Raw genomic sequence first — 57,671 nt, 5'->3', positions numbered from 1 at the left:
GACGTCAATCGGCACAATGGTGTCGCTGCCTCCCCAGACACAATACAGGTCGTGGAAGATGCCACCGCCGCAACCGCAGGCACCGTAAGAGACACAGATTTTCGGATCTGGTGCCGATTCATAGGCGCGTAGGGCTGGGCTACGCATGGCACGGGTCACCGCGCCAGTGAACAGCAGAATGTCAGCGTGGCGCGGCGAGGCCACCACTTTTATGCCAAAACGTTCGGTGTCGAATAGCGGGGTGATCGAGGAGAAAATCTCAATTTCACAGCCGTTACAGCCGCCGCAATCCACCCGATAGACATAGGCAGAACGTTTGATGTCTTTTAGCAATGTGCTTTTTAACTTCGCAACGGCGGGGTCCAGTGGTACCGGCTGGCTAACATGATGCCCCCAAGCTGATTTTGCTGAATCTGACTGGCTCATGAATGGGTTCCCTCATCAGGATGCTGATTGTTGATGGTCTGCTGGGTCATCGAGATATTGCTATTGCCGACGATATTCTGTTTACGCTTACAATCAGGGCAGGTTTCAAAATGGGGCCGTTGCAGCTCGATATCCTCCGCGCTCATGCCGGAGTGAATCAGCAGCGCCATCACGTAATCGACCTCTTTTTTCGGCGCAAAAGGTTTCTGGCACTGTTGGCAGTGGGTGAGAGTAAAGCTGGCACGTTGAAATAAATCCGCTTTATTGAATACCGCCAGCTCAAACTCCTGCGACAGAACAATGGCGCGGGTCGGGCAAACTTCTTCACAGCGCCCGCAGAAGATGCAGCGACCTAGGAACAACTGCCACTGACGTGTCCCGCTGACGATATCCGTTTCCATGGTCAGCGCATTGGCAGGGCAGGCCATGGTGCAAGCGCCGCAAGCAATGCACTGCTCGGCATCATACTGTGGCTTACCACGAAACCCCTGACTGACTTCGAGCGGCTTAAACGGGTATTTCACCGTGGTATCGCCCACTTTCAGGATGGTTTTAAACAGTTTTAACATTCTTCATCCCTCTATTTGAGCGGCGAATGGGTGCGCTCGATGCCATAACGTTCAATCTCTTTGTACGGCACCGTGACGGATTTTTGCTTACGCACATCCACCAAGGTGACTCGGTCAGTACAGGAATAGCAGGGATCGAGGCTGCCGATAATCAGGGGCGCATCGGAAACGGTATTGCCCCGTAGCATGTAGCGCAGCACTGGCCAGTTGGCATAAGTGGCCGCGCGACAACGCCAGCGGAACAGTTTTTGATTGTCGCCGGTCATGCTCCAGTGAACATCTTCACCCCGTGGCGCTTCTGAGAAACCGAGAGCAAACTTGTAGGGTTGATAGTGGACTTTCTCCTCCAGCAACGGGCCGCTCGGCATGTGGTTCAGGCCATACTCAATCATCACCAATGAGTCAAAGAATTCACGGACTCGCACCAACAAGCGAGAGTTCACATCGCAGCCCTCTAAGCTAAACAGTTCTTTGGGCACATTGGCGTAATTAGCGTAGCTGTGGTCGTGGCGCATATCGCGGGCAAAACCGCTGGCGCGGATCATCGGGCCGACAGGGCTAAAATCGCGGGCGATTTTACGGTCCAGCAGGCCAACACCAACCGTGCGTTGTTCAATATTGGCGGTGCTCATCAGCATATCCACCAGTTGGCCGATATCAGCGCGCATCTCCGCCACTAATTGCAAGGTTTTGAGGCGATCGGCTTTGAGGATATCGCGACGCACGCCACCAATCAGATTCAAACCGTAGGTTTTACGCGCCCCAGTGAGCATCTCAGCGATGGTCATGGCTTTTTCACGCACGCGGAAGAACTGCATGAAACCGGTATCGAAGCCCACGAAGTGACAGGACAGCCCGATATTGAGCAGATGGCTATGCAGCCGCTCGACTTCCAGCAAAATGGTACGGATCATCTGCGCCCGCGGTGGCACGATAATACCCAAGGCATTTTCAATCGATGAAGTGTAAGCCACGCTATGAGTAAAACCACAAATGCCGCAAATACGGTCTGACAAGAAGGTCACATCGTTGTAGCCCATGCGGGTTTCAGCCAGTTTTTCCATGCCGCGATGAACATAGAACAAGCGGTAATCCGCATCGATAATGTCTTCGCCATCCACGAACAAACGGAAGTGACCCGGTTCATCGGAGGTAATATGCATTGGGCCGATGGGGACGACACGGCTGCTGCTGCCTGCTTCATTCTCAAACTGATAGGTTTCCGTATCGCCGGTCGGGGTGGGGCGTTGGCGGTAATCCATGGTGTCTTTACGCAGCGGATACAGATCGTCTGGCCAATCATCGGGCAATACTAAACGGCGCTCATCCGGCAGACCCACTGGTTGTAAACCGTACATATCACGCACTTCGCGCTCACCCCAAACGGCGGCGGGAACGCGTGGTGTCACTGCGGGGAACTCAGGCCGTTCGGGGCTAATGAGCGCTTTGACGATAACCCAACACTTATCGCCATAATGTTTACCGGTATCTGCGCCGTATTGTTCGCGGCCTTCCATCGACAGCACATAATAAATCGCGAAATAGCCATTTAGGCTGCGTTCATCGTTACCGAACAATACCGATAACCAACCGCCTTGCTGATAGTAAAGGTGTTCTACCACATCCGGCAGGCTGTTCAGCTTGATGGTAATGGTCAGTTGATCGTGGGTTTGCCACGCTTCATCGAGGATAGCCGACGGAAATTGTTCACGCAGGCGAGCCACATAAGCGGCACCGAGTTTTTCACCGCCCTGTGGTTGGCCTGAAACTGAAGTGGCTGAAATAGGCGTTTCGTGAGTCACGTTACATCTCCTGACGTGTCGGGGTAAGTTGCAGGGCGGTATGCGTATCTGCGACGGAAGGGGCCGTTGGCGCTGGCGAAATGGCTTTCATGGGGGACAGATGTTCCCACGGCAACATAAAGGGTTGTTCAATGGGGCTGTCGTTCTTGAGCACAATCTGCGCCGCATCAGTCAGCAAACGGGTCACGGGAGTGGGGATATGCACGCCGAGTAGCAACATCAGCAGTAATAGCAGTGCCATGGGCGCGGTGGTGAGGATGCCTAATTCACCTTTACTGACCGCTTCGGGTGGCGTCCCTAATACCGTGCTGGCAATCATGCGTACCAGCCCCGCTAAAACCAATGTCAGCAGCAGGAGCAGCACAATCACCAGCCCGATATGGCCCGCTTTGATGGCCGCAGCCACCACCATAAATTCGCTGATAAACACGTTAAACGGTGGCATCCCCGCCAGTGCCAGCGCGCCTCCTGCCAATAGCACGGCGGTGAGGGGCGCGACACGAATAATGCCTTTGATTGCCCCCATATCCCGTGTGCCATATTTCAGCAATACGTTACCGGAGCCGCAGAACAGCAAGGTCTTTGCCAAGCTGTGATTCAGGGTGTGGAACAGCGCGGCTAGCACACCCAGTGGGCCACCAATGCCCAGTGCGACAGCAATTAACCCCATGTTCTCGACGCTGGAATAAGCCAGCAAGCGCTTCATATCGCGCTGCGCCAGAATAAAGAACGCTGAGACAGCGACGGACATCATGCCAAACACCAACAGCAACATTTGCGGGAAATATGGCCCGATGGCGGTGCTGATAATGATGTAATAACGGATGATCACCAGCAGGGCGCAATTGAGTAGCACGGCAGATAATAAGGCGCTGGTGGGGCTAGGGGCTTCACTGTGGGCGTCGGGTAGCCATGAGTGCATGGGGAACAGGCCCGTTTTGGTGCCAAAGCCAATCAGGATAAAGACAAACGCCAGATGCATCAGGCTAGGATCAAGCTCTTTGGCGTGCTCTGCGACCACCGTCCAGAAGATAGCACTGCCCGGATCGGCCAACACATTGGCGGCGTTGGCATACACCAACACGGTGCCATACAAGCCGAATGCCACGCCAACCGTACAGATAATGATGTACTTCCACGCCGCTTCCAGCGAGGAGCGCTGACCGTATAATCCCACCAAGAAAGCTGAACTGAGGGTGGTGGCTTCGATACCAACCCACATCAGAATCAGGTTGTTACTGGTGACCACCAGTAACATGGTGAACAGAAACAGATGGAAGAAGCCATAATAGTTGCACAGTGTACCGACCGTGATTTCACCGTTATTCACTTCATGGCGCATATAGCCGAGGGAATAAACGCCGGTGATAAAGCCGATAATGGCCAAAATGGCTAAGAAGAGTGCGCTGAGGCTGTCAATATGCAACCAGTGGTGCGCCGCGAGAATCTCCCCGTCGAGCGCCACTCGACACACCACCGTCAATGCCACCACCAACAATAAACTGATCCCGACGACATGCACCCAAGTGGTTGCCGCGCGGGCTGCATTGCCCAAGGCACGTGAAGCAAAAGCCAGCAGTGAGGCTATCAGAGGTATCGCCAGCAGTAACAACAGCAGGTCCGTATTACTCATTTCATTACCCCTTGAGCGCCGTCAGTTGTTTAACATCCAGCGTGTGCAGCGTGCGGTAAATCTTGCGCGCCATGAACGTCATCACAATCACCGCGAAGATGGCATCGGTGGCGATACCAATCTCCACCAACTCCGGTGCGCGAAAAGCGAGTAGTGCCAGCATCAAGTGCGCGCCGTTCTCCATCAGGCAGTAGCCAAAAATATTTTTCAGAATATTGCGCTGGGTGACGATGCACAGCAGACCAATCAGGAAATGCCCTAAGGACACCGCCAGTGCGGGTTTGAGGGCGCTCACCATCGGCAATTGCACCGGTTCAACCACAAAATAACTGAGCAAAATAATGATGGCGGCGATAAAAATCAGGCTAGCCGTGCCTATCACACCGCCGTTGGCTTTGGGATCTTCCATCTGGCGAAACGCGCGATACATAATCCACGGCACCAGAACCACTTTGGTGATAAATGCCGTTAACGACCACATGTACAACTCGTGGGCGTGCAGCGTTTCAGCCAGCACCAGAAAAATCAGCACCAAGACCAGTGACTGCAAGGCATAAAACAGCGCCGAGGTCGCGGGTTTCTTCACGATGATGACCAGCAGCGAGGTAATGATCAGCAGCCCTGCGAGATTGTTGACGAGTAATGTTCCGGTCATTTTCTACTCCCTTATCCGAGCCAAGCGACGGCAATAAAGCTTGAGCACACTGACATGATCACCAGAATCACCAGCACCCCCTGCATCGCCAATGGCAGCGGTTTAGCACTGGCGACTTCTTCTGATGGCTTACCGGGTACGGTTTGCCCGAACCAGTACAAGAACCAGCCGAAGCTCGCCACCGATTCAATCAGCGCCAAGACCAGCAGCGGGATCAGGAGCCAATGTTCGTGAGAGAGCGAGAAGCCAGCAGCAAAAATGGGGAATTTACTGAAGAAGCCGTTGAAAGGCGGTACACCGGTGATGGCCAGTGCTGCGACACAGAACCCCACGCCCAACAGCGGCATTTTGCCCATGATGCCTTTGAGTTTTGGCAGCATGCGGGTGCCACAGCTATAGCTCAGCGCACCGGCGACTAAGAAGAACAAACTCTTGGCAAACGCATGGTTGAAGATGTAAGCAATGCCGCCTTCAAAGGCCAAGTTGGAGCCGTAGATAGCCAGTGACAATGCGAAGAAGATATAAGACAACTGAGTGATGGTGGAGTAAGCCAGCAGCCGCTTCATATCTTTTTGCGGCAGGTACATGAAGAAGCCATAAATCAGCGTAATTACCGCCATCACCATCCCCACAGTGCCGATAATCTGCGGCACATCTCCTGCTGAGTAGATGGCGCGGGCGAAGATGTAGACGCCCACTTTGACCATCGAGGCAGCATGCAGATAGGAACTGACCGGTGTCGGCGCTTCCATCGCATCGGGTAACCAGATATGCAGCGGCAACTGGGCCGATTTCCCCCAAGCCGCAAACAGGATGCCGCCGAACACGATGATTTTGGTGGTGTTATCCAGTTGCGCCAGCGCCGTAAGCGCAAAGGTGCCGGTGTTGACCAGCAGCACCGCTGCCGCCAGATACAGGCCAATGGCGGCTACGTGGGTCACCAACAAGGCTTTGAGCGCGGAACGTAAGGAGCGTTGACTCTGATAGTAACCAATCAAGCCCCACGAGCAGCCGCCGGTAATTTCAAAGAAGAACAGTTGGCCCAGTAAGGTGGAGGAGAGAACCAGCCCCGCCATGGCACCGATAAACACCAACAGCAACGCGTAGTAGCGGTTTGTGCCTTCGTGTGGATGCTCCCGATTGCCCAACGTGAGATAGCCGGTGGAATAGATACTGACCAGCAGCCCAAGAAACACCACGGCAAAAGCAATCAAGGTACTGATGCGGTCGATGGTCAGGCCAAACAGCGCCATTTCGCCGTAATGAATCAGATTAAAGGTGACATCTACCTTTCCACCGCCTAAGTAGGCGTAGGCCAAAAGTACCGTCCCCAAGGTGGCTAGCAGGGCAAAAAAGGTACAGGACCATTTCGCCATGCGCTGGGGTAGACAGGCGGTGAGGATAGCCCCCGCAAACGGGATCAAAATAGTCGCAAGGGCTACATGTTCCATGAGGGCTATGTTTTCCATAATGGCTAAGTTCATAAGACCAATGTTCATAAGAGCCATGTTCTCCATGATGGGGTGATTAGCGCCTTAAAGACCCGTGAGATAGAAAACGAGGGATAGGGCAGCGACGCCAAACCCCAACCAAGTAACATGAGAGGTCAACAAGAAACGCCCTCGGGCAATACTGTTTTCCACCACAGAGGCGAGGGTAAACACCACCACTAACTTGACCACGCAGGCGACCAGCGCCCATAGCATGCCGGTTCCGCTCAGCACCGCCAGTTTGCCAAACGGGATAAACACGCCGAGGAACAGTTGCGCGACAACCACTTGTTTCAGGCTGATGCCCCATTTGACCAGCCCCAGCGAAGCACCGGAATATTCGGTTAATGGCCCTTCTTGTAACTCTTGTTCAGCCTCGGCGACATCGAACGGGATTTTGCCCATTTCGATAAATACCGCGAAGCCGCAGGCCAGCAGCGCCAATGCAGTGGCGGTTGGTGATTGCCAGTGGCCTTCAGATAGCGCAGTGCTAATGGTGCCGATATTGGTGGAACCGGCGATCAGCCCCACGACCAGCAGCGAGAGGATCAGCGTGGGTTCGACGAGCACACCCAGCGTTAACTCACGACTCGCGCCGATACCCGCGAAGATGCTGCCGCTATCCAAACCGGCTAACGAGAAGAAGAAGCGGAACAGCGCAAACAGATAAAGCAGAGCGATCAGATCCCCTGCCACACCAAAGGGTGACGCCAAGGTGAAAATCGGCAGCGCCATCGCGATCAGCAGCATGCTACCCAACAGCACATAGGGCATCAGGCGGAAGATGACGCCAGCATTCGCCGGTGCCACATCTTGCCGCTTCAGCAGCTTGGCTAAGTCGCGGTACTCTTGCAGCACACCCGGCCCACGGCGAGAGTGCATTCGGGCTTTTACCATGCGGGAAATACCGGACATTAGCGGTGCCAGCGCCAGCATGAAAAGCGCCTGCCCGAAGGCGAAGGCAATCATAGAGACTGCAGGCATATCAGTAGTTGGCATTGCTCGTCTCCTTAAATAGCCGCGACAATCAGCAGGACCACCAGTGCGGCGACCACATACAGACAGTAGAGGCGGAAATCACCCTGTTGCAGCCACTGAATACGCTGGCTGAGCCATTGGATAGCGCGGATAAGCGGGGCCACAACGTGGTCGTCCCATACCGGCTCCACTCTGGTGGCACCATTAACGGAATGTTCCAAAGCCGTTTTCATCATCGGCGCGGGGTCCAGTTTTTTACGCATACGGTAGAGTGGGGCAAACATCACCCGCAGCGGTTGGGTAAAGCCCCCAGCCGAAACCGTCATGTCTTGTTCGTAGGCATAGCCACAGGCCCAAGGATCTCCGCCATGACGAAAGGTCAAGCGGCTGCCTTTGTAGAGGTGGGTGACCAGTAAAATCACCAGCGGCAAGAGAAGTAAGCCGAAGAAGATATAGAGAGTGGACAGCATCGCCTGCGTGCTGTGTTGCGGGAACAGTACGGCTCCTTGCGCCACCTGCAACGTCGGCGCGGGTGAGGTGGTAATCAGACTAGAGGCGATGCGGGCGATGACGGGCGCGACATGGGAAGCTCCCACGCCCAGTGCGAGGCAAAGTAACGCCAGCAGCAACATGGAAGCGGTCATCGGCCACGGCACTTCTCGCGCTTGTGCCGCTTTTTCTGTGCGCGGCAAGCCACAGAAGCTAATGCCATACACTTTCACAAAGCACATCGCGGCCAACGCACCGGTGATGGCGAGCATCACAATGGCAATCGGCCCTGCGAGGCGAATAATAAAGCCGCCGTCTTTGGTCATGGTAAACAGGGATTGGTAGGTGAACCATTCACTGACAAAACCGTTAAACGGCGGCAGGGCCGAGATCGCCATACAGCCCACCAAAAAGGCCAGCGCGGTATAAGGCATCATTCTGGCCAGCCCGCCCATTTTCTCCATGTCTTTGGTGTGGATGCGATAAATGACGGCACCGGCACCGAGGAACAGTAGCCCTTTGAAGACGGCGTGGTTAAGCAGATGGTAGAGCGCGCCGAGCAGGCCAAGGGCCGCCAATACCGGTTGCTGGCTGGCGATGCCTATCATGCCAACACCGACCCCCATTAAGATGATGCCGATGTTTTCAACCGTGTGATAAGCCAAGAGCCGTTTGATATCGTGCTCTGCTAGTGCATACAGCACCCCTAATACGGAAGACACTGCGCCGAACGCCAGCACGACCAGGCCCCACCACAGTTGGCTGGCGCCGAGTAAATCAATGCCCACCTTGATGATGCCGAAGATGCCGATTTTGACCATGACACCGGACATCAAGGCTGAGGCATGGGATGGTGCCGCTGGATGCGCCCGTGGCAGCCAGCCGTGCAGGGGGAGCATCCCCGCTTTTGCACCAAAACCAAAGAAGGCCAGCAAGAAGATAATCGAGGCCATGATGGGTTGTGGATTGGCTTGCCGGAAGGCGGCGAATTCTAGACTACCGCTGAGGCGATAGAGCAAGAAGAAGGCAATCATGATGAGTACGGAACCGGCGTGGGCAATGAGAAAATAGAGCAGGCCCGCGTCGATGGCATCGTCATCTTGATCTGAAATCACCAAGAAGTAAGAGGCCAGTGACATCATTTCGAAGAACACGATGAAATAGAAGGCGTTATCGACGACCACCAAGGCCACCATCGAGGCGATGAACAGGTTCATAAACACCCCCATTCCCCACGCCCCGCGCCCTTTGTATTCCTGTACATAGGCCAGTGAATAGAGTGCGGTTATCACGACCAACAATGAAATCACCAGCAGCATAAAGGCCGCCAGTGGATCAAGGCGCAAACTGAAGGCGGCGAAGGGGAATGGCCCGGCTGTCACGAAGGTAATGATGCCGCCGCCCAGTAATGTGGGGGCAGCAGCCAATAAACCCGCGATACCGCCGAGCAATGAGGCCAGCCCAGAGGCATAAATCGCCAGTGTTTCGCGCCGCGCCAAGAGCAGGGAAAGTAATGCACCCGCGAGATAGAGCAATAAAGAGAGCGACAATAGCTCAAGTGAATTCATCATCTTTTTTGCTCCTCGTGAGAGATGGCGGGCGAGGTGTCCACGGTTATAAAGGGCAGGTCATTAGCAAACCAACTGGCCGCGGCCATGCGCTTAGCCTGACTCGCTTGTTCAATGCTCTGCTCATCAACCAGCATTAAGGCGTTGGTTGGACAGACCCGCACGCATTCCGGCCCTTGGGGTTGGAAGCTGCACAGGTCGCATTTCACGGCCACAGCGCGCACACCCGCCGTCCAAGCCAAGAAAGGATTCATATTCGCTGGGCTGAAAGGGACATCGGACAGTTCGGTCATGGGGATGTATTCCGGGAAGGTTTCCGGTACGGCTAAGGGCTTACTGCCTGACGGTGTGATCGCGCCAAATGGGCAGGCGATACCACATAGTTTGCAGCCGATGCAGGTGGTTTCATCCAATTCAACTGCGTTATTAGTCAGGGTGATGGCATTAACAGGGCACACACGCGCACACCACGCATCTTCACAGTGACGACAGAGAATCGGTGCCGTAACCGTGGCGTTACGCATTACGGTCAATCTGGGATGCTCTTGTAAACCTTCGGCTTTATGTACTTGGCTGCAAGCAGCCATGCAGGTATTGCATCCAATACAAAGCCTCGGCTCCGCAATCACAAAGCGGTTCATAGCCATACCCTCCGGGACAAAAATCTGGTGACAGTCAGGCAGATAGAAATCATTTCTCAGCCCTGAAGCATATTTTGTGCCAGCCCGATGAAGATAAAAGAAAAAGCCACGTGAAAGCCCGTCTGCTGTGCGTTAGCGAGGTGACAGATAAATTGCGGTGACGTAAAAGGCAGGAAATACAGGATGATTGCGGCGGTGACGTGTCGACATTAGTGACGAAAACTAAGCTGGTGGGTGACACTTCGACAGTGATTATTCATTCAGTGAGTTTGATGCAGATAATCTCTAATTAACTTCTCTATTTATCATCGAGTTAGGTTATATAACACAGTACTAAAAAACGGGGTATTGCTGGCATCTTCTTTGCATTGCTTTGACAGAGCAATGATCACCGGAGCAAAACAGTTATGCATGAGATCACTTTGTGCCAAAACGCGATAGCGATGATGGAGCAACAGGCTAGGCAACATGGCGCGCAGCGGATTACGGGGGTGTGGTTGGAAACCGGTGCATTTTCCTGTGTCGAACCGCAGGCGTTGGCGTTCTGTTTTGAGTTGGTGTGTCGCGGTACGTTGGCGGAAGGCTGTGTCTTGCATCTTAGCCAGCAGCAGTCGCAAGTGTGGTGTCATGACTGTCAGCAGAACGTGAATTTGTTGAGCAGTAAAGTGACCCGTTGTCCGTTGTGTGCGGGGAGTCATTTGCGTATAGGCGCGGCAGACGATGGTGTGATGATTAAGCGGTTGGAGGTGGAATGACGCTGTTTTTTGTGGTGAGCGTAATGCGATTGGGCGGCTTAGAGGGCAGATTATGTGTATAGGCATCCCTGGGCAAATTGTGGCATTGGATGGCGCGCAGGCGGGAACGGCTTGGGTGGATGTCTGTGGTGTGCGGCGTAGCGTTAATATCATGTTGGTGGCCGAGAATGAGGAGGCGGGTACGGCCTTGATAGGGCATTGGGTGTTGGTGCACGTGGGGTTTGCCATGAGCCGGTTGGATGAGGATGAGGCGTTGGAGACGTTGCAGTTGTTGCAGGAGATGGGGGAGGTTGAGGCGGATGTGAGGGGGTTTTTGGGGGGCTAGGGGGTTTTGAACTGGGTGGTTTTGGGCTAGGTGGTTTGTTCGGTTGTTAGAGGTTTGTGGTTTGTTTGGCTTTTGGTGGCACAACCGCCAAAGGGGGCGGCGGCCCCCTTGTGGAGTCCCACGGTGGTGGGAGTGTTAGCGGTGGTTGAGAGATTAGGTGGTTTTGGGCTAGGTGGTTTGTTCGGTTGTTAGAGGTTTGTGGTTTGTTTGGTTTTTGGTGGCACAACCGCCAAAGGGGGCAGCGGCCCCCTTGTGGAATCCCGCGCTGTGCGCGAAATATTACTGCTGTCGCAGTGCCCTCCTGCAGTTTGCAGGCTGTTCGAATCGGTGCTGACTCGCTCCCAGCTCGACAGCCCCTTTCGCCGCGTCCATGCGGCTCATTCGGCCTGCAATCTTTGTCGGTAATAGTTTCTGATTGCGCTTGAGGTCAATGGCAAGGGCGAGGGCAAGGTATGGGGTGAAGGCTAGATTGGAAGTGTGGCATAACCCAAAACTTATGGTGTGAGTTCTGGGTTATGGGGTGGCGGTTTTCTGTTTTTCTTCTGCCAGTCGGTGTTCTAGCTCGACGAGTTGTTCGGGCGAGACGGCGGGGTAGCCTTGGGCGTCGTCCGGTATGACGTGTACGGCCGGAATGGGGATTAATGGGCCGAGGAAGCGGGGTTCGCGTTTTAGGAAATAGAGGTCGGTTAGTGCGCCAAGGCGGGCGAAGATTTCGCGCACTCGGACATTGAGCATATCTTTTGGCGATGGCACCGCGAAGCATTGAGCTTGTATTCCCATGTGTAGGGCGATAAACAGTGCTCGTTCGCAGTGGAAACGTTGGGTGATGATAATAAAATCATTGGTATCAAAGACTTTACGGGTGCGGACGATTGAGTCTAAGGTGCGAAAGCCAGCGTAGTCCAGCACGATATCAGCCGGTGCGACACCTGCGGCGATTAAGTCTCGACGCATGGTCATGGGTTCGTTATAGCTTTGTAGGGCGTTGTCGCCACTGAGGAGTAGGTAGCTGACTTTTCCGCTGTTGTAAGCGTTGATCGCGCCTTGAATGCGGTATTGATAGAACTGATTAATCCCACCAGTACGATAATATTTGGCTGTGCCCAATACCACGCCAACTTGGCGGTGGGGCAAATCTTGTAGCTCATCGTAGATGAATGGGGCTGTTTTCCAACTGATCCAGCGATCGAGCGCAATAGCTGTGACCATCAGCAACCCTGCGATGGTAATTAAGCTAATAATCAAGCGTTTCCACATGCTTTTGCCTTTGATGCATTCAACTCACTGGTGATAATGATTAGGCTACTTTACCTGTCGATGTGGTGCAAGCCATTCTCTACCCTTCGGCCTTGCCGTTACAGGGGTGTTAGCTGCTCGCCCTCACCCGAATCACTTACTTGTGTAAGCTCATCGGGATTCGTTTGTTTGCTGCCTACCTGTAACAGCAATGACTCGGGTATTACCCTCGGCATTGTCGTTACAGGGGTGTTAGCTGCTCGCCCTCACCCGAATCACTTACTTGTGTAAGCTCATCAGGATTCACAATGTGCCTATTGCGGTGAGAACAAGCAGATCGTAAAGACGCCGTGAAATCATCCCTGATGGCTCGAGCCGCGCCATCCTTGGCGCGGACGCTTTACTCTTCCGCTTGTTCTCACCGTTCGTGATCGAGTCATTGGTGTTGGTCAGCAATCTGTGGGTATCACCTTGAGATTGCTGACAATGTGCCTGTTACGGTGCGAGCAAGCAGATCGTAAAGACGCCGTGAAATCATCCCTGATGGCTCGAGCCGCGCCATTCCTTGGCGCGGACGCTTTACTCTTCTGCTTATTCTCACCATTCCCGATCGAGTTATTGGTGTTTGCTAGCAGTCTGCGGGTATCACTTTGCAGATAAACTTAGAACGATGTGCGCTTATAGCTGCGGTACTGCGGCTGCCAATAGTTATGCTCAATGGATTTTGCGAGTGCTTCCTCTGAGGTCACAATGGCGACACCTTGTAGCTGTGCGGCTTTACCGACTTGCATGGCGATCGTCTTGGAAACAGCCTGAATATCATCGATATTGGGCAGCAATGCCCCTTCACCATTCAGCGCCAGCGGCGAACAATCCGCTAATGCGCGGCTGGCCGCCATCAACATACCATCGGTAACGCGTTTGGCACCGGATGCCAGTACGCCGAGGCCAATACCTGGGAAGATATAGGAGTTGTTACATTGAGCGATCGGATAGACTTTTTCTTTGTAGCTGACCGGTGAGAATGGACTACCTGTAGCAACTAACGCTGCGCCATCGGTCCAGTTAATAATATCTTCTGGTCGTGCTTCAACCCGTGAGGTTGGGTTCGACAGTGGCATCACAATGGGGCGTGGGCAATGTTTGTGCATTTCGCGGATCAATTCTTCCGTAAACAGCCCCGGTTGGCCTGACACGCCAATTAATACCGTTGGTTTGGCATTACGCACAACGTCGAGCAGTGAGATTGAATCGCTGGTCAGATTCCATTGCTGCAATGCATCGCTTTTCTGCACCAATTTACTTTGGAAATCCAACAAGTTTGGCAGCTTATCCGTTAACAGGCCGAAACGGTCAACCATAAAGACGCGCTCACGGGCTTGCTCTTCACTTAAACCTTCCGAAATCATTTGCGCGATAATTTGCTCTGCAATCCCACAACCCGCAGAACCCGCACCGAGGAAGGTCACAGTTTGATCGCGTAACTGGCTGCCCGCGGCATGGCTGGCGGCAATCAAACTGCCCAGTGTCACGGCTGCGGTACCTTGGATATCATCGTTAAAACAGCACAGCTCATCACGGTAGCGGTTTAGCAGTGGCGTGGCATTATTCTGAGCGAAATCTTCAAACTGCAATAATACATTTGGCCAGCGGCGTTTTACCGCCTGAATGAATTCATCCACGAAGGCATAATATTCATCACCAGAGATACGTGGGTGACGCCAGCCCATATACAGTGGGTCATTCAGGCGCTGCGGGTTATTGGTACCGACATCTAATACGACTGGCAAGGTATAAGCTGGGCTGATACCACCGCATGCGGTATACAGCGACAGTTTACCGATAGGAATACCCATGCCACCAATGCCCTGGTCGCCAAGGCCGAGAATACGTTCACCGTCAGTCACCACGATCACTTTTACATTCTGCTTGGTGGCGTTTTGCAGCATATCGTCGATGTGATCACGATTTGGATAAGAGATGAATAACCCGCGCGCACGGCGGTAGATGTCTGAAAAGTGTTCGCAGGCTTCGCCAACCGTTGGCGTGTAGATAATGGGCATCATCTCGCTCAGATGCGCTTCTAGCAGGCGATAAAACAGGGTTTCGTTGGTGTCTTGGATGTTGCGCAGATAAATATGTTTATCGTCGTCGTTTTTGAAATCCTGATACTGGCGGTAAGCACGCTCAGCTTGTTCTTCAATGGTTTCAACCGTTTCTGGCAATAATCCATGCAAGTTGAACTGGTTGCGCTCTTCATCGGTAAAGGCGCTGCCTTTGTTCAGGAGAGGAAATTCTAACAAGATAGGGCCGGCGTAGGGGATGTACAGGGGACGCTTACTTTCGTATTCAAGTTCCATGAGTTTTACTCTTAGACGTTATCAGGTAGTTGCCCCGATCCTAAAAGATAAGAGAAATATGTACAGCTTTTGTTAGTTAAATATGTCTGTCACCGATAGAAATGCGAGTTATCTAGCAGATTTAGAGAGTTAAGCTGAGAATGTAATGTTTGATGGGTCTGGGAATATCATGTTTGATGAATCTGGGGTTAACGATATAACCCCAGAAAATTGGCTTTTATTTGCTTAAAAAAGTGACGCGATCAACATCCGTGCAGCTTAATGCCGCCAGTGTTGCATTCGTGGCATCCCACTGACTTAAAATCGCCTGATTGCCTTCAACCAGTACCGCGCGGCGGATGGTCCAACAATCTTTGCCGGAAAGATTCGCCAGAATTAATGCTGCTTGCAGCGGCGGTAAACTGGGGTTAAACGCGGCATTCTCGGCATAGCGACCAACGTAAATCGAACCGTCTGCCAACTCCACCGCTACACCGCTGTGTGCCAGGCTGTATGGCGCGTGGCTGTGGTTTGCGCCATCAAGTGCCGCTTGCGTCAGTGGGTCCGTCTCTGCCAACGAGTAACCGTGGTCCACCGCATCCATTAACAGGGTAGTGATCGCCAGATCTTTGGGGCCGAAGGCATCGGGTAGATATTGGCCTAGCGTCGACACGGGGCGGCCTGGCAAATGAATGTGCAAGTCAGTGCCGCTGTTTAGCTCATTCATAAACTGGCGGCAATGACCGCAAGGAGTGTAATTCACTGTGATGGAAACCAGACTGGCTTCACCGCGTAGCCACGCATGGGTGACCGCACATTGCTCAGCGTGAATAGTTTGCTGCAAAGGCGCGCTGGTGAATTCCATATTGGCACCGAAATAGAGATTACCGCTTTCTCCGCGAGCAATGGCACCGACCATAAAATGTGAGATTGGCGTTAATGCGCAAGCCGCCGCGAGGGGTAATAACGCAAATGCTAATGCATCGTCATCTAACCCACTGATGTCCTTGACCGTTTTCACTTGTTCGGCAGTCAGCATGGCAGGGAAATCGTTTGCACTCAGAATAGGTTCGAGTGCGGATTGCAGTGCCGTGGGCAACTCAGCCCAAGGGGCATGAAAACGTGCTTGCATGGGTTTTCTCCAATTGTAACGGGACGCTATTTTAGGCAGCTTAGAGCACTATTAGTGTGATTTAAGTCTCGTTATATATGAAATTTATGCAAGTTAAATGACTAATGAGAGATGTATCTCAAATTTATAGCCGCGGCAGAGGGGTTATTCGGTGCCGATGGCATTCGATCAACCGAATAAATGCAACAGCACAGGGAATAAGAATGGGGCGATCAATGATGTGATGATCCCGCAGATAACCAGTGCCAATGAGCTGAAAGCCCCTTCTTGGTAATCCAATTCAGCACAGCGAGCCGTACCGAGTGCATGAGAAGCGGTTCCCATTGCCAAGCCTCGTGAAGCTTTGGTACTGATTTTGAGTGCATTCAGCAGGGTATGACCAAACACGGCACCCAAAATACCGACAAAAATCACGCATACCGCACTAATGGCGGGCAAGCCGTGGAGGGATTCAGCCACGGCCATCGCGATCGGTGTGGTGACCGATTTAGGTAATACGGATGCGGCAATTTCAGGTGTGGCACCCATCCACAAGGCAATGGCTGTACCGCTGACCATGGCGGTGATGCTGCCGATAAAGCAGATGGTGATGATGGATTTCCATCGTGCGCGAATTTGATGTAATTGCTCATATAGCGGGAAAGCCAAAGCGACGACCGCCGGTTGCAATAGGTCATTTAGGATCTTGCTGCCAGCAAAATAGTTGGCGTAGGGCATATGCGTCACTAACAACAATGGAATGATGACAACCATTGATATAAGTAATGGATTTAACAGCGGCATTTTAAGCCAACGCGCCAGATAGCGAGCGGCAAAGAACACGATCAGAGTGAGTGGCAGCGACCACCATAAATTGTTGATCATTTATCGTCCTCCTCATTGGTTGGAGAACCGATCACTTTGTGTTCACGGTGAACGAAATGTGAGCTATAAGCCACCACCAGCATCACAATCAGGGTACTGACAAAGCAGGACACCACGATAGGCCCGAATTGTTTTGTGAGTTGATCGTAATATTGCATCACGCCGACCCCAATAGGCACAAATAGCAGTGCCATATAGCGGATCAGAATACGGCAACCGGGTTTTACCCAGGTCGAAGGCAAGATTTGTGATGAGAGCAGGGTAAACAAAATCAGCATGCCAATGATGCTGCCGGGGATCGTGATGGGTAGCAGTAAGGCCACGAATTTACCGATCCACAGACACAGGTAAATAATGGAGAAAGCTCGCAGATACTGTAAGCAAAGTGAAGTCACATTGCGCATAGAAAGGATCCTGAATAACGGAATGTATTCATCATACAATTAACTGTGATTATGTGCTAGCAATCACATTATGAATAATATACTCATCATCTTGCACATCCAGCATCTTGGCAGCGATGAGATAGGCTCAGATGCCCGATGCGCTTGAGAGGCTTATGTTTTAACCAATAGACGTTTTAACCAGCAGACGTTTTAGCCAATTGATAGCCGCGATAGAAAAAGGTCAACCCTAAAATAGCGGCCACAATCAGCATATAGAACATCATCTGTGGTGCGGCATAGGCTAGCAAGAAACCACAAAGTACCGGATTGATGGCCCCGCCCAGTTGACCGAGGTTCTGTGCCCCATAGTAACTGCCTTTGAGATTCGCGGGTGCAATAAAATCGATAAACAGATATTCGACTGGAATAACAATAATCTCACCTAATGAGAAAATCGCCATGGCCAGCATCCACAAAGGAATTGAATCTTGGGCTGCCATAAAACCGACCAAACCGATGATAAAGAACAGGGTGCCGAGCATCAACCAACGCATTAAATTTTGCTGATTCATGTTACGGCTCAATAGGTATTGCAAGGTAATCACAATGACGGCGTTCACTGTCATCACCGCGCCAATCACTTTATAAGCGAATTGAGCATCAGAAACAGTAATCAAATATTGCGATAAATAGCCGGAGAACTGACCAAAGACAATTGCGCTAAACATGCCGCCAACAGTGAAGTAAATCAGGCGTTTATCGTGACGCAATATACGGAATGTTTGGCGAAAATCAGGTGCCGGTTCGGTCAGCATGGGTTTTGTGACTGACATATCGGTGTGGCTGATTCTGAATTTCAGGACGAGAGCAACTAGCAATGCCAGTGCGCCTGAAATGAGAAAAGGCACTTGTGGCCCGAAATTGACCACCAATACGCCTAGCGCTGGGCCGACCACCCAACCCACGTTCACCAGTGTGTAGTTGGCTGAAAAGGCTTTAATGCGTTCGTTAACCGGCAGCCAGTCGGCAAAGCAGGCTTTAATGGCGATACCATAGACTGAGTAAGCCGAATGGAGCAGGGCGAGAATCAAGATGATCCAAGCAGGACGCTCAATCCAAGGTAGCGTGAAGAAGGTGGCGGAAAACAGGGTGATGGCCAATAAGATCAGCTGTTTTTTGTTGAATTTATCCACCAGATAGCCGCCATACAGGCTGGTGACAATACCCAAGGTTAAACTGGCCCCAAGCACAAGCCCCACCTTGTCGGGTGCTAGCTGAAAATGCTCCGCGAGATAAATCGTAATAAAGGGCAATGTCACGGCTCTGCCAATGGTTAACACCAGCGAAGCAATCAGTAGATTGGTAACACGCGATGGAAATCCTTTCATGACATTTTCTTATTTTTAATATTGGATGATTAGACTATTTTGGCGGGGTATTTTAATAAAAAATGACACGCACACAGTCAGCCGACAGCAGCTCAGTCACTTACATTAGACCATTGTGGCAAGAAGAGAAGAGGCAACGAGAATTTTTTTTGTAAACAGCAGGTTGGCCTGAGTCAACCTGCAACATAAGGCGATTAAATAACGAGTCACTTAGGCACTCAATAATTAACCTAAGTACTCAATAATTGAAAGCCCACCATTATAATCTGTGCTGTAGATAATCCCTTGATCATCCACAAAGACATCACACGACTGAATGACTTGCGGTCGACCGGGCCGCTTATCCATCATTTTTTCGGGTGCAGCGGGGACCAATGCACCGGTTTCCTTTGGTTGGTAGGGGTTGCTGATGTCATAGGCGCGGACCCCGGCATTTTGATAGGTAGCAAAAATCAGTGTTGAGCTGATGAAACTGCCCGGACGGTTTTCATGCAGGTTATGGGGACCAAAATGTGCGCCTTTCTTCACGTAATCCCGTTCATTGGGGACAGGGAAAGTTGAAATACTGACTGGATTGCTTGGCTCGCGGATGTCGAATAGCCAAATATGTTTCTCGCCATCTTCCTGATTATCGAGAACCGCTTCATCCAGTACCACGAGTAAATCGCGGTCCGGTAGCGGCAGTGCGGTATGGGTACCGCCACCAAAAGGTGGGCTCCAATTGCGATGACTAATCAGTTGAGGCGCATGTCGGTCACTGACATCCAAGAGGGTTAAGCCACCGTCGCGCCAACTGCCATAGGCGGTGTCACCACTGATAATGGCATGATGCAGCGCGTAGCGTTTCCCCTCTGGCCAGTGGGCTTGTTCACCCGCTGCGGTATGCATACCGGGGAGCGCATAACGGCCGGCCACTTGCGGATTTTGCGGATCAACCAGATCGATCGTCAGGAAAATATAGTCACTGTAGCCATCAAGCAGCGCGGAAACATAGGCCCAACGCCCACCGACGTACCAAATACGGTGAATGCCGATACCCTCTAGGGGCAGAAAACTGATTTCGCGCGGCTTGTCTGGTGTCGAAATATCAAAAATACGTAAACCAGCACTCCAACTGCGCCCGTCCTGACGCGTGCTGACGGTCTGTGCCACCGAGCGAGTGTAATACACTTTTTCTTCGGCAAAACTGGCATCGGCAAATAAGTCGCGGGCATTAATCACCAAGAGCAGATCATCGTGGGCCTGTAAATGCACATTCCAAGTATTGGTGGGGGCGGCGATAAAACCGGCTGGACGCGGATTTTTTGCGTCTCTAACATCAATAATAGATACCCCTTGTGACACCATATGGCCGACATAGGCGTAACCACGGTGCACCATCACCTGCACACCGTCTGGTTTGCCTCCTTGATCGCTATGACCAATCAGCCGCATATTGCGGCTGTATTCCGGTGTCGGCAAAACGCCTTGCGTTGCCATCTATTTCACTCCATATCCATCGGCCGTCTTGGCCCTTGTCATTCATTGCATGCTTGATGACGATGATTGGCTACCGCAACAGATGACGGTAGCCACCAGTCATTACTGCGCGTTTTTGGCCGCGAGGGTGGCAAACCAAGGCGAATTAAAATCGTCCGACTGACCCCAGCCTGGAATAATTTTACTCAAACCTGCCACGTTGACGGGGCCGGGTTGGCTGGCGAGTAATGCCTGTGGAATAGATGCTGCGCGGAACTCATAGCTAGCAGGTGTTTCTTCCCCAGCAATTTTCTTCGCCACCAAACGCAAATTCACGGCACCGATCAGTTTAGGGTCAACGGCGACACTGACTTTCCATGGACTATTCGCTTCACGCATCAGTTGCAGATCCTGATTCGAGATATCAATGCTGTAGAGCTTAATTTCGGTACGGCCATTCTCCTGTAAGGCTTTATATGCGCCTTGTGAGAAGGCATCCCAAGTGCCCCAAATCGCATCAATTTTGCCTTTCGGGTATTTCGCCAAGACTGCGCCGACTTTATTGGCGGTATCACCCTGAACATCCGATGAGACGGCACCGATAGATTCTAGCTCGTTTATGCCAGGATTCTGTTTGAGCAGCGCTTGATAGGCGGCTTGGCGACGTTCCATTGGTGGGAAACCAGCCACCCATAGCTTGATGATATTGGCTTTGCCGTCAAAGTCTTTGATCAATTGACCGAAAGATTCATTGGTGAGGGAAGCATCATCTTGCTGAGTCACGGTCAAGCCCGGGATCTCGCCTTGAATTGCAGTGTCAAACACTGAGACGGCAATGCCGCTGGCCGCAATGCGTTTGACCAACTCTGTTGAGTAAGGATCGCGGCCCTGAGACAGGATAATGCCGTCGTATTTTTGGCTGATGGCCTGATTAACGAAGTCCTGAAAACGTGCATCATCACCGTTGCTCAAGAAAGTATCAATTTTGAACCCGAGCTTTTTGCCTTCTTTCAACACGCCAGAGAGAAATTGGGTCGTGTTGTCGTCAGAACCTAAATTACGAATGACGGCGATTTTGATCTGCCCTTGATGCTTAGCAATCGCATCGGGGATGGGGGCTAGCGTGGCGGTGTCCGCAGCGAATACCGGCAGTGCCGTCAGCAGGCTCAAGGCCAGTATAGGGGAAGCAATCTTTTTCATCCGGAACTCCGTCATGGTGTCGATAAGTTATGCAATGTGTGTGTTGCTGCTGTTGTGGCTGTTTTTGTTATAGCTATAGCTATCTTTGTGTCTAGACGTCTATCTGTCTATGTACAGCATCATAACCATAACTTTTTTGATAAGGAATTAACTTTGTTATGAATTTTTCGATCGTGTTATATCTTTTAGTTTGGATGGCTTAACGGCAGGGTGCAGAAAGGGATGAGGGGCGTTGAGCGAGAGACAGGATACGGCTAAACAAAGGTGACAGCAGTGCAATAAAATGCCGATGAGGTTTCCCCCATCGGCATTGTGATCAATCACGTTATTCTATTACTTCACTTGCATGCCTGGCTGAGCACCGCTATCTGGGCTGAGCAAGAAGATATCCTTGCCGCCAGGGCCAGCAGCCATCACCATACCTTCAGAGATGCCAAAGCGCATTTTACGCGGCGCAAGGTTGGCAACCATCATGGTCAAACGGCCTTCCAACACTTTCGGGTCTGGATACGCGGAACGAATGCCAGAGAAGACTTGGCGGGTTTCGCCACCAATATCCAGTGTCAGTTTCAGTAGCTTATCTGAGCCTTCGATGAACTCTGCTTGCTGAATCAGCGCGATACGCATATCCACTTTTGCAAAATCATCAAAACTGATCACGTCCTGAATCGGATCATCAGCTAATGGCCCTGTTGCCACGACGGTGGCAGCAACCATATCTTCTTTAGAAGAGGCGACCATATCGTTCACTTTGTCTAAATCGATGCGGTTAAACAGCGCTTTAAAGGCATTCACTTGATGGCCGAGCAGCGGCTGCTCAATACCATCCCATGTCAATTCGGTATTGAGGAATGCCTCAGTACGTTCATTCAGGGCTGGCAATACCGGCTTCAAGTAAGTCATTAACACGCGGAACAAGTTGATACCCATCGAGCAGATCGCTTGTAACTCGTCATCACGACCTTCTTCTTTCGCCACGACCCACGGTGCTTGCTCATCAATGTAGCGGTTGGCAACGTCAGCCAGCGCCATGATCTCACGGATCGCTTTGCTTGATTCTCGGCTGTTATAGGCATCCGCAATGCTGCTGGCTGCATCGGTAAAGGTTTTATACAGCGCAGGATCGGCCAGTTGATCGGCTAACTTGCCCCCAAACCGCTTATTGATAAAGCCCGCATTACGTGAGGCTAAATTCACCACTTTATTCACGATATCGGCGTTAACACGCTGGACAAAATCTTCCAGATTTAAATCGATATCATCAATGCGTGAAGAGAGCTTCGCGGCATAGTAATAACGCAGACAATCCGCATCTAGATGCTTCAGATACGTCCCTGCTTTGATGAACGTACCACGGGATTTCGACATTTTTGCGCCGTTGACCGTGACATAACCATGCACAAACAGGTTAGTTGGCTTGCGGAAGTTACTGCCTTCTAACATGGCTGGCCAGAACAGGCTATGGAAGTAAACGATGTCTTTGCCGATGAAGTGGTAAAGGTCTGTTTCAGAGCCTTCACGCCAGAATTCATCAAAATCCAAATCGCCCCGTTTGTCGCACAGATTTTTAAATGCACCCATGTAACCGATAGGGGCATCTAGCCAAACGTAGAAATATTTGCCCGGTGCATCAGGAACTTCAAATCCGAAATAAGGCGCATCGCGGGTGATGTCCCACTGTTGCAGACCTGATTCAAACCACTCCTGCATTTTGTTGGCAACTTGCTCTTGCAGTGCGCCGGAGCGGGTCCATGCTTGCAGCATTTCGCTGAAGGCAGGCAGATCAAAGAAGAAGTGTTCTGATTCACGCATCACTGGCGTTGCACCGGAAACCGCAGACTTCGGATCGATAAGCTCCGTCGGGCTGTAGGTTGCGCCGCAAACTTCACAGTTATCGCCGTATTGATCTGGCGATTTACATTTTGGGCAGGTGCCTTTGACAAAACGATCGGGCAGGAACATGCCTTTCTCAGGATCATAGAGTTGAGAAATCGTGCGATTCTTGATATAGCCATTCGCCTTCAAGCGGTTGTATATCAGGCTCGACAGTTCACGGTTTTCATCACTGTGGGTGGAGTGATAGTTATCATAACTGATAGCGAAACCGGCGAAATCCTGTTGGTGCTCTTGGCTCATTTCGGCGATCATTTGCTCCGGTTCGATACCCAGTTGCTGAGCTTTCAGCATGATAGGGGTGCCGTGGGCATCATCTGCACAGATAAAATGAACCTGATTGCCGCGCATTCGCTGGAAACGGACCCAGATATCTGCCTGGATGTGCTCGAGCATATGACCGAGATGAATAGAACCGTTAGCGTATGGTAGCGCGCACGTCACCAATATTTTTTTCGCGACTTGAGCCATAATGGGAAATTGCTTTCTTTATGTCGATTAAAGGGTCTTTGATGTTAACCGATATGCTGGTTTGTCGCTAGGGTAAGGCAGCAGGCATCTTGTCTTAAGTCATAATGGGTACGATTTCGCCTGTTTTCAGTTTATTTGGTTATTAACCTTGGTCGTTATGTGGTCTGAACCCGTTTTCTCTCTATTCGGCCAACACAGGCATGGCTGAGTTCTGGTACACTATTGATATTATCCATAGGTTAATAACGATAAATTCAAGGAGTCGGGATGAGCCCTAAATCCCCTGAACAGACCACTGCGGATCAGCTGCAATCTCAAATTTCTAAGGTGCTTACTGCCTTTACTCACCCAACTTTGCAAAAGGATCTGAGTGCTCTGCGCGCTATCCATCATTGCGCGTTATTGGACAATGTGCTTCACATCGAACTGGTGATGCCTTTTGCTTGGCAGTATGGTTTTGACGTATTGAAAGAGACGGTCAGTGGAGAACTGCTGGCACTGACGGGTGCTAAAGCGATTGACTGGAAGTTGTCTCACAATATCACCACGCTGAAACGCGCCAATGACCAACCGGGTATCAAAGGCGTACGTAATATCCTCGCGGTGAGCTCGGGTAAAGGAGGCGTTGGGAAATCCAGCACGGCAGTGAATCTGGCGTTGGCATTGGCAGAAGAGGGAGCCAAAGTCGGTATTTTGGATGCTGATATTTATGGTCCATCCATCCCGAACATGCTGGGGACCATGAACCAGCGGCCAACATCACCCGATGGCAAGCATATGGCGCCTATCATGGCTCATGGCTTAGCGACTAACTCCATTGGCTATTTGGTGACTGATGAGAACGCGATGGTGTGGCGCGGGCCGATGGCCAGTAAAGCATTGATGCAGATGCTACAAGATACGTTATGGCCTGATTTGGATTATCTGGTGATTGATATGCCACCAGGCACGGGTGATATCCAACTGACGCTGTCACAAAATATTCCCGTCACTGGCGCGCTGGTGGTCACTACGCCACAAGACATCGCGTTGATTGATGCGATGAAAGGTATTGTGATGTTCGAGAAGGTGCATGTGCCGGTATTGGGTATTGTTGAGAATATGAGTATGCATATTTGCAGCAATTGCGGTCATTTGGAGCCTATTTTCGGCACGGGGGGCGCAGAGAAATTGGCGCATAAATACCATTGCAAACTGTTGGGTCAAATCCCACTGCATATTTCGCTTCGTGAAGATCTCGATCGCGGTGAACCGACAGTTGTCAGCCATCCAGACAGCGAGTTTGCGGATATCTATCGCCAACTGGCCTCTAATGTGGCTGCTGAAATGTATTGGCAAGGTGAAGCCATCCCAACGGAAATTTCATTCCGCGCGGTGTAAGGCGGCCAGTGAATAAGTCCCGATGAGCTGACACAGGTCAGTGATTCGGGCGAATGAGTACAGCCAACACCGCTGTCATTTCAAGTACAAAGAGTCTACCCAAAGTAATTGGAATGACAGGTAGGCGGCCAGTGAATAAGTCCCGATGAGCTGACACAGGTCAGTGATTCGGGCGAATGAATGCAGCCAACACCGCTGTCATTTCAAGTACGCAGGGTATGGGGCTGGCATCATGCCGCCGAACTCCCTATAATTAGCCCGCCCGAAGCACCTCGCGTGCTTTGTCCCCCCTCACACTTCGTAATCAGGTCTTTAATTTTATGACTGACAAAGCACACCAGTGCGTCATTATTGGGATAGCCGGTGCCTCAGCCTCCGGAAAAAGTCTTATCGCCAGCACCTTGTATCGTGAATTACGTGATCAGGTCGGTGACCAACATATTGGTGTTATCCCAGAAGATGGTTATTACAAAGACCAAAGCCATTTGTCCATGGAAGAGCGGATCAAAACAAACTATGACCACCCTAGCGCCATGGATCACAACTTATTGCTGGAACATCTGCAAGCGTTGAAAGCCGGCAAGTCGGTCGAGCTGCCACTGTACAGTTATACTGAGCACACCCGTAAAAAAGAAACCGTCCATTTAGAACCGAAAAAAGTCATTATTCTGGAAGGGATCTTGCTGTTAACCGATATTCGCCTGCGCCAAGAGATGAACTTCTCAATCTTTGTCGATACCCCCTTGGATATCTGCCTGATGCGCCGTATGAAGCGTGATGTTAATGAACGAGGCCGCTCTATGGACTCAGTGATGGCTCAATACCAGAAAACAGTCCGCCCAATGTTCCTGCAATTTATAGAACCATCCAAACAATATGCTGACATTATTGTTCCTCGCGGCGGCAAGAATCGAATTGCGATCGATATTCTAAAAGCGAAAATCAGCCAGTTCTTTGAGTAACGTTCGTCTGGACCTTTGCTTATTTATATGGCAGCTTTCCTGATATGCAGCCGTAACACATGAATTTTGATGGAGATTTTAGCAATGAGACTGTGCGATCGTGACATAGAAGCTTGGCTGGACAGCGGTAAATTAGGCATTGACCCTCGTCCACCGGTAGAACGTATCAATGGAGCCACGGTCGATGTTCGCTTAGGGAATCAATTCCGTGTTTTCACTGGGCATACGGCAGCATTTATCGATTTAAGTGGCCCGAAAGATGAAGTCAGCGCGGCGTTAGAGCGGGTGATGAGCGACGAAATCAATTTGCCGGAGGGGGAAGCGTTCTTCCTGCATCCGGGGGAATTGGCGCTGGCGGTGACGTTTGAATCTGTCACTATTCCTGATGATTTAGTGGGCTGGCTGGATGGGCGTTCCTCTCTGGCTCGCCTGGGTTTGATGGTCCATGTGACGGCGCATCGTATCGATCCTGGTTGGCAGGGCAAAATTGTGTTGGAGTTCTATAATTCAGGTAAGCTGCCGTTGGCGCTGCGCCCTGGAATGCTGATTGGCGCGCTGAGTTTTGAACCACTGTCTGGCCCCGCAGCCCGTCCCTACAATAGCCGCCAGGACGCAAAATATCGTGGTCAACAAGGTGCTGTCGCCAGCCGAATAGATAAAGACTAGCCATTTTACTTGCTAATATTTTAGCTTGTTTTGACTTTTAGCTTGTATGGACAAGAGGACGTCATGAGACGATTGCTGACAACGTTAATTATCCTGCTGGTGGTCATCGTGGCAGGAATGAGCGCATTGGTATTGTTGGTCAATCCTAATGATTTTCGCGCTTACATGGTCAAACAAGTTGAGAGGAAAAGTGGTTATCACCTGCAATTAGACGGTGATTTACGGTGGCATGTTTGGCCGCAACTTAGCATCATTGTTGGCAGAACTGCACTGACGGCACCTGGGGCGACATCTCCTGTCGTCAGCGCTGAAAACATGCGCCTTGATGTCAAACTGTGGCCGTTGTTATCACATCAACTCGATGTGAAACAGGTCATGCTGAAAGGGGCGGTTATTCGCCTCACCCCTGACAGTGAGCCTCAGCAGCAGCCCAATGCACCTGTTGCCCCTTCTGGTAGCCCGCCTGTCAATGAGCATCGTGCATGGAAGCTTGATATCAATAAAGTCCAGGTTGCCGATAGCTTGCTCATTTGGCAACGCACAGATAACGACCAAGTTAATGTGCGCGATCTGAATCTCGAACTTAACCAAAACGATCAACGCCAAATCAATGTCACCTTGTCCAGCCGTGTTAACCGCAATCAGCGGGATGTCACGTTCTCCATGACGGCCGACGCCGATATGCGCCACTACCCGCAGCAATTCAGCGCCAATATCAGCCAATTTAGCTATAAACTGGAAGGTGCGGATATTCCTGCCGGTGGTGTGAGTGGTGAAGGGACATTGCAGGCCAGCTATCAAAGCGACATTCAGCAGGTGTTGCTCAGTAAACTCAGTTTCTCAGCAAACAACAATCAGCTAACAGGGAGTGCGAAAGCAACGTTGGGTGATGTGCCCGATTATGCTGTCAATCTCGCGGCCGATAATCTCAACCTCGACACTATCTTTGGCTGGGAACCGAAAAGCGCCACTGCCAGCAAAGATGCTGCCGCCAAACCCTCTACAGTGGCAGCACCGGTTATCGCGACTCAGGCAGAAGATGATGTTGGGCAAGATTTGCAAGCATTACGCGACTTTAGCGCGCAAATTTCACTCACGGCCAATAACTTGGTTTATCGTGCAATCACCGTTAATCAATTAAACCTGCAAGTATCAAACCAGCGCGGGGACGTGCAAATTAATCGCTTAACGGGCAGCGGGTTAAGCGGCGATTTTTCGTTACCAGGATCACTGGATGTGACGGGCAAGAAAGTGTTAGCTAGCGTCAATCCCGTCATTAATCACATGGAACTGGGGCCAGTATTACAGGCGGCAGGGTTGCCCACCCTCATGACCGGTAAATTCACGCTGAAAGCACAACTGTCAGGGGATGGCCTCAATGTTGAGTCATTCAACCGCCGCTGGAAAGGGGATGCGCAATTCAGTATGAATAATGCTCGGCTAGAGGGGCTGAATATCCAGCAGCTCATTCAGCAAGCCGTGACGCGTAGCTCTAGTGATGTCCAAGGTCAGGATCGTTATGAGCGCTACACCGAAGTTAAACAGCTACGTGCTGATCTGGCGCTGAACCGAGGCGCGATGAAAGTCAGTAATCTTTTTGCTGACTCAGAACTGATTTCCATTAAAGGCAGTGGCACACTTAATTTACCGGCGCAGCAGTGTGATATGAATCTGGCTGTACGGGTGATGCAAGGCTGGAGTGGGCAAGATAGCTTGGTTAAGATGCTGCAAAATACCGATATCCCACTGCGTATTTATGGCCCATGGACTCAACTCAGTTACCAATTGAATGTCGAGCAACTACTGCGTAATGAGTTACAACAACGCGCTAAAAGAGCACTCAATGATTGGGTCGATCGCAATCAGCAAAATCGTGGTCGTCAGGACCTGAAAAAACTTATCGATAAGCTTTAATGAACCAATGACCTCCGATAAACACAAAATCTATCGGAGGTCATGGTCCCCTCTTGTTATCACTCTGTTGTATTTTTGTTTGTCATTGTCGTTGTTTTAAACATAAAATTCTCCCGGCTGCTCACAATCTGATATTTGTTTCTAAAATCCCTGCGAATAATTGATAGATGTCATAAACTCGCCGATGGACTTTGGGCAGAGTGCAGAGCGATTTCTGCATTTAAAGAATATTGACTTTATTAACAATAAAAATGACTTACACCTGATGTTATTGGTGTGCTGCGAACCATGGCCGCGCTACTAAAACTCAGGCTATACACAACTCAGGCTATACATAACAACAAGCGAATTTTCGGTGAGAGAGGGGATATGTTGGATCTATTAATTGGGATTATCGTGGCCATCGGTGTCGGCCGCTATATCATTAAGGGCTATTCAGCAACAGGCGTGCTGATGGTCGGTGGTTTACTGCTATTAATTATCAGCGCCTTGATGGGCAAAAACATTTTGCCAGCCAGTGCGACGTCGACGGGCTGGCGCGCCACCGATATCGTTGAGTATGTCAAAATCCTGCTGATGAGTCGTGGCGGCGATCTTGGCATGATGATCATGATGTTATGTGGCTTCGCGGCTTACATGACCCATATCGGCGCAAATGATGTGGTGGTTAAGATTGCATCCAAACCACTGCAAATGATCAACTCTCCATATTTATTGATGGTTGCGGCTTATATTGTGGCCTGCTTAATGTCACTGGCGGTGTCATCTGCCACAGGGCTGGGTGTACTATTGATGGCCACGCTATTCCCTATCATGGTCAATGTGGGAATAAGCCGTGGGGCGGCAGCAGCGATTTGCGCCTCACCGGCAGCAATCATTCTGGCACCAACCTCAGGTGATGTGGTGTTGGCAGCGAAAGCCTCTGAAATGCCGCTGGTCGATTTCGCCTTTAAAACCACATTACCTATTTCTATTGCCGCCATTGTTTGTATGGCGATTGCGCACTTCTTCTGGCAGCGTTATCTGGATAATAAAAGCCAAGAGAAGCACGAGATGATGGATGTCAACGACATCACCACTAATGCGCCTGCTTTTTATGCCATCTTACCGTTCACGCCGATTATTGGGGTGCTGATCTTTGATGGTAAGTGGGGGCCGGAACTGCATATCATCAGTGTATTGGTGATTTGTATGATGCTCGCGGCAGTGATTGAGTTTATCCGCAGCTTCAGTGCGAAAACGGTGTTTGCGGGTCTTGAGGTTGCTTATCGAGGAATGGCTGATGCGTTCGCAACGGTTGTCATGTTGTTAGTGGCGGCGGGGGTATTCGCGCAAGGATTGAGTACGGTTGGCTTTATCAGTGGCTTGATTGGGTTGGCTCAATCCTTTGGTACGGGTGGCATTGTTATGATGCTGGTACTGGTGGTGATCACCATGCTGGCGGCAATGACGACAGGTTCAGGTAATGCGCCGTTTTATGCGTTTGTGGAATTGATCCCAAAACTGGCGGCTCAAATGGGTATCAATCCGGCCTATCTGGTTATCCCAATGCTACAAGCCTCAAACTTGGGGCGCACATTGTCGCCGGTTTCTGGCGTCGTCGTTGCGGTCGCGGGGATGGCAAAAATCTCACCGTTCGAAGTGGTGAAACGTACCTCTGTCCCTGTACTCGTCGGGTTGGTCGTGGTGATTGTAGCAACGGAAATTCTGGTGCCAGTACACCTGTAACGTCTTAGATAAATCGATAAATAAAAAGCCGAGTTGCGATATGGACTAATGCCATAAAGTAACTCGGCTTTATTTTTCCGCGTGATGGGCGTTTCCCATCACTAAAAAATTACACTTCGTAATCTGGGTCCGGCACTTTTAACGGGGTTATTTTCACCTTCAAGATGCGGTGGCTGCTCACCTCTAGCGGTTCAAACAGATAATCCCCTATCTTCAATTGTTCACCCACCTGTGGTATCCGCTGGGTGTACTCCATCAACAGTCCGGCCAAGGTGTGATACTCGCGTTTATCATCAATGGGCAGTGGCAGATAAAGCACTAAATCTTCCAGTGGCATATAACCATTGGCAATCCAGCAACCATCTTCCGTTTGCTGAATATCATGGCGAGCATCCAACTCTTCACCGGCGACCGGCAGATTACCGGCAATCGTTTCCATCACATCAGTCAGGGTAACCACACCTTCGATGGAACCGAACTCATCGACGACAAAAGCAAAATGGGTTTGCGCTTGGCGGAATTGTTCCAATGCCATCAACAGCGAGACTTGTTCAGGGAAAATCAATGGCTGACGAATCAGCGCCCGTAAATCAAGTTTTTCGCCCGAGAGCTGCTGTTTCAACAAATCAATGACGTGAATGACACCCAAAGGTTCATCTGTAGAACTGTCTTCCGTCACCACGATTCGGGTATGCAGATTTTTGGTTAACAACTGAGTGAGTTTTTCCGGCGGATCGTTAAGGTCTAGATACTCCACATCATGGCGCGAGGTCATGATGCTACTCACCGTACGCTGGGCCAGCCCTAAAACACGCTCAATCATCCGGCGTTCTTGATCATTGAAGACCTCTTGGCCACCACTGCTACCATCGGCTATTAGGTTGGCAGTGTGGTTATCCAGCTCAGCTTCTTCGTGTTTACCACTGAGCATGCGCAGCACTGCCTCTGCGGTTCTTTCTCGTAGGGGACGAACCGTTGATAAGAAGCGGCGGCGGTTGAATTGAGCGAATTGATTGAGCGATTCAATAATGACGGAGAAACCAATCGCGGCGTACAGGTATCCCTTCGGAATGTGGTAGCCAAAACCTTCGGCCACTAAACTGAAACCGATCATCAGCAAGAAACTCAAACACAGGATGACAATCGTCGGGTGAGCATTCACGAAGCGGGTTAATGGCTTGCTGGCTAACAGCATCAAACCAATCGCGATACAAACAGCCGCCATCATTACGGCAAGGTGATCCACCATACCAACAGCGGTAATCACCGAGTCGAGCGAGAAGATGGCATCGAGCACCACAATCTGCGCCACTACAGGCCAGAAGCGTGCACCTTTGCGTTGCTGGTTTTGCTGGTGGTCCTTGCCCTCAAGCCGCTCATTGAGCTCCATGGTGGCTTTGAATAGCAGGAATATCCCCCCAACCAGCATAATCAAGTCACGGGCACTGAATGGATGTCCGGAAAGGCTCACTAATGGGGCAGTTAATGTGGCTAACCACGAGATACTGGCTAATAGCACCAAACGCATTAACAATGCGCACAGTAAACCGGTAACTCGGGCTTTATCTCGCTGATGACGAGGCAATTTTTCGGCCAAAATGGCAATAAATATCAGGTTATCGATACCCAACACAATTTCGAGCACAACCAGCGTCGCCAGTCCTGCCCAAATAGTAGGATCTGCGATCCATTCCATATTTCTAATTACACCTTATCTTTGTGGCTTCTGCTATAAGAGAGAATAATGAGCCTATAACATCAATTTTTCAAATTTATATATAGGAAATGGATGATATTATTGATAAGGACAATAAATGTAAAAAGAAGAACTATTGCTTTGCAACGCTTTGAAATAACTATGTAAATTTTGAAATGAAGAAGCTCAATGGTTAAATTAAACTAACAGACATTTCTTAGTTAAAGTTAATATTATATAATGGATAATAAGTATAAATAACGACAAGAGCAAATTTTGCTCAATAGAGATATGTATCAATTTTTAGCTATACTTATAAATGCTGAAAATATGCTCAATTAGCTATTGGTAGCTGTAAAGCCAAGGGCGGTAGCGTTGTTAAATTGGATGAATTCAATATAAATTATTTCGCATGGAATGATTTTTATTCTCATTTGTAACTTTGTACGTAGGGTTTAGTACATTCAAAATGCAACATTATCGTTATTAAGGATAAATGATGTTACTTCCAGTGATTATGGCGGGCGGAACAGGAAGTCGTCTGTGGCCGATGTCAAGAGAACTTTACCCAAAACAATTTTTACGTTTACATGGGGTAAGTTCAATGCTGCAGGAAACAGTGAACCGTCTAGAAGGGATTTCAGCCAGAGAACCTGTTGTCATTTGTAATGAGGAACATCGATTCTTGGTCGCGGAACAATTGCGTCAAATTAATAAGCTATCTCATAATATAATATTGGAACCAGTTGGTCGTAATACAGCCCCTGCTATTGCGTTGGCTGCACTAAATGCTATTTCCCAAGGTGATGACCCAATTATGTTGGTGTTAGCAGCCGACCACATCATCAATGACAATGATGCTTTCCACCAAGCGGTTAGAGATGCACTTCCGTTTGCCGAAAAAGACAGTCTAGTGACCTTTGGCATTGTACCAACCGGCCCTGAAACTGGTTATGGTTATATACATCGTGGTGAAGTAACGGTTAGTGATCTTTCTGAGGCATTCACAGTTAAACGTTTTGTTGAAAAACCAGATATCGAAACAGCAGAGCAATATATTCGTACGGGTGAGTATTATTGGAATAGTGGCATGTTTATGTTCCGCGCCAAACGTTATATTGAGGAACTACAGAGATTCAGGCCGGATATACTTGAAGCCTGCAAGGCTGCAATGAAAGATACGGACTCAGATAATGATTTTATCACCATCGATCGGGATAAATTTAGCGTTTGTCCGGATGAATCTATCGACTATGCCGTTATGGAAAAAACGAGCAGTGCTGTTGTCGTGTCTCTTGATGCCGGTTGGAGTGATGTAGGGTCCTGGTCCGCGCTGTGGGATGTTAGTCATAAGGATGAATTTGGGAATGCCATTACAGGCGATGCATTCCTGCATGACACACAGAATTGTTATATCAATACTGATGAGAAATTAATTGCGGCGGTGGGTGTCGATAATTTGGTGATCGTGAGTACTAAAGATGCCGTTTTAGTGGTGGACAAATCTAAAGTACAAGATGTTAAAAAAGTTGTTGAACACCTGAAAAAAACGAAGCGTAGTGAATATCGGCGCCATAGAGAAACCTATCGACCATGGGGGCGCAGCGATATCGTGGTTAATGAGCAGCGCTTTAATGTTAACCGTATCACAGTGAAACCTGGCGGTGCATTCTCTATGCAAATGCATCATCACCGAGCAGAACATTGGATTGTTTTATCGGGTACGGCAAAAGTCACTATTGGGGATAGAACATTCTTAATCACTGAAAATCAATCGACTTTTATTCCTATTGGCTCGCTTCATATGCTTGAGAATCCGGGGAAAATCCCACTTGAATTGATTGAAGTTCAGTCAGGTTCTTATTTGGAAGATGACGATATCATCAGAATTAAAGACCACTATGGTCGCTGCTGATTTAGAGGAAAGAATGAATACCCTAACTTGTTTTAAAGCCTATGACATTCGTGGTCAATTGGGCTCAGAATTAAATGAAGATATTGCTTACCGTATTGGTCGAGCCTTCGGTGAATATTTAAAGCCTAAAACAGTTGTTGTCGGTGGTGATGTTCGTTTGACAAGTGAATCATTAAAAATGGCCTTGGCTGAAGGACTGATGGATGCCGGGAGTGATGTTTTGGATATTGGACTAAGTGGTACGGAGGAGATTTATTTCGCTACTTTTTTTTTAGGAGTCGATGGCGGAATAGAAGTGACTGCTAGTCATAATCCAATCAATTATAACGGTATGAAGTTAGTTAGAGATAATGCTAAGCCAATAAGTGGTGATACTGGCTTACGTGATATACAAGAGTTGGCTGAAAAAAATAACTTTAAGTCGGTCGATAAAAATAAAAGAGGTAGCTATAAAACAATCTCGATACTTAAAGAGTATGTTGACCACTTAATGAGCTATATCGATTTTAAAAACTTCACTCGCCCACTAAAATTAGTCATTAACTCTGGTAATGGTGCTGCAGGGCATGTTATTGATGAAATAGAAAAACGTTTTATTGCTGCGCATCTACCCATCGAATTTGTAAAACTTCACCATCATCCTGATGGTACATTCCCCAATGGTATTCCCAATCCGCTATTACCTGAATGCCGTGCTGATACTGAAAAGTCAGTCATTGACTCTCATGCTGATATGGGGATTGCATTTGATGGCGATTTTGATCGTTGTTTCCTGTTTGATGAAAATGGAAAGTTCATTGAAGGTTACTATATTGTAGGGTTGCTGGCTGAGGCCTTCTTAAAGAAAGAAGCCGGTGCCAAGATAATTCATGACCCTCGGTTAACCTGGAATACAATTGATATCGTTGAAAATGCAGGCGGTATTCCAGTCATGTCGAAAACGGGACATGCTTTTATCAAAGAGCGTATGCGCAAAGAAGATGCCGTGTATGGTGGTGAAATGAGTGCACACCATTATTTCAGAGACTTCGCATATTGTGACAGCGGAATGATTCCATGGCTGCTGGTTGCTGAGTTATTATGCGTGAAGCATAAATCCTTGAGTCAATTAGTTGGTGATCGTATTCGAGAGTTTCCTGCATCAGGTGAAATTAACCTCAAACTAAAAGATGCTAAAGACAGTATTACTAAAATTAGAACTATTTACGAGCTCGACGCTGTTGCTATTGATTTAACGGATGGAATTAGTATCGAGTATAGTGATTGGCGGTTTAATTTAAGAGTGTCTAATACAGAACCAGTGGTCCGCTTAAATGTTGAGTCTGTGGGGAGTATGGTACTAATGCAGAGTAAGACAAAAGAAATATTAGCACTGCTAGGTGGAAAATAATCGTGAAAGAGATGTTATTGGCAATTTATCGATACCGAGGCTTCATTTTTGGCAGCGTGAAGCGAGATTTTCAGTCACGCTACCAAATGAGTATGTTAGGTGTCTCTTGGTTAGTATTACAACCTTTATCTATGATAGTTGTATATACGGTTATTTTTTCTCAATTGATGCAAGCACGCTTGCCGCAAACATCAGGATCATTCTCTTACAGCATATATTTATGTGCAGGCATATTAACATGGGGACTGTTTGCCGAAATTCTATCTAGAAGCCAAAATGTATTTACAGATAATGCTAACTTATTAAAGAAACTTAATTTCCCAAGAATTTGTTTGCCATTAATTGTTGCTTTATCGTCATTGTTGAATTTTTTAATAATATTTACTCTTTTCATTTTATTCCTATTAATAAGTGGGAATTTCCCCGGCCTGGTTATTCTTGGTATTATACCTCTTATAATATTACAGATTATTTTTGCAATTGGGCTGGGAATAACTCTAGGCGTAGTTAACGTGTTCTTTCGTGATGTCGGGCAATTTGTCAATATATTGCTTCAATTCTGGTTCTGGTTCACCCCCATAGTTTATATGATTGGAACATTACCTGAGTGGGCTCAAGGCTTGATCAGGTGGAATCCAATGGCTGGCTTAATAGGTTCATATCAAAATATCTTTGTTCATGGACAGTGGCCAACGCTGGCACCATTGAAATTTGTAATATTTTTATCCGTCATTTTTTGTATTTTAGGCTTAAAACTTTTCAAGAAGCATTCTGCAGATATGGTGGATGAATTATAATGAGCAGTATTATTGTTAATAATGTTGGAAAGGCATATAAGCAGTATCCGACCAAATTCAGTCGTTTTGTTGAATGGATTTCTATTCCATATAAAAAAAGACATACGGAAAAATGGATATTAAAGAATATAACTTTTTCTATAAGTCCAGGTGAGTCTGTTGGTATTATCGGTGTCAATGGTGCAGGTAAAAGTACTCTCCTCAAAATGATTACAGGTACTACCGCACCAACGACAGGTTCAATATATAAAGAAGGCCGTGTAGCAGCGTTGCTTGAGCTTGGTATGGGGTTTCATCCTGATTTCACTGGGCGCCAGAATGCTTATATGGCGGGCCAGCTTTTAGGGTTCAGCGAAGAGGAGATTTCTAGCATTATGCCTGAAATTGAAAGCTTTGCGGCCGTTGGTGATTATTTTGATAAACCAGTAAGGACATATTCAAGTGGCATGCAAGCACGAGTGGCATTTTCGGTAGCGACTGCTGTAAAACCAGATATTCTAATTGTCGATGAAGCGCTCAGTGTTGGTGATTTAGCATTTCAAGCAAAATGTATGCAACGGATGAACTCGTTACTTGCAGATAAAGTAACTATTCTTTTTGTGAGCCATTCTCTTGCACAAGTAAGACAGTTTTGCAACAGAGCAATATATATAGCTGATGGTGAGATTAGATCTATTGGTGATGCAGCAACAGTTTGTGATTTTTATCAAAATGACTTAGTTGAAAAAAAATCCAGTAGCGGAAATAAGAATGTAAAGATAGAACATTCTGAAGTGTCAAATGACGAAATTAAAGTCGATCCAAACCTAAGAGCAAACTCACTACTTGTAGATACTGGTAGTAAGAATCTTGAATTTATTAGTTTTGAAATCCTAAATTCTGATGGTGAAGAGAGTAATTCCTTTTATGCAGAAGATGAAGTTATATTTAAAGCCACTATTCGCTGCAACGAAGATACACCATCAGGAGCTGTTATCGGTTTATTAATAGGTGATAAGGCAGGTTTCCCTCTACTGAGTATGAACTCTAATTATTATAATAAAAAGCTTTCCAATATGGAAAAGGATAATGTTGCAATTGTTTCATGGAAGTTCAAAATTCCGTTTTTCATGGGAGATTACAGAATAGATATCGGTATTAAGGATGATCCATATTCTGCTGATTTTTATGATCGAGTTTTCTGTGCTAAGGTATTTACGGTCAATACGCCAAGTAATCTTTTGAAAAATAATTTTGGAGGGATATTGTATGTTAAAGCAGATGTTGAAATTACTAAAAAATGATAAAAATAATCAGGGGATTAATAATCCAGTGAGCGATAATATCAGCAATATTGAGCAGGAAATTGTTGATAAACCGATTAGTGATATAAAAGATTATTCTCTGTATAGTGGTGAACGACAAACAGCTAATACTGTAGAGGGTATTCGGCGTGATCATACCTCTCGATACGAATTAGCAATAGATATTATGCTGAAAAAAGAAGAACCCATATTGAATGGTGCGGATATTTTTTGTGGTAATGGATATGGCACTTATATGCTGTCCTCAAATTTTTCTAATGTTAATTTCATTGGAATTGATGGTTCATCAGAAGCTATTAATGAAGCCAACATTAACTTTACTAGAGAAAATAACATATTCTCAAATAAACTTTATCCGTTCACATTACCAGTAAATACCTTTGATATAATTACATGTTTTGAATCTCTAGAACATGTTGATAAAGATGGACTTTTGTTTGATGAAATAAAAAAATCTTGTAAATCTAATGGATTGATTATTGTTTCTGTTCCTAATGAAGAAATACACAGTTTAGTTTTAAATCCACACAAATTTCACTTTAGACATTATACACATAGTGATTTTTTAGATAAATTTGGAACTGACTTAGAACTAATCACCTGGTATGGCCAAAATGTTTATAAGTTTGATGAATCTGGAGTTAATACTCATCAATTATTAAATGAGGTAGATATGTATCCTATTGAACACGTTCAAGGTCAGGTGAATATATATGTTTTCAAAAAAAGATAATAAATTTGTTTTTTTTTGGTTACCTTATGATGTGAAATATACACACACAACTTTTTTAACGAGTTTCTATCTTTCATTAGATAGATTTCCTCTTGAGTCATCTATACATATAGGGCAAGAAAAAATCTTTGATGTACCTCATCAAGATATACCTAAAAATTGGTTAGCATCATATAATGCAAATATCCCAACATTAGATATTTTGAATAGTGTAGAAAAGGTTTTTATTGACACTAAGATATTTCAAGACTTAGAGGATAAATATAAATCTAAGAACATTGTTTGGAGTAAATTACTGACAGAACGATATCTGCCTCTAGAAGCATTAATAATTGATATCTTTAATGATTTGAAATCAAATTGTGATATTTCTGCAGTTGTTCTATGGTGTAATATACCAAGTGTTAAGTTTGTTGCTGAAAAATTAGGATTACGTGTAATACATAATGAAATGGGGCCATTGCGAGCACCTGATTATATAGGTACATGTTATTTTGACTTTCAAGGTGTAAATGGAAATACCGAACTTAAGCAGAGGTTTGATACTTTAAATGTAACAAGTATGGAGCCAGTTAATAATAACTTTGATCGTGATTATCTGTTACGGCTGTTTAGGGTAAATGAGCCACCGGAACCGGCTAATCTCGAAGAGATTTTTGATATAGGTGTTCCGCTCCAAGTCGAAGATGACTCTAATATTCTTGCTTTTTCAAATGGCTTTTCAAATTATGAACTCATAAGATACTGTAGAAGTTTATCTAATAATGTTTTAATAAGAAAACATCCTTCAGGATATGTTGACTATTCTGAAATAACTCCAAGTAGTGAAAAGTTAAGCCCACAAGAGTTTATTATTAAGTCTAAAGAAATAGTAACCATCAATTCTAGTATTGGAATTGAAGCAATTTTATATGGAAAAAAAGTTGTTATTTTAGGTGACTCCCCGTTTAAGTTGTTCAGTGAATGTGCTGATCAAGAATACACTATAAAAGCACTCAATTTTTCTCTTCTCAATTATATTGTGCCATTAGAATTCTTATATAATAAAGAATATTATGATTGGAGATTAAATAATCCAAGTGAGAATGATATATATGACTGTCATCTGAAATATTATTTAGTACAGTTAGCGGAGAGAGAAATGTTAAATAATGAAATTAAAGAGATGATTAATGAATCCAACCGTAAAATAGACGAGCTTGCTAGAACAGTAGATGACTTAAAGTTAGAAGTGCAGAAACTTAACAAGTTTATTGATGAGGCTGATTTGAAAATAAAAAATAAGAGTTTCGGCCTGAATATTAAAAATCTTAAAGCTCTTATTAATAAAAAAATGCCGTAGGATAATGTAATTGTTCACCATGGAAATTAGATTCTTAATTACTAATAATTCAATGGCTAATATTATTATGAATATTAAAACTGAAGGTAAATATGTCAATTAAGGTACTGTTGTTAAGTACGTATCCAATACTGAACCCTAGGCATGGGGGGCAGGTAAGAGTTTCAAATATAAAGAAAGTATACGAGAATAATGGATTTCAAGTTATTAATTTTGCTCTATATGAACCAGAAAGTTATTCTAAAGGTGATGTAGAATCACTTGATATGCCATTTGAAATTAACTCACCGTACAGAAAATTCGAAGGTAAATTGATACCGCTAATTACTGATCTCCAAAGCGGTGAATATGTTTCAAAGGATGATGCTTTTTTTCAAGATTTTGTACAAAGAATTCCTAATGACATAGATGTGATTCATATTGAGCAACCGTGGCTATGGCCATTAGTAAATCGGTTACAGAATGATTTTTTGACTAAAAAACCCATACTAATTTATGGTTCCCAAAATATTGAATGGTTACTTAAAAAAGATATTTTAGATAGCTATTCTATTAGTGATTCTGAATTAGTGGTCGAAAAAATTAAGCAATTAGAAATAACTGCAGCATTAGAAGCTGATATTACTTGTGCAGTCACGGAAAACGATGTTGAGATATTATCCGGTTTTGGAGCGAGAAATGTTACTCTAGCTAGAAATGGTATTGCTAAATGGAAAGCTTCGGCTGAAAAATTAAAATATTGGAAAGAGCGATTACCTAAATCCCCTTGGATTTTATACGTTGCAAGCGGACACCCTCCTAACTTTAAAGGTTTTAAAGCTTGTGTTGGTGATTCACTAGCTTGTATACCTCCAGACTCAAAACTTGTAGTTGTTGGTAGCGTTTGTGAGAGCCTTTATAACCAGTTGATTGATTCTGATTATAGTAGTATTAATCAAGACAGGTTGCAGCTACTTTATATGCTTTCAGATGAAGATTTGGCTGCAGTAAAAGAATTAGCAACTGCCTTTCTGTTGCCAATTCCTCATGGCGGAGGTTCTAATATTAAAACTGCCGAAGCCTTGTATTCAAATAAATATGTGATTGCTACTGAAACTGCATTGAGAGGGTATGAGCGCTACGCAAACTCAAATAAATTAATTGTATGCTCGAGCACCAGCGAATTTATGTCATCAATTCGTTGTGTTTTAAGTGAAATTGAAATCAATGCTGAGATGCAAGATCAAGATGATAAGCAAGACTTATTATGGGATAATTGCCTTCAAATAATCCCTGTTACTGTCAAGAAATTAATTAAGGAAAAATAAATGTCATTTGTTTGGATGGATGTAACAACTATCAGCAAATGGAACCGACCTGCGGTTGGTATAATAAGGGTTGAAGCGGAATGTGCTAAATATGCTATTGAAAAATTGGATAAAGATATAAAATTTTGTATCTATGATTCCCATAAAGGTTATCAGGAAGTTAACAAGGAAACTGTTACTTCGTACTTCTCAAATTTCCACAAATCATCTGAAAGCAAAAAAATAATAAGTAATGCTCATGCTAAAAATGATATTACTTTAGAACAAAGGCTTAAAGGTTTATTTCTAAAATATAACTCAAAATTGCCACGTCGTATTTCTAGTTCATTTCATTCATTCTTAATTCGGAACAAAGGTGCCTTCACATACTTTCTCGCTAGTGCGAGGAATTTAAAGGCAGGATTCAGTGAGTTGTTAAAAACTTCTAAAAATAAAACTTCAAGCATAAAATCACAATCAAGAGATATAAAAAGAACTTCACCTTTTTCAAAGAATGATACATACCTATCTTTAGGATTAGATTGGGATCAAAAAGATTTAACTTATCTATATAGTTTAAAAAAAGAATTATCCCTAAAAATAATACTATTTTGTTATGATATTATCCCAGTAAAATTACCACACTTATGTGTTGGTAATGTATCTGTTGCTTTCAGGCATTACTTTTCAAACGTTGCTTGGTGTGCTGATAAAATACTTTGCATTTCTGTCTGTTCAAAGAATGACTTGCATCAACTTTTGCTTGAAATGGGTACACCTTTACCTGAATTGGATGTTATTCAACTTGGTTGTGATTTTCCAAATTTAGCCGATGATAATAAAAGTGTGCTACCGATTGAGCTAGAAAATGAAAAGTTTATTCTTTATGTCTCTACGATTGAAAGACGCAAAAATCATGAAACGCTTTATCGCGCATATGTAAAGCTCTTGGATGATGGCTGTGAGAATCTTCCATTGCTTGTTTTTGTTGGCATGCCCGGATGGGGTGTCAATGATTTTCTACAAGATATAGTGCTGGATCCGAGAGTTAAAGGTAGAATCAGAATTTATAATAATATAGATGATAGTATGCTTTCTTTATTATATAAGGAGTGTTTATTCACTGTTTATCCATCTGTGTATGAAGGGTGGGGGCTGCCGATATCTGAAAGTCTTGCTTACAATAAATTCTGCTTGGCGTCAGATGCTGCTTCGATACCTGAGGCAGGCGGTGATTTTATAGATTATGTATATCCATGGGATGTTCCAGGATGGGCTGCAGCATTAAAAAAATACATCTATAATGAGAGTTTACTTAGTGCAAAAGAAAAGGACATTCAACATAATTATAAAATAAATTCTTGGGATTCGTCTGCTAGATCTATTTTTGAAAAAGTTATCAACATAGCTAAATAAATCAGAGGTTGTAATGAAAAGTGCAGTAATAACTGGTATCACAGGTCAAGACGGTGCATATCTTGCTGAATTATTACTTGAGAAAGGATATGTAGTTTATGGTACTTACCGTCGTACAAGTTCTGTTAATTTTTGGCGAATTGAAGAATTAGGCATAGATAAGCATCCAAATTTACATCTGGTGGAGTACGATCTTACCGATCTTTCTGCCAGTATTCGCTTGTTACAAACCACGCAAGCTACTGAGGTATATAATCTTGCCGCTCAAAGTTTTGTTGGTGTTTCATTTGACCAACCAGCAACAACCGCAGAAATCACCGGTATTGGTCCGCTGAATCTATTAGAAGCCATTCGTATTGTTAATACCAAAATTCGCTTTTACCAAGCTTCTACATCTGAAATGTTTGGAAAAGTTCAGGCAATACCTCAAGTAGAAGAAACTCCATTTTATCCTCGCAGCCCTTATGGTGTTGCTAAGCTATATGCTCACTGGATGACGATAAACTATCGTGAAAGTTATGGTATTTTTGGTTGCAGCGGTATTCTCTTCAATCATGAGTCTCCATTACGTGGTCGCGAATTTGTTACTCGTAAAATTACAGATTCAGTCGCAAAAATTAAATTGGGTAAGCTAGATATTCTAGAGTTGGGTAATATGGACGCTAAACGCGACTGGGGTTTTGCCAAAGAATATGTAGAAGGTATGTGGCGTATGCTGCAAGCAGATATTCCTGATACTTTCGTTTTAGCAACGAATCGTACAGAAACAGTGCGTGATTTTGTTTCTATGGCATGCAAAGCTGCAGGTTTCAATTTGCGTTTTGAGGGTAATGATGAGCATGAAGTTGGGATTGATATAGCAACAGGAAGGACTTTAGTTAAAGTTAATCCTAAGTTCTATCGCCCGGCTGAAGTTGAATTGCTAATCGGTAATCCTCAAAAAGCTAAAGATGTTCTGGGTTGGGAGCCCAAGACAAGCTTAGAGGAACTTTGCCAGATGATGGTTGAAGAAGATCTTCGCCGTAATCAACAAGGTTTTTCATTCTGATGGAATTCAATGGCAAACGTGCCCTGATCACCGGTATTCAAGGGTTCACGGGCCATTACATGGCAGCGGAGTTATCCGCTGCTGGTTACCGGGTTTTTGGTTTAGGATCACAGCCATCAACTAAATCTGATTATTTTCAAGTCGATTTACTTGATGCGAAAAGGCTCAACGCTATTGTTGAGCAGGTGAAACCTCATCTTGTTGTACATCTAGCAGCAATCGCTTTTATTGGCCACGGAGATCCTGCGGCTTTTTACAATGTAAATGTTGTGGGCACCAGGAATTTATTGGTTGCTCTGAACACCGTTGCCGATAATATCGAGGCAGTTTTACTTGCTAGCAGTGCTAATGTCTATGGAAATACACAAGAAGGTGTATTGAGTGAGGCATCGGCGGTAAATCCAGCCAATGATTATGCGGTGAGTAAGTTGGCTATGGAATATATGGCCAACTTATGGACAGAAAAATTACCGATTATTATTGCACGGCCATTTAATTATACCGGTGTTGGGCAATCAGAAGACTTTTTACTGCCTAAAATTGTTTCTCATTTTAGGCATAAAGCAAGCGAGATAGAGTTAGGTAATCTAGACGTCTGGCGGGATTTTACAGATGTTAGAGCACTTGTTAAAGCTTATCTAGGTCTATTAATAGCCAAACCTATAGGCGAGACAGTCAATGTTTGTACTGGCAAGACCTACTCATTACGTGAGGTCATTGCATTGTGCGAGGCGATAACATTACACAATATCTCTATTCGTGTTAATCCAGCCTTTATTCGTGCTAATGAAGTAAAAATGTTATGCGGGAATGCGAGTAAATTACGAAGTATTGTCAAAGGTTGGAATGCTCCGCCATTAGAGAAGACACTTCAATGGATGTTGGAAGATAAATAATGAGAGTAGTTTTTGGTGCTGACGCTATTAAATATCCATTAACGGGCATTGGTCGCTATGCATATGAGTTAGCTAGGGAATTGCAAAATAGTGATGAGATATCGGAGCTTCTGTTTCTTCAAGGCCAAAAGATATCTAATCATTTACCGACGCCAACTCTTAGTTCAAATGCTACATTAGGGCTTAAAAAAGTTGTAATGAATAGCGCTTTTGCTAGTGAGGTATATCGGCTTACTGCACCTTGGTTGAAGAGCTTTGCACTAAAACCTTATGCACAATCTATTTATCATAGTACGAACTTTTATTTACCTCCTTACGTGAAACATTCAGTCGCGACTTTCCATGATCTTTCTATTTTTAAATGGCCAGCATGCCATCCGGAGAATCGTGTTCGCTATATGCAAAAAGAGTTATTGTTAACTTTAAAACGTGCAAATGTTTTAATTACTGACTCAGAATTTACCCGTAAAGAACTCGCTGAGTATTTTGATTATCCTATCGATAAAATAGTATCCGCACCTTTAGCGAGCAGTGGTGATTTCTATCCTAGGAACTATACTTCTTTGCATAGTTTAATGACTAATCTAGGGCTGACCGCTGGGCAATATACCTTATTTACCGGGACTATCGAGCCAAGGAAGAACATTGCAACGCTACTGGATGCTTACGAGCGGTTACCCATTGAGCTTCGCTCTCAATTTCCATTAGTTATTTGCGGTTTTTCTGGATGGAGTAGCGAAGGACTACATCGTCGCTTTGAGCTTGCTGCACAGGAAGGTTGGTTGTTTTATCTTGGTTATTTGAACTCAGATGACTTGCCTTTACTTTTTGCGGGCGCAAGGACATTCTTGTTCCCATCGCTTTACGAAGGCTTTGGTTTGCCTGTGCTTGAAGCAATGGCATCTGGTGTACCAGTTGTTTGTTCCAATGCTGCTTCATTGCCTGAAGTCTTAGGCGATGCTGGCTTAATGTGCGATGCGATGGATGTAGAAGGGCTAACAACTGCAATTATTAGTAGTCTTGTAGATGATGACTGGCGGGTTAAATCAATAGCCAAAGGCTTGATAAAAGCTGAAACGTTTTCATGGGGTCAATGCGCCCAAGATACAATAAGAGCCTATAAGCAGGTATAAAATTATAATGCTAAAAGTATTGCATTTTTATAAGACATATTATCCAGATTCTTTTGGCGGTATTGAGCAAGTCATTTTTCAGTTATGTGAAGGAGGGGCAAATAGGGGAATTGATTCAACGGTACTTTCTTTAAGCCGTCGCGGCACAGTCACAAATCAGAAGATAGGTTCACATTCTGTTTATTGTTCGCCAATAAATCTAGAGGTGGCTTCAACACCTTTTTCCTTTCAAGCCTTACAAGACTTTAAAAAACTTGCTCAGCAAGCGGATATTATCCATTACCACTTTCCATTCCCATTTATGGATATGGTTCATTTCGTAGCGAGCTTAAATAAGCCAACAGTAGTTAGTTATCATTCTGATATCGTAAAACAAAAGAATATACTGAAACTGTATTCCCCGTTGATGAACCGATTTTTAGGTGATGTCTCTAAAATTGTTGCTGCTTCGCCAAACTATGTTGCCACAAGTGAAACGCTGAAAAAATTTGCCGATAAAGTGTGTGTTATTCCTTACGGTTTGGATGAGAAGTCATACCCAGTTTCAAATCCTGAACGTATAGCATTTTGGCGTAATAAGTTTGGACCGCGTTTTTTCTTGTTTGTTGGTGCCTTCCGCTATTATAAAGGCCTACATATCCTAATTGAAGCTGCTAAAAACTCTTCTTATCCCATAGTGATTGTAGGTGCTGGTCCGATCGAATCCGAGCTTAAAAGGCAAGTATCAGCACTCAATATAAGTAATATATCCTTTTTAGGGGCCGTGTCCGACGAGGATAAGGCCGCGTTGTTATCCCTCTGCTATGCGGTAGTGTTCCCCTCTCACTTACGTTCTGAAGCTTTTGGTATCACTTTATTGGAAGGCGCGATGTATGGAAAGCCTTTAATCTCTAGTGAGATAGGAACAGGTACAACCTTTATTAATATTGATCAGAAAACGGGGTTAGTCATACCGCCATCAGATCCGGTCGCGCTGCGAACGGCGATGGATCAGCTTTGGAATAATGTAGAATTGGCTGAGAAATTTGGTGAAAACGCTAGAATTCGATATTTAGAGCATTTTACCTCGGAGAAAATGGTTTCAAGTTATATAAGACTCTATAATGATATTATCAGTATCTGATAGCTTAACTATTAAATTTTATTTATCTTTATGAAGATTTGTATTAAGTATCATCACATTTTCATTAATCAGTGCGGATAATTTCATAAAGCATTCCCTCTCTTTTATAAATGTATTCAGGTACATTTTGTTGTAAGCTTTGATCCCAATAGATGAGGATTTGGAAATACTCGCCTATTTTCTAAGGATGCTGAATTACACTAAGCAGTTTCACTGCTTAAATTTGGAGAATTATAGCAATGAAGTCTTTGAAAGCAGTCATTCCTGTCGCTGGACTTGGGACGCGTATGTTGCCAGCGACCAAGGCGATTCCAAAGGAAATGCTACCGGTGGTCGATAAGCCGCTTATCCAATATATCGTGAAAGAATGTGTTGCTGCTGGTGTAAAAGAGATTGTTCTAGTCAGTCACTCTTCCAAAAATGCGATAGAAAATCATTTTGATACCTCATTTGAATTGGAAGCTGCGCTGGAGTCGCGCGTTAAGCGGCAGCTTTTGAAAGAAATTAAAAATATCTGCCCACCTGATGTGACCATCATGCAAGTGCGTCAAGGCCACGCCAAAGGGCTAGGGCATGCCGTGCTTTGCGCCCAGCCGATGGTGGGTGATAATCCGTTTATTGTTTTGTTGCCAGACGTCTTGCTTGATGATTCAACGGCCGACTTATCTAAAGAAAACCTGGCCAGTATGATCAAACGTTTCGAAGACACTGGGCGCAGCCAAATTATGGTTGAGCCAGTGCCTAGAGAAGATGTCTCTAAATACGGGATTGCTGATTGCGGACACGTCGATTTAGCTCCGGGTGAAAGCACCCTGATGACGGCAGTGGTTGAGAAACCGTCAGTGGAAGATGCGCCATCAAACCTTGCGGTAGTGGGGCGGTATGTGTTTTCGAAAGACATCTGGCCATTGCTGAAGAAAACCCCACGTGGTGCGGGCGATGAAATTCAGCTAACTGATGCCATTGCGATGCTGATGGAGCAAGAGCCTGTTGAAGCTTTTCATATGACGGGTAAATCTCACGATTGCGGTGACAAGTTGGGTTATATGAAGGCCTTTGTCACTTATGGTGTGCGTCATACTACCGAAGGTGAGAATTTTGCAGCTTGGCTAAAACAGCAAGTCATCTAGCGTCAGCTTCACGGCTGAATCGGGAAAAATTGTAAATTCGCTCAAGAGATTAGTAGGTTAATGATGACCAAATTGAAAGCAGTGATCCCAGTTGCAGGCTTGGGCATGAGAATGCTCCCAGCTACTAAAGCCATTCCAAAAGAAATGCTGCCTATTGTCGATAAGCCATTGATCCAATATGTCGTTAATGAATGCGTCGCTGCGGGCATTAAAGAAATTATTTTAATCACCCATTCATCTAAGAATGCGGTAGAAAACCATTTCGATACTTCTTATGAATTAGAAGCCATGCTGGAAGCGCGTGTTAAGCGTCAGCTATTGGACGAAGTACAATCTATCTGCCCACCGGGCGTGACCATCATGCACATTCGCCAAGGCCACGCAGAGGGTCTGGGTCATGCGGTATTATGTGCCAAACCGCTTGTAGGGGATGCACCGTTTGCTGTCTTGCTCCCGGATGTGCTGATTGATGATGCGAAGTCAGATTTAATGCGAGATAACCTTGCTCAGTTGGTCAAACGCTTCGAAGAAACTGGAACAAGCCAAGTGCTAGTGCATGCAGTCGAACCTGATGCGTTATCAAACTACTCCGTCATTTCATGTGAAAAATCCGTTTTGGCCCCTGGAGAGAGCAGTCGTATCAAAGCCATGGTGGAGAAACCACAAAGCCCAGCCGATTTAAAATCTAATTTATCGGCTGTTGGGCGCTATGTGCTGTCTGCCAGTATTTGGCCGCTATTGGAAAAAACCAAACCGGGCGCTTGGGGCCGTATCCAACTGACTGATGCCATTGATGCTTTGGCAGAGGAAGAGCCTGTTGATGCTGTTGCCTTGACGGGAGAGTCATATAACTGCGGTGAAAAACTCGGTTATATGCAAGCCTATGTTGCTTATGGTTTGCGTCATCCGCAGCAAGGTGCTGAGTTTAAGGCGTGGCTGAAAGAGTTTGTATTATAAACTTAGTTTCGTCTAACTTTCGATAGTAACCTTATAAATCTCGATAATAATATATTCATGAACATCAATTAATTTATGTATTGATTGATGTTCATGTTGTTATTTATAGCATTTAGTTTTATCACATATAGCCTTTCTTGATTTTTAGTCAGGGGGTGGCGATGATTTCCTTTATATAGTTCACCATTATCTGATTGATGATTCTTTCGATAAATAATAAATTATCAAAATGATTCGTAGTTTTACTTTTTTAATTTCCTTATAAGAAGTTCATGAATGATTTTATCTAGGCAATTCTTAATTTACCTATTAATAGGTATAATCTCTGCTGTTGTTGATATAATAGCATTGAAAATTTCAATGTTTCATTATAACGAAGTAATGTTGTCAACACTCATCGGTTATATTTCTGGTCTAGTGATTAACTACATATTACATAGTATGTTTACATTTAAGACATCAATAGCCATTGGTAAGATCTTGAAATATCTTGCGGTGGTTTTCATTAACTATTGGATAACTGTAATTATTATATTTATTTCATTTTATTTTTTCAAAGATGTTATTTATGGAAAGATAGTTTCTTTACCAATAATTGCAGTTTTGGGCTATATCGCAAGCAAAAAATGGATTTATGTGTAGTCATCAGGAGTTGGGTCTAATTTTATTTTTGGGATGGGCTAATTAATGTATTATGGTAAGAATAAAACATTTGGTGCTTTGTTTTTTATTGTTTTTGTAATGACTATATCGGTTATATATAGAGGGCAAATACTAAATGGATTTACTTTTATTTCAGGAGACTCATATGATTATGTGATATCCTCATCAATACTTGAACATTGGTATAATGTTTTCAAAGGACTTTCTCATTGGTCAGAGACAAATTATTATTATCCATATAAAAATACTATAGCTCAGACGGATGCTTATTTTATTGTGGCGATTTTTTATTCCGTATTTAGATTTTTTGGTGTGGAGCCGTTCCTAGCTTCAGTATTAGCTGGGATTACATTGAAGTTTGTTGGTTTTATATCAATTTTTCTCCTTCTGAAAAAGATATTTCAAGTTCCTGTTGGTTGGGCACTATTTGGTTCTATCTTATTTACGATCAATAATGCTATGGTGAGCCATAATTCACGCCTTCAATTAGCCGCTGTAGCTATAGCACCATTAGCCACGTATCTTTTCTATAAGACAATAAATAATTTTTTGGTGAATAATAATCAACGGCTTCGATGGTATGGTATTTCTTTTAGTGTTGTCTATGGAGCATGGTGCTTAACATGCTTTTATATGGCATGGTTTTGGACTTACTTTGTTTTGGTGTTTTTATTTTTATTCATTATTATAAACTATAAAGATGTAATGCTTTATCGTTCAAAGGTTAGTTTTGATAAAAATAAATTAATGTCAATTGTAATTGTAGGTGTCGCATTTATTTTATCACTTCTTCCATTTTTACGTGTTTTTTATCCAAAATCTCGAGAGGTGACATTACGAACTTATGATATGGTCTTAAATAATACAATCTCCCCCTATGATGCGTTACAGTTGGGGACGGATAATTATTTGTTTGGGACTCTATATAATAAAATATTGCTATATATTAACCCTGAGTATATTATTTCCAGTGAATACTATAATACAGGAGCAAGCCCTGTATTGTTTCTAATATTCGCTCTTTCATCGGTGTATATATTCAAAAATAGAAAAAAACAATAATAGGGAATGTTGTTTTTATAACATATTTAACCAGTATTGTGACATGGTTATCTGTTATGAATTTTTACGGGCACAGCCTTTGGTTCTTTGTATATAATATTTTCCCTGGAGCAAAAGCTTTTAATGCAGTATCCACTTATCAAATTTTTTTAGCTTTTCCATTAGTCGTAACTTCAGTAGTATTTTTATCAGTTTTAAAAATTAAAAGAACTTACTTGTTTTTAATCGCATCTCTTGCAATAGCCTCGGAGCTTAGTTCTCAGCATCTTAGATTTAATCGTCAAGACGAGATTGAAAAAGTTAGTGTCACATCTCTGCCGCCTTCTGAATGCAAAGCTTTTTATATATTAGCTTGGAATGCTGATAGAATTAATCAGTCATTTCCCGATTGGGTTAACAATATGTATTCACATAATGTAACTGCAATGATGATTGCTGAGTTGATTAATTTACCCACTGTAAATGGTATAGCATCTTTCAATATGCCTGATTGGAATTTTGCTAGCCCTGAATTTCCAAATTATCCAGAAAGAATTCAAGAATATGCCAATAATCATAAGATAAAAAATTTATGTTCATATAACCCTAATACCAAACAATGGAAGTTAAATTAAATCCTATGATTCTATTTTTTTATAAATTGGAGAGTATATGATACATACTACCAAAGTGGCAGTAGTACTACCTTGCTATAAAGTAAAACAGCATATTCTATCAGTTCTGAATGAAATTGATAATTTAGTGGATAAGATCTATGTTGTAGATGATCTTTGTCCAGATGGTTCCGGTAAATATGTAGAAGAGAATTCAAATGACTCTAGAGTATCCGTTATATATAACTCTGTAAATATGGGAGTCGGTGGCGCAGTGATTTCTGGTTATTCCGCTGCTATCAGGGATGGTATGGATATTGTTGTTAAAGTAGATGGCGACGGCCAAATGGATCCATCACTTATTAAATATTTTATTAATCCAATATGTAAAGGAGATGCGGACTATACAAAAGGAAATCGTTTTTATGAAATAGATACTCTAAAGTCAATGCCGAAAGTCAGATTGTTTGGGAACGCAATTCTTTCTTTTCTTACTAAATTCTCTTCAGGCTATTACACTCTATTTGATCCCACAAATGGATATACCGCTATTTCGACAGTTGCATTAAAGCGTTTGCCATTAGATAAGATAAGCAAGAGGTATTTTTTTGAGTCGGATATTCTTTTTAGACTAAATATTATAAGAGCAAAAGTAATTGATATTCCTATGGATGCAGTATATGGGGATGAAACATCTAACTTAAATATTAAAAAAATAATGTTTCCGTTCCTTAGAGGGCATGTTAACAATGTGATTAAAAGAATTTTCTATAATTATTTTTTAAGAGGGTTTTCGATAGCATCATTGGAATTAATTATTGGACTTATATTCTTCTTTTTTGGTGCAATAAATGGAGTTTTCTCTTGGCATAGTTCTGTAATAACAGGGCAACCAGCTACAAGTGGTACTGTGATGTTAGCTGCATTACCTGTAATGTTGGGAGTTCAATTATTATTGTCTTTTATTCAGGCTGATGTTGAAAATCAACCTCAAATAGCATTGACTAAGTTATTGAAGGATGAAAATCTAAATTAGCTTATTGTTACCTACGGTAATGTAAGTTTTTTAGCACCAAAAGAGAATTACCTTTTGGGTCAGTATAACTTGCAGTATAGACCTAGATAACTCACCAGTAGTCTTCATATAATATGGACCACGGTTTTAATTTCGATATAAGCAAGAATTATGCTAAAGGCTTGCTATGAGCTTTACTAGTCAATATGCGGATCTCTAAATCTTACTTAATTATTTTGGTGATTGGATTATGGGACATTTAACTCACTCTAGGTCTGAGTAAAGTATGAATATAATATTCTACAAAAATTAAATTGTGGCTAAGCCATGAGCAACTACTCAGTTGTGCTATCTATCGCACCAATCACTACCCAGTGGACATAATCCTGAGTTAACATGTTTCCCACATCAAAAACCTGTTGGCCTCAAGGCCGGTAACAGGTGTCATCCTTCAGACAGGAGTTTTTTTAATGTCCAAACAACAGATTGGCGTTGTTGGTATGGCGGTGATGGGCCGTAACCTCGCGCTCAACATCGAAAGCCGTGGTTATTCCGTCTCTATCTTTAACCGCTCATCAGACAAAACTGACGAAGTCGTTGCTGAAAATCCAGGTAAAAATCTGGTGCCGAGCTATACCGTTGAAGAGTTTGTTGATTCGCTGGAAAAACCGCGCCGCATCCTGCTGATGGTGAAAGCGGGTGAAGCGACGGATAAAACTATCGCCTCACTGACGCCGCATCTTGATAAAGGTGACATTCTTATTGATGGTGGTAATACCTATTACAAAGACACCATCCGCCGTAATCGCGAACTTTCTGCACAAGGCTTTAACTTTATCGGCACGGGTGTTTCAGGTGGCGAAGAGGGTGCATTAAAAGGCCCTTCAATTATGCCTGGTGGTCAGAAAGAAGCTTACGAGCTGGTTGCCCCCATTCTTGAGAAGATTGCCGCGCGTGCAGACGACGGTGAAGCTTGTGTGGCTTATATCGGTGCTGACGGTGCGGGTCATTACGTTAAAATGGTTCACAACGGCATCGAATACGGCGACATGCAGTTGATCGCAGAAGCCTACTCGTTACTGAAACAGTCACTGGGTTTGAGCAACGAAGAACTGGCAAGCACCTTTGCTGAGTGGAACAAAGGCGAGCTAAATAGCTACCTGATTGATATCACGAAAGATATCTTCACCAAGAAAGACGACGCCGGTATTTATCTGGTGGATGTTATTCTGGATGAAGCTGCCAACAAAGGCACCGGTAAATGGACGAGCCAAAGCTCTCTGGACTTAGGCGAGCCACTGACTCTGATTACCGAATCTGTTTTTGCCCGCTATTTGTCTTCCCTGAAAGATCAGCGCGTTGCGGCATCTAAAGTGCTGACTGGCCCTAAAGTACAGCCTTTCGCCGGTGATAAATCGGAATTTATCGAGAAAATTCGTCGTGCTTTGTATCTGGGTAAAATCGTTTCTTATGCCCAAGGCTTCTCTCAGCTGAAAGCAGCGTCTGACGAAAATAACTGGGATCTGCATTACGGTGAAATTGCCAAGATCTTCCGCGCAGGTTGCATTATCCGCGCGCAGTTCTTGCAAAAAATCACGGATGCATACGCAGAAAATCCGAAAATAGCTAACTTGCTACTGGCTCCTTACTTCAAGCAGATTGCTGATGAATACCAGCAAGCACTGCGTGATGTTGTGTCTTATGCGGTACAAAACGGTATCCCAACGCCAACGTTCTCTGCTGCAATTAATTACTACGATAGCTACCGTTCAGCGGTGCTGCCTGCCAACCTGATTCAGGCGCAGCGTGATTACTTCGGCGCGCATACATATAAGCGTACGGATAAAGACGGTGTGTTCCACACTGAGTGGTTGGATTAACAGCGTCTTTGCGATCTGAATATTCCCTGCTTTCGCCACTGATAACGAAAGCAGTATTATTTTGAACAAGCAATATCGTTTTGATGTTCGCCCAATAAAAAACGCCTTCGGTGATAAACCGGAGGCGTTTTTATTTGCCAGCAAGAAAGCCTGCGACGATTACTTCTCGTGGCGCTCTCGCAGGCGACCAATGACTTTGCTCATATCCAAGTCCTGATCCTGCAACAGTACTAACAGGTGATACATCAAATCTGATGCTTCGTTAGTCAACTCTTCGCGGTCATTCACGGTGGCGGCGAGGGCCGTTTCGACACCTTCTTCCCCCACTTTCTGGGCAATGCGCTTAGTGCCACTGGCATAGAGTTTGGCAGTATAAGAACTGGCCGGATCGGCTGACTTACGTGATGCTAGCAATTGCTCTAACTGATACAGGAAACTCCAGTCACTGGCCGCAGGCGCGAAGCAACTGTTATTGCCTAAATGGCAAGTTGGGCCGATAGGATTAACCAGAATCAGCAGGGTATCATTGTCACAATCAGGGTAGATATTGACTACATTGAGAAAGTGACCCGAGCTTTCGCCTTTGGTCCATAAACGCTGTTTGGTGCGAGAGAAAAAGGTCACTTTACCGGTTTCTTCTGTCACTGCGAGCGCTTCGCGATTCATATACCCCATCATCAGAACTTCACCGGATACGGCATGTTGAACGATGGCTGGCATTAGATTGTCGACTTTTTCCCAATCCAATTGATTCATTTGTTGTTCTGTTAACACACTCTTATCTCCACGCCTTGTTCTGACAAATACGTTTTCAATTCGCTGATATTAATGATTTGCTTATGGAATACAGAGGCTGCCAGCGCACCGTCAACATCCGCATCACGGAAAGCGTCGAGGAAGTGCTCTGGTGTGCCAGCGCCACCTGAGGCGATCAGCGGAACATGGCAAATCGCCCGCATCTGCTTCAACTGACGCAAATCATAGCCGTTACGCACGCCATCCTGATTCATCATATTCAGCACAATCTCACCGGCACCACGTAACTGGACTTCTTTAATCCAATCCTCGGTTTGCCACGTAGTGGCTTTGGTCCGCTTTTCATCACCGGTAAATTGATAAACCTGATAACTGTTACTTTCTGCGTCATGCCAGGTATCAATACCCACCACGATGCATTGTACGCCATAGCGATCAGCCAGTCGGGTGATTAACGTGGGATCGGCAAGGGCGGGTGAGTTGATGGAGATTTTATCTGCGCCAAAGGTCAATATCTGACCCGCGTCTTCCACACTTTTAATGCCCCCTGCGACACAGAAAGGGATATCAATCACTTCCGCGACGCGTGATACCCAGCTTTTATCCACCACTCGGCCATCGGAGGAGGCGGTGATATCGTAAAATACCAGCTCATCAGCGCCTTCCTGCGCGTAGCGCTGCGCCAATGGCACGATATCGCCAATAATTTCGTGGTTACGGAACTGGACGCCCTTGACCACTTGGCCGTCTTTCACATCCAGACAAGGAATTATACGTTTTGCCAGCATGCGATCGCCTCCTTCACGTTAAATTTGCCGTCCAGAAGTGCCCGACCCACAATCACGCCTTGTACACCGCTGCCACGTAAACGAGCGATATCATCCAAGCAACCAATCCCGCCGGAGGCTTGGAACGCCACTTGTGGGTAACGCTGGCAAACTTCCTGATACAGCTCAACATTGGAGCCACTCAAGGTGCCATCGCGGGAGATATCGGTACAGAGCACGTGTTTTAGGCCGAAAGGCAAATATTGCTCGACGATCTGCTCCAAGGTGGCATCGGAGTTCTCCTGCCAACCACTGATAGCCACTTGCTTACGACCCGCATCGTTAATCCGCACATCCAGCGCCAACACAATGGCTTCGGGACCATAACGTTCAAACCACTGTTGCACCATTTCAGGTTGCTTAACGGCAGTAGAACCAACCACCACCCGTGTTGCACCTGCTTCTAATAGCGCGACCACGTCTTGTTCATTACGGATACCACCACCGACTTGCACCGGAACATCTATGCCCGCGAGCAATTCACGTAATAGCGGGATCTGGCGGGCTGCTGGGTCTTTGGCACCGGTCAGGTCAACCAAGTGTAATACTTGAGCGCCTTGTTGTTGGTAGTCCTGCAAGCGCGGTAGCGGGTGATTGCCATAATCACGTTGCTGACCGTAATCGCCCTGATGCAAACGCACCACTTTGCCTTCGATGAGATCCAAAGCGGGAATAATCATGGTGTTTACATCTCCAAAAAGTTTTTCAGCAATTGAGCACCCGCTGCGCCGGAACGTTCCGGATGAAATTGCACACCAAAGAAGTTGTCTTTTTCGACTGCGGCGGTAAACGGCTCGCCGTAATTGGCTTGGGCGATGGTATTTGGGCATATTGGCATTGCGTATCCGTGCACAAAGTAGAAATAGGTCCCGTCTGGGATACCACGGAACAGATGATTCCCCGCTTGCGCGGTAATCTGATTCCAACCCATATGCGGCAGCGGTAAACCAAAGTCGGTCATCTGTTTTACTGGAGCATCGATGATACCAAGGGTGTTGATGCCACCACTTTCCTCGCTGCGGGTCGCCAGCAACTGCATCCCAAGGCAGATCCCTAATACCGGCTGGGTACAGCTCTTAATCAGCTCAATCAGATCGCGTTCTTTTAACTGGTCCATGGCCGCATGTGCCGTCCCCACTCCCGGTAGAAACAGCTTATCAGCACGCAACACGATTTCTGGGTCACGGCTGATAACCGGCGCATAACCTAACCGCTGCACTGCATAAGTGACAGAGGAGAGGTTGGCGCAACCGGTATCCAGAATCACCACATTCATCACAACACTCCTTTGGAGCTTGGCAGCGTATTGCCCTCAACACGGATCGCTTGACGTAACGTTCGGCCAAAGACCTTAAACAGGCTTTCTACCCGATGATGATCGTTACGACCTTTGGTTTTCAGGTGTAAGGTGCAGGCCATGGCATAAGAGAGGGAACGGAAGAAGTGTTCGACCATCTCGGTACTCAAATCCCCAACACGTTGGTAGTTAAACTCGGCTTTGTATTCCAGATGCGGGCGGCCGGAAATATCCAGCGCGCAACGTGCCAAGCACTCATCCATTGGCAGCACAAAGCCAAAACGACCAATCCCGCGCTTATCCCCCAACGCATTGTTGATAGCCTCGCCTAATGCCAGCGCAGTATCTTCCACCGTGTGATGGTCATCAATATACAAGTCACCACTGACCTGAATATCCATCCGGAAACCCCCGTGAGTGGCGATTTGATCCAACATATGGTCGAAGAAGCCGACACCGGTTTTGATCTTGCTGCCGCCTTCACGGTCTAACCAAACATTCACGTCAATCGCGGTTTCTTTGGTGACGCGATTCACGTGAGCATGGCGATCACGTTCGGTCAGTTGCTTGGCGATTTGTGACCAGTTAAGGCCGTCACGCTGATAACGCAAGCCACTGATGCCCATGTTTTGTGCCAATTGCAGATCTGTTTCACGGTCACCTATCACATAACTGTTGGCACTGTTCATCACGCCTTCTGCGAGATAGCGCTCAACCAACGCCGTTTTAGGTTTACGGCAGGCACAATGGTCTGCGGGTAAATGTGGGCAAATCAAAACCTGCTCAAAATGAATCCCCTGAGAGCTGAAAATCTGCATCATCAGGTCATGAGGTGGATCGAACGTTTCCTGTGGGAAGCTGCTCGTGCCCAAGCCATCTTGGTTGGTGATCATCACTAAACGGTATTCTGCTTTTTGCAGTGCCAGTAATGCAGGGATCACGTCTGGCTCTAATGCCAGTTTGTCCAACCGGTCAACTTGATAGTCTTCTGGTGGTTCGGCAATTAAGGTGCCGTCGCGATCAATAAATAGAAATTTCTGGCTCATATCGTTTCCTTACGCAGG

At 45.8% G+C, this 57,671-nt stretch carries 51 protein-coding genes (2 of these 51 only partly in view); 26 read left to right on the top strand and 25 right to left on the bottom strand.

Annotated elements, in window-relative coordinates; translation table 11 throughout:
* The 9 genes from nuoB to BN68_RS07550 all read right to left on the bottom strand — a co-directional run.
* Positions 1–426, bottom strand: partial view of an NADH-quinone oxidoreductase subunit B family protein gene (gene nuoB / locus BN68_RS07590; protein WP_019210565.1) — the 5' portion only. 381 nt of this gene lie to the left of the window's left edge; only the first 426 of its 807 coding nucleotides appear in the window; the start codon lies at positions 424–426; its stop codon lies beyond the left edge, outside the window.
* Complete coding sequence (hyfH, locus tag BN68_RS07585; RefSeq protein ID WP_019210564.1) at positions 423–995, bottom strand: hydrogenase 4 subunit H; 573 nt, start codon at positions 993–995, stop codon at positions 423–425. The genes nuoB and hyfH overlap by 4 nt, the downstream gene beginning before the upstream one ends.
* Before the next feature lie 11 nt (positions 996–1,006).
* A complete protein-coding gene (locus tag BN68_RS07580) occupies positions 1,007–2,797 on the bottom strand; it encodes a hydrogenase large subunit (protein ID WP_019210563.1) in 1,791 nt (596 codons plus the stop codon).
* Between the two features lies 1 nt (position 2,798).
* Positions 2,799–4,430, bottom strand: coding sequence for a hydrogenase 4 subunit F (locus BN68_RS07575; protein ID WP_019210562.1), 1,632 nt, complete (start codon positions 4,428–4,430; stop codon positions 2,799–2,801).
* A 4-nt stretch (positions 4,431–4,434) separates the two neighbouring features.
* Complete coding sequence (gene hyfE / locus BN68_RS07570) at positions 4,435–5,085, bottom strand: hydrogenase 4 membrane subunit (RefSeq protein ID WP_019210561.1); 651 nt, start codon at positions 5,083–5,085, stop codon at positions 4,435–4,437.
* 11 nt (positions 5,086–5,096) lie between these two features.
* Positions 5,097–6,536, bottom strand: coding sequence for a hydrogenase 4 subunit D (locus BN68_RS07565; RefSeq protein WP_186375629.1), 1,440 nt, complete (start codon positions 6,534–6,536; stop codon positions 5,097–5,099).
* Positions 6,537–6,620: 84 nt separating this feature from the next.
* Positions 6,621–7,574, bottom strand: coding sequence for a respiratory chain complex I subunit 1 family protein (locus BN68_RS07560; protein WP_019210559.1), 954 nt, complete (start codon positions 7,572–7,574; stop codon positions 6,621–6,623).
* An 11-nt stretch (positions 7,575–7,585) separates the two neighbouring features.
* Entirely contained in the window at positions 7,586–9,613 is a 2,028-nt protein-coding gene (gene hyfB / locus BN68_RS07555; RefSeq protein ID WP_019210558.1) for a hydrogenase 4 subunit B, read from the bottom strand.
* Complete coding sequence (locus tag BN68_RS07550; protein WP_042806425.1) at positions 9,610–10,251, bottom strand: 4Fe-4S dicluster domain-containing protein; 642 nt, start codon at positions 10,249–10,251, stop codon at positions 9,610–9,612. The genes hyfB and BN68_RS07550 overlap by 4 nt, the downstream gene beginning before the upstream one ends.
* 407 nt (positions 10,252–10,658) lie before the next feature.
* Here BN68_RS07550 and hypA point away from each other — a divergent pair, with 407 nt between their 5' ends.
* Both hypA and BN68_RS07540 read left to right on the top strand, forming a co-directional pair.
* The gene (gene hypA / locus BN68_RS07545) at positions 10,659–11,006 is read left to right on the top strand and encodes a hydrogenase maturation nickel metallochaperone HypA (protein WP_019210556.1); all 348 of its coding nucleotides are present in this window, start codon (positions 10,659–10,661) and stop codon (positions 11,004–11,006) included.
* A 52-nt stretch (positions 11,007–11,058) separates the two neighbouring features.
* The gene (locus BN68_RS07540) at positions 11,059–11,331 is read left to right on the top strand and encodes a HypC/HybG/HupF family hydrogenase formation chaperone (RefSeq protein ID WP_019210555.1); all 273 of its coding nucleotides are present in this window, start codon (positions 11,059–11,061) and stop codon (positions 11,329–11,331) included.
* Between the two features lie 513 nt (positions 11,332–11,844).
* On the opposite strand, the gene sanA is transcribed toward BN68_RS07540, so the two are convergent.
* The 9 genes from sanA to metG form a co-directional block, all read right to left on the bottom strand.
* Entirely contained in the window at positions 11,845–12,588 is a 744-nt protein-coding gene (gene sanA, locus BN68_RS07535; protein ID WP_019210554.1) for an outer membrane permeability protein SanA, read from the bottom strand.
* A 641-nt stretch (positions 12,589–13,229) separates the two neighbouring features.
* Positions 13,230–14,927 (bottom strand): NAD-dependent malic enzyme, encoded by a 1,698-nt coding sequence (locus BN68_RS07530; protein WP_019210553.1) that lies wholly within the window; start codon positions 14,925–14,927, stop codon positions 13,230–13,232.
* Between the two features lie 217 nt (positions 14,928–15,144).
* Complete coding sequence (cdd, locus tag BN68_RS07525; protein WP_019210552.1) at positions 15,145–16,038, bottom strand: cytidine deaminase; 894 nt, start codon at positions 16,036–16,038, stop codon at positions 15,145–15,147.
* A gap of 168 nt (positions 16,039–16,206) precedes the next feature.
* Positions 16,207–16,902 carry a CidB/LrgB family autolysis modulator gene (locus BN68_RS07520; protein WP_019210551.1) on the bottom strand — a complete coding sequence of 232 codons (696 nt, stop codon included), beginning with the start codon at positions 16,900–16,902 and terminating at the stop codon, positions 16,207–16,209.
* Positions 16,899–17,306: a CidA/LrgA family protein gene (locus BN68_RS07515; protein ID WP_019210550.1), complete on the bottom strand. Its 408-nt coding sequence runs from the start codon at positions 17,304–17,306 to the stop codon at positions 16,899–16,901. The genes BN68_RS07520 and BN68_RS07515 overlap by 4 nt, the downstream gene beginning before the upstream one ends.
* 176 nt (positions 17,307–17,482) lie before the next feature.
* On the bottom strand, positions 17,483–18,676 hold the full coding sequence (locus tag BN68_RS07510) for an MFS transporter (protein ID WP_019210549.1): 1,194 nt from the start codon (positions 18,674–18,676) through the stop codon (positions 17,483–17,485).
* A 225-nt stretch (positions 18,677–18,901) separates the two neighbouring features.
* Positions 18,902–20,155 carry an LVIVD repeat-containing protein gene (locus BN68_RS07505; protein WP_019210548.1) on the bottom strand — a complete coding sequence of 418 codons (1,254 nt, stop codon included), beginning with the start codon at positions 20,153–20,155 and terminating at the stop codon, positions 18,902–18,904.
* A gap of 102 nt (positions 20,156–20,257) precedes the next feature.
* Complete coding sequence (locus BN68_RS07500) at positions 20,258–21,334, bottom strand: sugar ABC transporter substrate-binding protein (protein ID WP_019210547.1); 1,077 nt, start codon at positions 21,332–21,334, stop codon at positions 20,258–20,260.
* Positions 21,335–21,667: 333 nt separating this feature from the next.
* Complete coding sequence (gene metG / locus BN68_RS07495; RefSeq protein ID WP_019210546.1) at positions 21,668–23,698, bottom strand: methionine--tRNA ligase; 2,031 nt, start codon at positions 23,696–23,698, stop codon at positions 21,668–21,670.
* Positions 23,699–23,965: 267 nt separating this feature from the next.
* On the opposite strand from metG, the gene apbC reads away from it, so the two are divergent.
* From apbC to dcuC, 5 genes are all read left to right on the top strand, one after another.
* Positions 23,966–25,078 (top strand): iron-sulfur cluster carrier protein ApbC, encoded by a 1,113-nt coding sequence (apbC, locus tag BN68_RS07490; RefSeq protein ID WP_019210545.1) that lies wholly within the window; start codon positions 23,966–23,968, stop codon positions 25,076–25,078.
* A 320-nt stretch (positions 25,079–25,398) separates the two neighbouring features.
* Positions 25,399–26,040, top strand: coding sequence for a uridine kinase (udk, locus tag BN68_RS07485; RefSeq protein ID WP_019210544.1), 642 nt, complete (start codon positions 25,399–25,401; stop codon positions 26,038–26,040).
* A gap of 84 nt (positions 26,041–26,124) precedes the next feature.
* Positions 26,125–26,706, top strand: a complete 582-nt coding sequence (gene dcd / locus BN68_RS07480) for a dCTP deaminase (protein WP_019210543.1) — start codon at positions 26,125–26,127, stop codon at positions 26,704–26,706.
* Between the two features lie 63 nt (positions 26,707–26,769).
* Entirely contained in the window at positions 26,770–28,620 is a 1,851-nt protein-coding gene (gene asmA / locus BN68_RS07475; RefSeq protein WP_019210542.1) for an outer membrane assembly protein AsmA, read from the top strand.
* 369 nt (positions 28,621–28,989) lie between these two features.
* The gene (dcuC, locus tag BN68_RS07470; RefSeq protein WP_019210541.1) at positions 28,990–30,348 is read left to right on the top strand and encodes an anaerobic C4-dicarboxylate transporter DcuC; all 1,359 of its coding nucleotides are present in this window, start codon (positions 28,990–28,992) and stop codon (positions 30,346–30,348) included.
* 109 nt (positions 30,349–30,457) lie between these two features.
* Here the strand turns inward: dcuC and BN68_RS07465 are convergent, their stop codons facing one another.
* Positions 30,458–32,044, bottom strand: a complete 1,587-nt coding sequence (locus BN68_RS07465) for a TerC family protein (protein WP_019210540.1) — start codon at positions 32,042–32,044, stop codon at positions 30,458–30,460.
* A gap of 499 nt (positions 32,045–32,543) precedes the next feature.
* Between BN68_RS07465 and BN68_RS07460 the strand changes: the two genes are divergently transcribed.
* From BN68_RS07460 to gndA, 19 genes are all read left to right on the top strand, one after another.
* A complete protein-coding gene (locus tag BN68_RS07460) occupies positions 32,544–33,959 on the top strand; it encodes a mannose-1-phosphate guanylyltransferase/mannose-6-phosphate isomerase (protein WP_042806424.1) in 1,416 nt (471 codons plus the stop codon).
* Between the two features lie 13 nt (positions 33,960–33,972).
* Positions 33,973–35,349 (top strand): phosphomannomutase CpsG, encoded by a 1,377-nt coding sequence (gene cpsG / locus BN68_RS07455; RefSeq protein ID WP_019210538.1) that lies wholly within the window; start codon positions 33,973–33,975, stop codon positions 35,347–35,349.
* 11 nt (positions 35,350–35,360) lie between these two features.
* Positions 35,361–36,146, top strand: coding sequence for an ABC transporter permease (locus BN68_RS07450; protein ID WP_042806557.1), 786 nt, complete (start codon positions 35,361–35,363; stop codon positions 36,144–36,146).
* On the top strand, positions 36,146–37,429 hold the full coding sequence (locus BN68_RS24430; protein WP_019210536.1) for an ABC transporter ATP-binding protein: 1,284 nt from the start codon (positions 36,146–36,148) through the stop codon (positions 37,427–37,429). Before BN68_RS07450 ends, BN68_RS24430 begins: the two co-directional genes overlap by 1 nt.
* Positions 37,395–38,183 carry a class I SAM-dependent methyltransferase gene (locus BN68_RS22890; RefSeq protein ID WP_019210535.1) on the top strand — a complete coding sequence of 263 codons (789 nt, stop codon included), beginning with the start codon at positions 37,395–37,397 and terminating at the stop codon, positions 38,181–38,183. Before BN68_RS24430 ends, BN68_RS22890 begins: the two co-directional genes overlap by 35 nt.
* On the top strand, positions 38,164–39,525 hold the full coding sequence (locus BN68_RS07435) for a GT99 family glycosyltransferase N-terminal domain-containing protein (protein ID WP_019210534.1): 1,362 nt from the start codon (positions 38,164–38,166) through the stop codon (positions 39,523–39,525). Before BN68_RS22890 ends, BN68_RS07435 begins: the two co-directional genes overlap by 20 nt.
* 92 nt (positions 39,526–39,617) lie before the next feature.
* Positions 39,618–40,832, top strand: a complete 1,215-nt coding sequence (locus BN68_RS07430) for a glycosyltransferase family protein (RefSeq protein ID WP_019210533.1) — start codon at positions 39,618–39,620, stop codon at positions 40,830–40,832.
* Positions 40,833–42,227, top strand: coding sequence for a glycosyltransferase family 4 protein (locus BN68_RS22885; protein WP_019210532.1), 1,395 nt, complete (start codon positions 40,833–40,835; stop codon positions 42,225–42,227).
* Positions 42,228–42,240: 13 nt separating this feature from the next.
* Positions 42,241–43,275 carry a GDP-mannose 4,6-dehydratase gene (gene gmd, locus BN68_RS07420; RefSeq protein WP_019210531.1) on the top strand — a complete coding sequence of 345 codons (1,035 nt, stop codon included), beginning with the start codon at positions 42,241–42,243 and terminating at the stop codon, positions 43,273–43,275.
* On the top strand, positions 43,275–44,171 hold the full coding sequence (locus BN68_RS07415; RefSeq protein ID WP_019210530.1) for a GDP-mannose 4,6-dehydratase: 897 nt from the start codon (positions 43,275–43,277) through the stop codon (positions 44,169–44,171). The genes gmd and BN68_RS07415 overlap by 1 nt, the downstream gene beginning before the upstream one ends.
* A complete protein-coding gene (locus tag BN68_RS07410) occupies positions 44,171–45,304 on the top strand; it encodes a glycosyltransferase family 4 protein (protein ID WP_019210529.1) in 1,134 nt (377 codons plus the stop codon). Before BN68_RS07415 ends, BN68_RS07410 begins: the two co-directional genes overlap by 1 nt.
* A gap of 7 nt (positions 45,305–45,311) precedes the next feature.
* Entirely contained in the window at positions 45,312–46,427 is a 1,116-nt protein-coding gene (locus BN68_RS07405; RefSeq protein ID WP_019210528.1) for a glycosyltransferase family 4 protein, read from the top strand.
* A 239-nt stretch (positions 46,428–46,666) separates the two neighbouring features.
* Positions 46,667–47,557 carry a UTP--glucose-1-phosphate uridylyltransferase GalU gene (gene galU / locus BN68_RS07400; protein WP_019210527.1) on the top strand — a complete coding sequence of 297 codons (891 nt, stop codon included), beginning with the start codon at positions 46,667–46,669 and terminating at the stop codon, positions 47,555–47,557.
* A 63-nt stretch (positions 47,558–47,620) separates the two neighbouring features.
* A complete protein-coding gene (gene galU, locus BN68_RS07395; protein WP_042806554.1) occupies positions 47,621–48,514 on the top strand; it encodes a UTP--glucose-1-phosphate uridylyltransferase GalU in 894 nt (297 codons plus the stop codon).
* A 276-nt stretch (positions 48,515–48,790) separates the two neighbouring features.
* Positions 48,791–49,156 (top strand): GtrA family protein, encoded by a 366-nt coding sequence (locus BN68_RS24575; RefSeq protein ID WP_019210525.1) that lies wholly within the window; start codon positions 48,791–48,793, stop codon positions 49,154–49,156.
* 45 nt (positions 49,157–49,201) lie between these two features.
* Positions 49,202–50,239 (top strand): hypothetical protein, encoded by a 1,038-nt coding sequence (locus BN68_RS07385; RefSeq protein ID WP_019210524.1) that lies wholly within the window; start codon positions 49,202–49,204, stop codon positions 50,237–50,239.
* Between the two features lie 56 nt (positions 50,240–50,295).
* Complete coding sequence (locus BN68_RS07380; protein WP_019210523.1) at positions 50,296–50,853, top strand: hypothetical protein; 558 nt, start codon at positions 50,296–50,298, stop codon at positions 50,851–50,853.
* A gap of 37 nt (positions 50,854–50,890) precedes the next feature.
* The gene (locus BN68_RS07375; protein ID WP_019210522.1) at positions 50,891–51,868 is read left to right on the top strand and encodes a glycosyltransferase family 2 protein; all 978 of its coding nucleotides are present in this window, start codon (positions 50,891–50,893) and stop codon (positions 51,866–51,868) included.
* Between the two features lie 449 nt (positions 51,869–52,317).
* Positions 52,318–53,727: an NADP-dependent phosphogluconate dehydrogenase gene (gndA, locus tag BN68_RS07370; RefSeq protein WP_019210521.1), complete on the top strand. Its 1,410-nt coding sequence runs from the start codon at positions 52,318–52,320 to the stop codon at positions 53,725–53,727.
* A 159-nt stretch (positions 53,728–53,886) separates the two neighbouring features.
* Here gndA and hisIE read toward each other — a convergent pair whose 3' ends face one another.
* The 6 genes in view from hisIE to hisC are tightly spaced (at most 5 nt apart) and all read right to left on the bottom strand, a layout consistent with a single transcriptional unit that may run on beyond the window.
* Entirely contained in the window at positions 53,887–54,501 is a 615-nt protein-coding gene (gene hisIE / locus BN68_RS07365; protein WP_019210520.1) for a bifunctional phosphoribosyl-AMP cyclohydrolase/phosphoribosyl-ATP diphosphatase HisIE, read from the bottom strand.
* Complete coding sequence (gene hisF / locus BN68_RS07360) at positions 54,495–55,271, bottom strand: imidazole glycerol phosphate synthase subunit HisF (protein WP_019210519.1); 777 nt, start codon at positions 55,269–55,271, stop codon at positions 54,495–54,497. The genes hisIE and hisF overlap by 7 nt, the downstream gene beginning before the upstream one ends.
* Complete coding sequence (gene hisA / locus BN68_RS07355) at positions 55,253–55,990, bottom strand: 1-(5-phosphoribosyl)-5-[(5-phosphoribosylamino)methylideneamino]imidazole-4-carboxamide isomerase (RefSeq protein ID WP_019210518.1); 738 nt, start codon at positions 55,988–55,990, stop codon at positions 55,253–55,255. The genes hisF and hisA overlap by 19 nt, the downstream gene beginning before the upstream one ends.
* A gap of 5 nt (positions 55,991–55,995) precedes the next feature.
* A complete protein-coding gene (gene hisH / locus BN68_RS07350; RefSeq protein ID WP_019210517.1) occupies positions 55,996–56,586 on the bottom strand; it encodes an imidazole glycerol phosphate synthase subunit HisH in 591 nt (196 codons plus the stop codon).
* Positions 56,586–57,653 carry a bifunctional histidinol-phosphatase/imidazoleglycerol-phosphate dehydratase HisB gene (gene hisB / locus BN68_RS07345; RefSeq protein WP_019210516.1) on the bottom strand — a complete coding sequence of 356 codons (1,068 nt, stop codon included), beginning with the start codon at positions 57,651–57,653 and terminating at the stop codon, positions 56,586–56,588. The genes hisH and hisB overlap by 1 nt, the downstream gene beginning before the upstream one ends.
* Positions 57,650–57,671, bottom strand: the 3' end of a protein-coding gene (gene hisC / locus BN68_RS07340) for a histidinol-phosphate transaminase (RefSeq protein ID WP_019210515.1). Its footprint extends 1,103 nt past the window's final position; only the last 22 of its 1,125 coding nucleotides appear in the window; its start codon lies beyond the right edge, outside the window; the stop codon is at positions 57,650–57,652. Before hisC ends, hisB begins: the two co-directional genes overlap by 4 nt.

The organism is Yersinia massiliensis CCUG 53443, from assembly GCF_000312485.1.
Lineage (GTDB): Bacteria > Pseudomonadota > Gammaproteobacteria > Enterobacterales > Enterobacteriaceae > Yersinia > Yersinia massiliensis.
This window is presented reverse-complemented; position numbering and strand designations above follow the sequence as displayed.

What these genes read in the sequence shown, in the direction of transcription:
- hyfH (WP_019210564.1), bottom strand. Translation starts at nt 995, where the DNA reads ATGTTAAAACTGTTTAAAACCATCCTGAAAGTGGGCGATACCACGGTG.
- BN68_RS07575 (WP_019210562.1), bottom strand. Translation starts at nt 4,430, where the DNA reads ATGAGTAATACGGACCTGCTGTTGTTACTGCTGGCGATACCTCTGATA.
- hyfE (WP_019210561.1), bottom strand. Translation starts at nt 5,085, where the DNA reads ATGACCGGAACATTACTCGTCAACAATCTCGCAGGGCTGCTGATCATT.
- BN68_RS07565 (WP_186375629.1), bottom strand. Translation starts at nt 6,536, where the DNA reads ATGGAACATGTAGCCCTTGCGACTATTTTGATCCCGTTTGCGGGGGCT.
- BN68_RS07560 (WP_019210559.1), bottom strand. Translation starts at nt 7,574, where the DNA reads ATGCCAACTACTGATATGCCTGCAGTCTCTATGATTGCCTTCGCCTTC.
- hyfB (WP_019210558.1), bottom strand. Translation starts at nt 9,613, where the DNA reads ATGATGAATTCACTTGAGCTATTGTCGCTCTCTTTATTGCTCTATCTC.
- BN68_RS07550 (WP_042806425.1), bottom strand. Translation starts at nt 10,251, where the DNA reads ATGAACCGCTTTGTGATTGCGGAGCCGAGGCTTTGTATTGGATGCAAT.
- hypA (WP_019210556.1), top strand. Translation starts at nt 10,659, where the DNA reads ATGCATGAGATCACTTTGTGCCAAAACGCGATAGCGATGATGGAGCAA.
- BN68_RS07540 (WP_019210555.1), top strand. Translation starts at nt 11,059, where the DNA reads ATGTGTATAGGCATCCCTGGGCAAATTGTGGCATTGGATGGCGCGCAG.
- sanA (WP_019210554.1), bottom strand. Translation starts at nt 12,588, where the DNA reads ATGTGGAAACGCTTGATTATTAGCTTAATTACCATCGCAGGGTTGCTG.
- BN68_RS07530 (WP_019210553.1), bottom strand. Translation starts at nt 14,927, where the DNA reads ATGGAACTTGAATACGAAAGTAAGCGTCCCCTGTACATCCCCTACGCC.
- cdd (WP_019210552.1), bottom strand. Translation starts at nt 16,038, where the DNA reads ATGCAAGCACGTTTTCATGCCCCTTGGGCTGAGTTGCCCACGGCACTG.
- BN68_RS07520 (WP_019210551.1), bottom strand. Translation starts at nt 16,902, where the DNA reads ATGATCAACAATTTATGGTGGTCGCTGCCACTCACTCTGATCGTGTTC.
- BN68_RS07515 (WP_019210550.1), bottom strand. Translation starts at nt 17,306, where the DNA reads ATGCGCAATGTGACTTCACTTTGCTTACAGTATCTGCGAGCTTTCTCC.
- BN68_RS07510 (WP_019210549.1), bottom strand. Translation starts at nt 18,676, where the DNA reads ATGAAAGGATTTCCATCGCGTGTTACCAATCTACTGATTGCTTCGCTG.
- BN68_RS07505 (WP_019210548.1), bottom strand. Translation starts at nt 20,155, where the DNA reads ATGGCAACGCAAGGCGTTTTGCCGACACCGGAATACAGCCGCAATATG.
- BN68_RS07500 (WP_019210547.1), bottom strand. Translation starts at nt 21,334, where the DNA reads ATGAAAAAGATTGCTTCCCCTATACTGGCCTTGAGCCTGCTGACGGCA.
- metG (WP_019210546.1), bottom strand. Translation starts at nt 23,698, where the DNA reads ATGGCTCAAGTCGCGAAAAAAATATTGGTGACGTGCGCGCTACCATAC.
- apbC (WP_019210545.1), top strand. Translation starts at nt 23,966, where the DNA reads ATGAGCCCTAAATCCCCTGAACAGACCACTGCGGATCAGCTGCAATCT.
- udk (WP_019210544.1), top strand. Translation starts at nt 25,399, where the DNA reads ATGACTGACAAAGCACACCAGTGCGTCATTATTGGGATAGCCGGTGCC.
- dcd (WP_019210543.1), top strand. Translation starts at nt 26,125, where the DNA reads ATGAGACTGTGCGATCGTGACATAGAAGCTTGGCTGGACAGCGGTAAA.
- asmA (WP_019210542.1), top strand. Translation starts at nt 26,770, where the DNA reads ATGAGACGATTGCTGACAACGTTAATTATCCTGCTGGTGGTCATCGTG.
- dcuC (WP_019210541.1), top strand. Translation starts at nt 28,990, where the DNA reads ATGTTGGATCTATTAATTGGGATTATCGTGGCCATCGGTGTCGGCCGC.
- BN68_RS07465 (WP_019210540.1), bottom strand. Translation starts at nt 32,044, where the DNA reads ATGGAATGGATCGCAGATCCTACTATTTGGGCAGGACTGGCGACGCTG.
- BN68_RS07460 (WP_042806424.1), top strand. Translation starts at nt 32,544, where the DNA reads ATGTTACTTCCAGTGATTATGGCGGGCGGAACAGGAAGTCGTCTGTGG.
- cpsG (WP_019210538.1), top strand. Translation starts at nt 33,973, where the DNA reads ATGAATACCCTAACTTGTTTTAAAGCCTATGACATTCGTGGTCAATTG.
- BN68_RS07450 (WP_042806557.1), top strand. Translation starts at nt 35,361, where the DNA reads ATGTTATTGGCAATTTATCGATACCGAGGCTTCATTTTTGGCAGCGTG.
- BN68_RS24430 (WP_019210536.1), top strand. Translation starts at nt 36,146, where the DNA reads ATGAGCAGTATTATTGTTAATAATGTTGGAAAGGCATATAAGCAGTAT.
- BN68_RS22890 (WP_019210535.1), top strand. Translation starts at nt 37,395, where the DNA reads ATGTTAAAGCAGATGTTGAAATTACTAAAAAATGATAAAAATAATCAG.
- BN68_RS07435 (WP_019210534.1), top strand. Translation starts at nt 38,164, where the DNA reads ATGTTTTCAAAAAAAGATAATAAATTTGTTTTTTTTTGGTTACCTTAT.
- BN68_RS07430 (WP_019210533.1), top strand. Translation starts at nt 39,618, where the DNA reads ATGTCAATTAAGGTACTGTTGTTAAGTACGTATCCAATACTGAACCCT.
- BN68_RS22885 (WP_019210532.1), top strand. Translation starts at nt 40,833, where the DNA reads ATGTCATTTGTTTGGATGGATGTAACAACTATCAGCAAATGGAACCGA.
- gmd (WP_019210531.1), top strand. Translation starts at nt 42,241, where the DNA reads ATGAAAAGTGCAGTAATAACTGGTATCACAGGTCAAGACGGTGCATAT.
- BN68_RS07415 (WP_019210530.1), top strand. Translation starts at nt 43,275, where the DNA reads ATGGAATTCAATGGCAAACGTGCCCTGATCACCGGTATTCAAGGGTTC.
- BN68_RS07410 (WP_019210529.1), top strand. Translation starts at nt 44,171, where the DNA reads ATGAGAGTAGTTTTTGGTGCTGACGCTATTAAATATCCATTAACGGGC.
- BN68_RS07405 (WP_019210528.1), top strand. Translation starts at nt 45,312, where the DNA reads ATGCTAAAAGTATTGCATTTTTATAAGACATATTATCCAGATTCTTTT.
- galU (WP_019210527.1), top strand. Translation starts at nt 46,667, where the DNA reads ATGAAGTCTTTGAAAGCAGTCATTCCTGTCGCTGGACTTGGGACGCGT.
- galU (WP_042806554.1), top strand. Translation starts at nt 47,621, where the DNA reads ATGACCAAATTGAAAGCAGTGATCCCAGTTGCAGGCTTGGGCATGAGA.
- BN68_RS24575 (WP_019210525.1), top strand. Translation starts at nt 48,791, where the DNA reads ATGATTTTATCTAGGCAATTCTTAATTTACCTATTAATAGGTATAATC.
- BN68_RS07385 (WP_019210524.1), top strand. Translation starts at nt 49,202, where the DNA reads ATGTATTATGGTAAGAATAAAACATTTGGTGCTTTGTTTTTTATTGTT.
- BN68_RS07380 (WP_019210523.1), top strand. Translation starts at nt 50,296, where the DNA reads ATGAATTTTTACGGGCACAGCCTTTGGTTCTTTGTATATAATATTTTC.
- BN68_RS07375 (WP_019210522.1), top strand. Translation starts at nt 50,891, where the DNA reads ATGATACATACTACCAAAGTGGCAGTAGTACTACCTTGCTATAAAGTA.
- gndA (WP_019210521.1), top strand. Translation starts at nt 52,318, where the DNA reads ATGTCCAAACAACAGATTGGCGTTGTTGGTATGGCGGTGATGGGCCGT.
- hisF (WP_019210519.1), bottom strand. Translation starts at nt 55,271, where the DNA reads ATGCTGGCAAAACGTATAATTCCTTGTCTGGATGTGAAAGACGGCCAA.
- hisA (WP_019210518.1), bottom strand. Translation starts at nt 55,990, where the DNA reads ATGATTATTCCCGCTTTGGATCTCATCGAAGGCAAAGTGGTGCGTTTG.
- hisH (WP_019210517.1), bottom strand. Translation starts at nt 56,586, where the DNA reads ATGAATGTGGTGATTCTGGATACCGGTTGCGCCAACCTCTCCTCTGTC.
- hisB (WP_019210516.1), bottom strand. Translation starts at nt 57,653, where the DNA reads ATGAGCCAGAAATTTCTATTTATTGATCGCGACGGCACCTTAATTGCC.